This window comes from Stenotrophomonas geniculata ATCC 19374 = JCM 13324 (assembly GCF_001431625.1).
Classification (GTDB): Bacteria; Pseudomonadota; Gammaproteobacteria; order Xanthomonadales; family Xanthomonadaceae; genus Stenotrophomonas; species Stenotrophomonas geniculata.
Map to the genome: position 1 here is coordinate 1 of NZ_LLXT01000136.1, position 55,451 is coordinate 55,451.

The following is a 55,451-nucleotide window of genomic DNA, read 5'->3' on the forward strand; positions in this document are numbered from 1 at the left end:
GCGCCATGGATGGCGCCATCGAGCCCCCAGGGACGGGTTTACGGCGTGTCCTGCCCACCCACACCGCCCCGCCATCCCACGGAATGCACGCTGTTGCTGTTGCTCCGGCTCTTGCTCTCGCTTCGGCGGGTGCAGGGCGCAGCCCTGCCGAACCCCCTCAAATGTCTGTGGGAGCCAGCCCGTACTGCTCGGCGAAGCGCTTGCTGAAACTCGCCGCAGACCGGTAGCCCGCGCGTGCGGCCACGGTCTTCAACGGCAGGTCCGTGGTGTAGAGCAGCTGCATGCCATGCGCCAGCCGTGCCTCGGTGAGCAGCTGGCGCAGGCTGGTGTCCTCGGCAGCGAGCCGGCGGCGCAGGGTCGCGCCGCTCAGCGCGAACTGTTCTTCCACATCGCGCGACTGCCAGTCGCGTGCCGGTTCGGCGGCGATGCGGTCGCGGATCTGTTCACCCAGGCTCGGCGCCTGCGGCAGCAGCAGGTTGCCATGGCCCTGCCGGCACAGGGTCAGTACCAGCGAGGCCAGGGCCAATCGTGCTTCGCTGTAACGCCCGTCCTGCAGCGATTGCCGCCATTGGCGCAGTACCGCGCCATGTTCGATCAACGGCAACCGCGCCATCGCCTGGCCAGGCGCGGGAAGCCCCTCGATCCACAGCGTGCGAGCGGCCGCCAGCACTTCGGCACACAGCGGCACGATGGCGCTGAGGTAACGGCCACTGCGCGGGTCGGGGGTGTTGACCACATCGATGCGGCAGCGCTGGGTCAGCAGCAGGATGTCGCCGGGAACGAACGCCAGAGACTGATGAGCGGTACGCACCTGCTTGCGGCCTTCCAGCAGGATCGCGAACTGCGGTTGCGGAATCTCCACCGAGCTGGCGCCATGCTCGCGACGTGCGGTGATGCAGGCATAGCCGTCGGCGCGCTCGCAGCCGGCCAGACTGGCCATCTCAGCCAGCAGTGCGGTGGCCGCGGGCAGCATGGCGGTCATGTCACGTGTGCGCCGAGCAGGCGACCGACGCCGGCGGCTGCGGCCATCGCCAGCGCGCCCCAGAACATCACCCGGATCGCGCCGCGTACCGGCGGTGCGCCGCCGGCCTGGGCTGCCATTGCGCCGGTCAGGCACAGGCCGAGCAGGGTGCTGGCGGTGGTCATCATCGCGACCTTGTCGACCGGCGCCAGCAGCGCGGTCAGCACCGGCAGTGCCGCACCGCAGGTGAAGGCGCCGGCCGAGGCCAGCGCTGCCTGCAGCGGGCGGGCGCGCAGGGTATCGGTAATGCCCAGCTCGTCGCGGGCGTGGGCGCCCAGTGCGTCGTGGGCGGTGAGCTGTTCGGCCACCTGCCGTGCCAGCGCCGGCTCCAGGCCACGGTGGCGGTAGATCGCGGCCAGCTCTTCCAGCTCGCTGTGCGGATCTTCGTGCAGTTCGCGTTTTTCCATCGCCAGGTCGGCGTCTTCGGTGTCGGCCTGGGTCTGCACCGAGACATACTCGCCGGCCGCCATCGACATCGCGCCGGCCACGGTGCCGGCCACGCCGGTGGCCAGGATGGTCGCAGCGGAGGCGCCGCTGGCGGCTACGCCGACCACCAGGCCGGCCACCGAGACGATGCCATCGTTGGCCCCCAGCACGGCGGCACGCAGCCAGCCGACGCGCTCGGAGCGGTGCAGTTCGGGGTGTCGTGAATGGCGGCTCATGCCCCCGAGTGTACGAGGGTCAAGAGGGCGTCGGTAGGATGCTGAAAACCGTCTCCGTCGCATGACGCAACGGGTCGCCACGCTATAGTGCGCCCTTGCGATGGAAGGCTCCGAGCCCCACATCCCCCGCCACCGTCCAGCGAGCCTTCCCCTTGTCGAGCCCCAGCCACGTCGCCGATACACCCATTACCGACCGCTCGCAGCTGGTGGAGGTGATCGCCTCCGGCGAGAAGCCCCGCGCGCAGTGGCGCATCGGCACCGAGCACGAGAAGTTCGGGTTCCGCCTGGATGACCTGCGCCCGCCGACCTTCGAGGGCGAGCGCGGCATCGAAGCCCTGCTCAACGGCCTGGTCCGCTTCGGCTGGGAGCCGGTGCAGGAAAACGGCAACACGATCGCCCTGCTGCGCGATGGTGCCTCGGTGACGCTGGAACCGGCCGGTCAGTTGGAACTGTCCGGAGCGGCGCTGGAGACCATCCACCAGACCTGCGTGGAGACCGGCACCCACCTCAACGAAGTGGCGCAGGTGGCTGGCGAACTGCAGCTGGGCTTCCTCGGCATGGGCTTCCAGCCGAAGTGGAAGCGCGATGAGATGCCGTGGATGCCGAAGGGCCGCTACAAGATCATGCGGTCGTACATGCCCAAGGTCGGCTCGCTGGGCCTGGACATGATGACCCGCACCTGCACGGTGCAGGTGAACCTGGACTACGCCACCGAAGCGGACATGGTGAAGAAGTTCCGCGTGTCGCTGGCGCTGCAGCCGATCGCCACCGCGCTGTTCGCCGATTCGCCGTTCACCGAAGGCAAGCCGAATGGCTACCTGAGCTACCGCTCGCACATCTGGACCGACACCGACGCCGACCGTACCGGCATGCTCGACTTCGTGTTCGAGGATGGCTTCGGTTATGAGCGCTATGTCGATTACCTGCTCGACGTGCCGATGTACTTCTCCTACCGCGATGGCATCTACCACGACGCCAGCGGACAGAGCTTCCGCGACTTCATGCAGGCCAGGCTGCCGGTGCTGCCGGGTGCGCTGCCGACCCTGCGCGACTGGTCGGATCACATGACCACCGCATTCCCGGAAGTGCGCCTGAAGAAGTACCTGGAAATGCGCGGTGCCGACGGTGGCCCGTGGAGCCGCCTGTGCGCGCTGCCGGCGTTCTGGGTCGGCCTGCTGTACGACGACACCGCACTGGATGCCGCCTGGGACCTGGTGCGTGACTTCACCCTGGCCGAGCGCCATGCACTGCGCGACGGTGTGCCGAAGCATGCAATGAACCTGCCGTTCCGCACTGGCAGCGTGCGCGACCTGGCCCGCGAAGCGGTGAAGATTTCCGTCGAAGGCCTCAAGCGCCGCGCGGCGCACAATGCCGACGGCCAGGACGAGAGCAAGTTCCTGGACGTGCTGCAGGAGATCGTCGAATCCGGCCTGACCCCGGCCGAGCGCAAGCTGGCGCTGTTCCATGGCCGCTGGCACGACGACGTCGATCCGGTGTTCCGCGAGTTCGCGTATTGATGATGTTGGGTGGGTGCCGGCCTTGGTCGGCACGCGATGAAAAAACCCCGGCACTGCCGGGGTTTTTCTTTTTCACACCTGCCTTGGATCAGGCCGCGTTCTTCATCGTCGCCATGTCGATCACGAAGCGGTAGCGCACATCGTTCTTCGCCATGCGCTCCCAGGCTTCGTTGACGTTCCTGATGTCGATCATCTCCACATCGCTGACGATGCCGTGCTCGGCACAGAAGTCCATCATTTCCTGGGTTTCGGCCATGCCGCCGATCGCCGAGCCGGTCAGGTGCTTGCGGCCGAAGATCACGCTGCCACCGGTCAACGGCGGGTCCAGTTCGGTCAGCACGCCGACCAGGCACATGGTGGCTTCGCGCTTGAGCAGGCCCATGTACGGGTTGGTGTCATGGCCAACCGGGATGGTGTTGAGCAGGAAGTCGAAGCTGCCGGCATGTGCCTTCATCTGTGCGGCATCGCGCGAGACCAGCACTTCGTCGGCGCCCAGGCGCTTGGCGTCGGCACCCTTTTCCGGGGTGGTGGTGATCATCACCACGTGCGCGCCGAGCGCCTTGGCGAACTTCACGCCCATGTGGCCGAGGCCACCCAGACCGATCACGCCAACCTTCTGGCCCGGGCCGACCTTCCAGTGGCGCAGCGGCGACCAGGTGGTGATGCCGGCGCACAGCAGCGGGGCGGCCGCCTTCAGGTCGAGGGTGTCGGATACCTTCACCACGAAGCGCTGCTCGACCACCACGTGGTCGGAATAGCCGCCGTAGGTCGGTGCGCCGCTTTCGCGTTCACGGCCGTTGTAGGTCCAGGTCGCGCCTTCGGCGCAGTACTGCTCCAGGTCGTGCTCGCAGGCGTCGCAGTGGCGGCACGAGTCGACCATGCAGCCCACGCCGGCGTGGTCGCCGACCTTGAAGCGGGTGACGTTGCTGCCGACCTCGGTCACGCGGCCGATGATCTCGTGGCCCGGCACCATCGGGTAGATCGAGCCACCCCAGTCGTCGCGGGCCTGGTGCAGGTCGGAGTGGCAGATGCCGCTGTAGAGGATCTCGATGCGCACATCGTCCGGGCCGACCGCGCGGCGTTCGAACTCGTACGGAATCAGCGGGTCGGTATGTGAATGGGCGGCGTAACCACGGGCGAGGGACATGGGGAATCCTTGGCAGGGTTTATCGAAAGGCGTTTTACAATACGCCCCGTTCCCAGCGGCAGGAATCGCGGATATCGGCATGATTCATCAAGTGGAACTGCACAATCATGGCCACTGACAACCTCACCCACCTGGCCGCGTTTGCCGCGGTCGCCCGCCACCGCAGCTTCCGCCGCGCCGGTGCCGAGCTGGCGCTGTCGACCTCGGCGGTGAGCTATGCGATCCGCGCGCTGGAAGAACGGTTGGGGGTGGGCCTGTTCCATCGCACCACCCGCAGCGTGGCCCTGACTGAGGCCGGGCAGCGCCTGCTGGAGCGCCTGCAGCCGGCGCTGGGCCAGGTGCATGACGCGCTGGAAGAGATGAACCAGTTCCGTGCCGCCCCGGCCGGCCTGCTGCGCATCAACGCCACCCGCGCGGCGGTATCGACCCAGTTGGGGCCGCGACTGGCGCGCTTCCTGCACGCTCACCCCGACGTGCGGGTGGAGCTGACCGAGAACGATGGCCTGGTCGACATCGTCGCCGAGGGCTACGACGCCGGCGTGCGCCTGCACGAGTTCGTGCCCGAGGACATGGTGGCGGTGCCGATGGGGCCACCGCTGCGCGGGCTGATTGTCGGCTCGCCGGACTACCTGCGGCGACACCCGGCACCACAGCATCCGCGGGACCTGGCGGCACACGAATGCATCCGCTTCCGCTTCGCCAGCGGGCATCTCTACAAGTGGCAGTTCGAGCGTAGCGGGCAAGCGCTGGAGATCGATGTGCCGGGCCGGCTCACGTTGAGTGAGCAGGGCACCGTCGTGGGTGCAGTGCTTGATGGCATCGGCCTGGCCTACGTGCTGGAAGACACGGCAAGGCCCTACATTGATTCGGGGCAGATGGTGGCGGTGCTGGAAGACTGGAGCGAACCGTTCGCCGGCTTCGCGCTGTACTACCCGAAGCAGCGGCAGATGCCCGGTGCGCTGCGCGCGTTCGTGGATATGCTGCGCGAATGAGTTGCGATGGAGGATGTGGTGCCGACCAACGGACGGCACCCACCGCTGTCGTCCATGCGCGGATGGGGCAACCCTACGGCCCCCGCAACACCGGCGCCAACAACGCCAGGCACTCACGCAGGTGCACCTCCACCGGCGCATCTTCGGCCACCACGCCGATCACCCGTTCGCGCAGCGGCTCGGCCACGGCCATTGCCAGCAGCAATCGCGCCATGCGAACAGGATCTCCCTCGCGCAGCAGCCCGCGCTGCTGCTGCCGCGCCAGCCAGTCAGCCAGCAGCGCTCGGCCGCGTTCGATGCCATTGTCCAGATAGGCCTGCAGCAGCGCGTCCTTGCCGGGGAAATCGGTGGCCAGCAGGCGGAACACCTGCACCGCCTGCGCCGACAGCGCCTGCGCGCAGACCGCCTGCAGGATGTCCTGCAACAGCGGCACGACCTCTTCGGCATTGCGCGCATCGCGCTGCAACTGTGGCGCGAAGCCGTCGGTCCATTCGCGCACCGCCAACCCGACCAGTTCCTCGCGGTTGCTGGCGTGGCGGTACACGGTCTTCTTCGCCACCCCGGCATGGGTCGCCACCGCTTCGATCGTGGTCGCCTCGTAACCCTGTGCCAGCAGCAGCTCCAGCGTGGCCTGCAGCACGGCGTGGCGGACCTCGGCTTCCGGTCGAGCGGGGCGGCCGCGGCGGCGGCTCGGTGTTGTGGGCTCGGGCAGGGGAGGGCTGTTCATTGCCCCCATCTTACCGCATCCGGCTAATTGCGAAACGAATGACGTTTCCGTATTGTCGGGTCTCCCAACACCGCAGGAGACCCCGATGGATACCGCTGTGAACGCACGCGCCTGGCTGGACCACCACGATCTGCTCGACCCGGCGCCGATGCACCTGGAGACCGGCATGCAGCGCCGCGAAGACGGCACCCTGCTGGTGGCGGTGCGTACCGATCTGCACGGCTGCAAGGGCCGCATGCTGGACTGGTGGTTCACCTTCTTCGAGACCACCCAGCACATCCGCTGGTGGCATCCGGTTGATCATGTCGAGCATCGCGGCTGGGACGCGGCGTGGCAGCGCGGGCGCAGCTACCACGGTGCCAGCATCCATGCGGTGGAATCGCTGGCCGACATTCCGCCGGTGGCGGCGCGCCTGAAGTTCCATGATCCGCGCACGTTGTTGGTGCCAGAGCGCCTGCAGGCGGCACAGGATGCCGGCGATGTATCGGCGGTGATTGCCGCGCGCATCGGCTTCGGCGACCACGTGCGCCTGGATGCAAACGGTGATCCCTGCGACGGGCAGATGCTGCACGTGGCACGCGATACGCCGTTCGGCTGTGTGCTGCGCAGCCGCTTCGTGCTGGGCCTGGACAGCGCTGATCCGCACCGCGAGGCCGGCGATGCGGTCGGCCTGGGCCTGCTCAAGCACTGCTACACGGAGTTCAGTTTCCTCTCGCGGCTGCTGCCGTCGCTGTACTACGGCGAACGCGCGAATGGCGAGGCGGTACCGTTGCCGTGGTGAACCGCGCGCCGGTCATTCGACCAGCGCGTCGTAGCCTTCAGCACTGAACTGGATCAGGCAGAAGCCGTGGCCGAACGGATCGGCCAGCACGGCGATGCGTCCCCAGCGACGCTCGCGCACGGACTGCTCGAGTGTCGCCCCGGCTGCAACCGCACGCGCCAGCGCGGCCTCGATGTCATCCACCACCCAGTCCAGGTGCAGTGGCGTCCAGTGGCGCTCGTAGTCGCGTACGTCGCCATCTTCAGTTGCGACGCTGCCAGCTTCGTTCTGCAGCAGGTACAGCGGCGTTGGCCCGCCGAGCAGTTCCACTGCCTCTGGTCCGAGACGGCGGCCGACCCGCAGGCCGAAGGCTTCGATGTAGAAGGCTTCAGCGGCAGCAGGATCGGGCACGTCGAGGTTGACGATGAACGACGTGGTGACAGAGTTCATGGGGACTTTCGTCATGTTGTTGGGCTCGAAGGTGCCATCTAGGATCGAACTGCAGCGCCAGACCGGGTGCCGCAGTCGTTCCGACCGGTGGCTTCGTTGCCAGGGAGGATTCCATGCGTGGGCGGGAAGAGAAAGCGCGGGCGCGCACCCTGGAGTACCAGGTCGGCCGATGGCGCTGGCTGCGATTGGCAATGCCCGTTCCGGGCGGAGCCTCCACCCGTGTGATCCATGTGGAGGCAGAGGGCAGGTGACGGAACAACCACAGACCCAACCAGGGAGCGCAACATGCATGAGCAGGATATAGCCGTACGATTGGAGCGTCTGGAGCGCAGGCTGCGCCGCAGGAATCTGCTTGCCACCTCGATGTTCGTGCTGGGCGCCTCGTTCGCCCTGATCGGAACCAGCGTGGCCACGCCCGACGCCGGCGTGGTGCCGGAGATCCGTACCTACAAGCTGACCGTGCTCGACAGTGAAGGGCGCACGCGCGTGCAGATTGCCGAGGATGCCAGTGACATTGCCCGCAACTCACGCGCCACGGGCATGACGATCTACGACGCGAAGGGCGATGAGCGCGGTGGCATCGGCACCATGGCCAATGGCAGCGCGGTGATGGCGCTGGATGCACCGGTTGGCGTGGGCTACAAGGTTCGCGATCGGGCAGGCATCAGGGTTGCGCCTGATGGCACCGCCGTGATCACGGCGCTGTCCAACGAGGGCAGTTTTGCCGCCAGCCTGGTGGCGCAGGGCAACCAGGGGCGGCTTGAGCTGACCCGCAAGGATTCGGGTAAAGGGGAGATCAGCACCCGTGTGCTGACCTTTGATTCGGACTCGACCAGGGTGGAGAAGGCGCCGTGATGTCTTCGATGGCGAGGGGGGCTCCGCATCCACGCATGGCGTGGATCTACGGTGCCAGCGGGTAATCGAGGTAGCCTGCTTCGCCGCCACCGTAATAGGTGCTGCGGTCGGGCGTGGCCAACGCGATGTTGCGCCGCAGGCGTTCGACCAGATCCGGGTTGGCGATGAACGGCTGGCCGAACGCGGCCAGGTCGATGGTGCCGGCCTCGACCAGCTGCAGGGCGCGTTCGCGGGTCATGCCGCCGGCCAGGATCACGGTGCCACCGTAGGCCTGCTTGAATTGCTGCAGGAAGGCCTCGCCCAGCACCGACTGGCCCGCCTGCAGGTTGTCGTTGAGGTGCACATAGGCCAGCCCGCGCGTGCCCAGTTCCTCGGCCAGGTACAGATAGGTGGCTTCGTTGTCGGGGTAGAACGGCATGTCGAAGGTGAGGTTGTTCGGTGCCAGGCGCACGCCGATGCGCTGCGCACCGATGCGCTGGGCCATCGCATCGACGGTGTCCAGGATCAACCGCGCACGATTGGGCAGCGAGCCGCCGTAGCGGTCTTCGCGCTGGTTGATGAGCGGGTTGAGGAACTGTTCGAACAGGTAGCCGTTGGCCGCATGCAGCTCGATGCCATCGAAGCCGGCGCTGATAGCGTTGTCGGCGCCCCGTGCGAAGTCGGCAATGATGCCGGGGATCTCGGCGGTCTCCAGTGCACGTGCCGGGGTGGGATCGGCATGGCCGCGGCTACCATCGGCCAGATACACGAACGAGGTGTTCTTCGGTGCGCTGGCCACCGGGCGCGTGCCGGCGCTGACCGGTTGCCCACCATCGGGCTGCAGCGAGGAATGCGACATGCGGCCGACGTGCCAGAGCTGGGCGAAGATCGTGCCCTGTTCGGCGTGCACGGCGTCGGTCACCTGCTTCCAGCCCGCCACCTGCTCGGCCGACCAGATACCCGGCACGTCGATGTAACCCTGGCCCTGCGGCGAGACCGGCGTGCCTTCACTGATGATCAGGCCGGCGCTGGCCCGCTGCCGGTAGTACTGCGCGGTGAGTGCGTTGGCGACCGCGCCGGGGTTGCGGGCGCGGGTCATCGGGGCCATCGCGATGCGGTTGCGCAGGGCGGTGCCTGCCAGGTCGAAGGGGTGGAACAGGGCGGCGGTCATGTCGGTCATCTCAGTGCGGGGGAGGGGCGCCAGCGGCGCGATGCACACAGGATGGAGTTGACATGCAGACGCATAAAGCGCTTCGATCTCCCTTGGTGCGGGACTATTTGTCCCCAATGGAGTGCGAACGATGCTGCCGCTGGAGTCCTTGAATGGCCTGGTGACCTTTGTCACCACCGCACGCTCGGGCAGCTTCACCGAAGCTGCCGATGCGCTGGGCATCTCGCGCTCGGCGGTGGGCAAGGCCATCGCGCGGCTGGAAACACGGCTGGGGGTGCGCCTGTTCCATCGCACCACGCGGCGCATCGCGCTGACCACCGATGGCGAGGCGTACTACGCCTCCTGTGCGGCGGCACTGGAAGAGATCTCCGCGGCCGAGGCCTGCCTGGGTTCGGCCGGCCTGCCCAGCGGGCGGCTGCGCATCGACATGCCGTCCTCGTTTGGGCGGCTGGTGGTGCTGCCGGTGCTGTTGCGGCTGTGCCGGCAGTACCCGGACATGCAGTTGACGATGACCTTCACCGATCACTTCGTCGATCCCGTCGAGGAAGGCATCGACCTGCTGATCCGTTTCGGTGGGCTGCACCAGGCCGAGCATCTGGTGGCGCGGCGGCTGGGGCGCCAGCGGCTGGTCACCTGCGCATCGCCGGAATACCTGCAGGCATACGGCGTGCCGCGCACGGTGGAGGAACTGGCGCAGCACCGCAGCATCGTCGGCTTCCGTCATGGCCAGCCGGTCTGGTGGCGGATCGGCAGCGAGCAGGACGAGGGAACATTCATTCCCGGCGCGCCCTATCAACTCAATGATGGCGATGCGGTGATCGAAGCGGCCATCGCTGGCCTCGGCATCTGCCAGATGCCCATTTCACTGGTGCGCCGCCATCTGGATTCCGGCGCGTTGCAATTGGTGCTTGACGCGCACATGCAGCGGCACATCGACATCCATGCGCTGTGGCCACCGACGCGCCACCTGCGGCCCAAGGTACGCTATGTGGTGGACGAGCTGACCCGGTTGGCGGAACAAGGTCTGTTTGATTGAGCGGGGCCCGTACAGCGGGCCCCGCCTGTGAAACCGCTGTGGCTGGCCTACTTGAAGTTGTAGCGCAGGCTGGCCATGTAGCGACGGCCCAGTGCATCCAATACATAGGGGAACGGACCGATGTCGTCGCCCACGTTGATTACCGACAGCGTCACGCGTGCGGCATCGGTGATGCGGTAGGTGACGTTGGCGTCCCAGGTGGTCCAGCTGTCGCGGTAGAAGTACTGACGGCTTTCCGGGGTATCGGTCATCGTGTACTGGGCGCGGCTGGTGTAGTTGGAGGCCACGCCGTAGTTCCAGTTGCCGATGCGATGCTGGGCGGTCCAGCGGAACTGGCGCTTGGGCTCGTTGAAGCTGCCCGCCTGTTCGACGAACGGCACGTCCCGGTTCGCGGCCTGGCCACGGTTCTTCGGCATGTAGCCGTAGAAGTCGAGGTCCAGCACGCCCAAGCGCGACAGGTCCCAACGGTAGCCGACTTCGGCGGTCCAGCCGCGGAACATCAGCACCGGGCCGTTGCCATACTCGGTTTTGATGCTGGTAGCCACGCCGGTGTTCGGATCACGCGTCACCAGCCCGCAGAAGCGGTTGGCGTTGGGCACGTTGGCGGCGTTGAAGTCGGCAGTGTCGAAGCAACCGGTGATGATGTCGTTGGCGCTCAGCGACGTGATCACGTTGTTGATCTTGATGTCATACCAGTCGGCGGCGACGCGCAGGCCCGGGATCCACTCCGGCGCGAACACGATGCCGGCCGTCCACGACTTCGCCGTTTCGTTCTGCAGGCGGGTGCTGCCGTTGGTCGAGCCCAGCGTATTGGTCGGCTGCTGGCGGAAGGTGTTCGGATCGGCGCCCGGGTAGGCGGCGAAGAACGCTTGGCAATTGCGGCGACGCACCGCCGGATTGGAGCCGCCGCTGATGTTGTCCAGCGAGCACACTTCCGGGATGTTGTAGTAGGCCGGCTGCTGGGTGGTGTAGAGCTCGGCGATGGAGGGCGCACGCAGCGACTGGGTCTTGTTGCCGCGCAGCTGCAGGCCGGCGATCGGTTCGTACTGGATGCCGTAGGTGAACGCATTGAACGCGCCGGCGACGGAATTGTCGACGCGGCGGAACTTGGCGGTCAGGTCCAGGCGATGCAGGCCCGGGATGTCCCAGTCGGGATTGAACAGCGGTGCCAGCACTTCGGCGAACACTTCATTGGTGTGGTATTTGCCTTCCGCCGCCTGGGTCGGCACCGAACGACCCTGGCCCAGGCGCTGGTACTCGCTGGGGGTGAAGGAGCCTTCTTCGCGGCGGTGTTCGAAGCCGGCCGCGGCGGACAGCTCGCCGCCGGGAAGATCGAACAGGCCGCCGGATACCGACGCGTTGATGACGGTCTGGCGGGTCTGCGCCTTGGCCACGGTCCGGGTGGAGACGTAGTCCAGGGCTTCGCGCGACGCCTGGTTCTCGCCGAACAGATTCAGCGGGCGGCAGTTCGCATCGGCCGTGGTGCCCGGGCGGGTGGCATCACAGATGATGCGCCCGCTGGCGTCGGTGGTGACGTTGATCGCATTGATGAAGTTCTGCTGGATCAGGCCGGTGCCGAGGTAGTCGAAGTCACCGCGGCCATGGGTGACGCTGGCTTCCCAGTTGAAGCTGCGCTTTCCAACCTCGAAGAAGCCGTTCAGCCCAAGCACCGCGCGGGTCAGGCGGGTTTCGGTGCTGGCGTTGTTCATCGACAGGTCGCGCGAAGAGCGCGACAGCCGGAACGAGGTGATGCCGTTGTCGGCGAGGATCCTGCGGGTTTCCGCACTCAGGAACGGATTGCTGGCGCTGAAGGTCAGCGCACCGCTGGCGGTACCGCCGCCATCCAGGCGTGCATTGCCGAAGGACACGGCGTTGTAGACGTTCTGGTCCAGGGTTTCGCGGGCGGTCGCTTCGTATCGCGATAGCTCGAAGAAGCCGCGCACGTTGTCGGTGAAGTCGAAGCTGCCGGTGGAGAACACCGAGCGTCGTTCAAGGTCGGCGATCAGCGGCACCGTCTCGAACAGGTTCAGGCCGTCACCGCCGGAGGCGTTGCCGCCCGCATAGCTGGTACCGGGATTGAACTCGACCAGCTTGCCCTCGTTGTTGAACTGCCACAGTTTGTCTTTGTTCGGACCGAAGCCAAGGATGTCGCCCAGGCCGTTGCGCGTGTAGCTGCCGGTCGCCGGCATCACCAGGCCACCGAAGGTCATGCTGGCGATGCGCCGGTTGCGGATCCAGACCTGGTCGGGGATGCCGTCGGCCGGTCCGGTATTGAAGGGAATGCTGCCGTCGATGCGGCCATCATTGGTTGGCCGGCGCAGGGGCTGGAAGTTGCCAGCGTTGGCTGCAGTGGGGTTGGCCTGCAGGCTGTAGCCCTGGCGGTAGAAATCACGATGCAGCGCGTTCACGCCGTCGGCATTGTCCAGTTCCGCCGCCACCACGATGTGGCCCCGTCCATCGGCGAATCCGGTACCAAAGATGGCCGACCATGAGTAGCGCTCGTTGTCGTTCTTGCTGGTTCTGCCATAGCCCAGTTCGACTTCGGCGCCATCGAACTTGTCGCGCAGGATGATGTTGTTGACGCCGGAGATCGCATCCGAGCCATAGGTGGGGGCACCGCCAACGCTCAGACTTTCAATGCGTTGCACCATGACGCTGGGAATGGCGTTCATGTCCACCTGGATGCCCGAGCCGCCGCCGGCACCGAAGATGGTGGGCGGGGTAGAGGTCACGAAGCGGCGTCCATTGACCAGGGTCAGCAGGCGATTGCTGCCCAGGCCGAACTTGCTGGCGAAGTTGACGCCCGCACCGAAACCGGCCTGGTCGCCGCGCGAACTGACGCCGGCACTGACCCCGGGAATCCGGGTCACCGCGTCGATGAGGTTGGTGTCGCCATAGTTCTCGATCGATTCACGGCTGACCACCGCAGCGGGTTCCAGCGTGTCGAAGCCGGCGCGGTAGATGCGTGAGCCGGTGACGGTCATCCGGTCCAGCTGCACGGGGGTCTTGCTGCTGGCGGGCTCGGCCTCCTGTTCCTGCGTGGCGGCCTGCTGCGCCATGGCCGGTGCAGCGGCCACCAGCACCAATGCCGAACCCAACGCGACAGACAAGCGACTGCGGGCGAACAACGGTCGGTACATGATCTCTCCCTGGTCACGCCAATGTGACTCAGGGATAAACGCAAGGGCGAATGTGACACCCTAGGCCATGAAAAAGTAACAATTGAATCTATTTACTATTCATTCATATTGGCAGGCTGATCTGTCCGTAGCGCATGCCCCGGCATGCATGATGTGGCTTCATCCGTCCGCGCATGTATACTATCCCCCAGTATAGTTCCGAGGTGGCCCCGTCATGCCGCACTCCCCCGAGGAGAAGAAGAAGGTCCTGGCCCGCGTGCGCCGCATCCGCGGCCAGTGCGATGCGCTGGACCGCGCGCTGGAAGCCGGTGCCGACTGCGGGCCGGTGCTGCAGCAGATCGCGGCCATCCGTGGCGCGGTCAACGGCCTGATGTCCGAAGTGATGGAGGCCCATCTGCGCGAGGAGTTCGGGCAACCCGCAGCCTCCGACGAACAACGTGCCGAACGCGTGCGCGACATGAGCGCGTTGATCCGCTCGTACCTGAAATAAGCATCGGCGCCACATCGCGTCGATCGTCCTGCCATCCCATTCCCGCCTGATCCTGGAGAAGCCACCATGAAGTCCCGTGCCGCCGTCGCCTTTGGTCCCGGCCAGCCGCTGCAGATCGTCGAGATCGACGTCGCCCCGCCGAAGAAGGGCGAAGTGCTGGTCAAGATCACCCACACCGGTGTCTGCCACACCGATGCGTTCACCCTGTCCGGCGATGACCCGGAAGGCCTGTTCCCGGTGGTGCTGGGCCATGAAGGCGCCGGCGTCGTGGTGGACGTGGGCGAGGGCGTGACCAGCGTCAAGCCCGGCGACCACGTGATTCCGCTGTACACCGCCGAGTGCGGCGAATGCCTGTTCTGCAAGAGCGGCAAGACCAACCTGTGCGTGTCGGTGCGCGCCACCCAGGGCAAGGGCGTGATGCCCGACGGCACCAGCCGCTTCAGCTACAACGGCGAGCCGCTGTACCACTACATGGGCTGCTCGACCTTCAGCGAGTACACCGTCGTTGCCGAAGTCTCGCTGGCGAAGATCAACCCGGACGCCAACCCGGAACACGTCTGCCTGCTCGGCTGCGGTGTCACCACCGGCATCGGCGCGGTGCACAACACCGCCAAGGTGCAGGAAGGCGACAGCGTGGCCGTGTTCGGCCTCGGTGGCATCGGCCTGGCGGTGATCCAGGGCGCGCGCCAGGCCAAGGCCGGCCGCATCATCGCGGTGGACACCAACCCGTCCAAGTTCGAGCTGGCGCGCGAATTCGGCGCCACCGACTGCATCAATCCGAAGGACTACGACAAGCCGATCCAGCAGGTCATCGTCGAGATGACCACCTGGGGTGTGGACCACAGTTTCGAGTGCATCGGCAACGTCAACGTGATGCGCGCGGCGCTGGAATGCGCGCACCGTGGCTGGGGCCAGAGCGTGGTGATCGGCGTGGCCGGTTCGGGCCAGGAGATCTCCACCCGTCCGTTCCAGCTGGTGACCGGCCGCAAGTGGATGGGCACCGCGTTTGGTGGCGTGAAGGGCCGCAGCCAGCTGCCGGGCATGGTGGAAGACGCGATGAAGGGCGATATCGAACTGGCCCCGTTCGTCACCCACACCATGGACCTGGACAGGATCAATGACGCCTTCGACCTGATGCACGAAGGCAAGTCGATCCGTTCGGTGGTCCACTACTGAGCCGCGTCATGGGCTGGCTGGATGCCCTGCGCCGGCCGCGTGCGGAAGACCCGCGCGCGGCGCTGGTGGCCCCGATCGAGCAGGCGTTGCGTGCGCTGGGCTGGGTAGTGGGCGAGGTGGGGCCAGCGCGTACGGTGACCTCGGCCTTCGGCAGCGACGATGGCATGCCATTCGAGCAATGGCTTGCGCAGGTATTCCTGCCGCGCCTCTACGAGGCGCGCGCGGCCGGGCAGTGGCCACCGCGCAGCGATGTGGCGGTGGCGGCCTCTCGCAATCTTGATGGCCAGCCTGGCGTCGAACCATTGCTGCGCCTGCTGGCGCAGCTGGATGAACTGATCAACAAAGGCATCCACGCCGCGCGTGGATAAGCCGACCAAGGTCGGCATCTACCAGAAGTACGCGTGCGCTGGCGCGCCGCGCAGGAGAGCACCATGGAACGCATTGAACACCGCGCCTGTTTCGGCGGCTGGCAGGACGTCTACCGCCATCATTCCACCACGCTGGGCTGCGACATGCAGTTCGCCGTGTACCTGCCGCCGCAGGCGGAAACGCAGGCGCTGCCGGTGCTGTACTGGTTGAGCGGCCTGACCTGCACCGAGCAGAACGTCATCACCAAGGCCGGCGCGCAGCGCTATGCGGCCGAGCACGGTGTGATCATCGTTGCGCCTGATACCAGCCCGCGCGGCGATGACGTGGCCGATGCCGAAGGCTATGACCTGGGCAAGGGGGCGGGGTTCTACCTCAATGCCACCCGTGCGCCGTGGGCGAAGCACTACCACATGCACGACTACGTGGCACAGGAACTGCCGGCGCTGATCGAGGCGAATTTCCCGGTCACCGATGCGCGTGGCATCAGCGGTCACTCGATGGGCGGTCACGGTGCGCTGGTGATCGCGCTGCGCAACCCGGGGCGCTACCGCAGCGTGTCGGCGTTCTCGCCGATCGTTGCACCCAGCCACGTGCCGTGGGGGCAGAAGGCCTTCCACGCCTACCTGGGCGACAACCCGGCGGACTGGGCGCAATGGGATGCCAGCGAGCTGGTCGCCGTGGCCCGTGAGCGCCTGCCGTTGCTGGTCGACCAGGGCGAGGCGGACGAATTCCTGCAGACCCAGCTGCAGCCGCAGCGCCTGCAGCAGGCCTGCGATGCCGCCGGCCATCCGCTGACTCTTCGCCTGCAGCCCGGCTACGACCACAGCTACTACTTCATCGCCAGTTTCATCGGGGAGCACATCGCCCACCACGCCCGCGCCCTGCACGGCTGAGGGCGTTCCGGTGGTGCCGGCTGCTGGCCGGCTGCTGGCCGGCTACCTGCCGCCCTGTGATTCCCTGGGATTGCCGGCCAGCAGCCGGCACTACCCTGGTGGTGCACGCGGAGTGTCGTTTTGCCGCAGTGGATCACGCCGCTGTGGCGTACAGGCGCGCTATGGTGCGGCCATACGGCCTTGCGGATCGGGGGGGATGCATGCCGGTAGTGCTGGCGATGCTGTACGTGCTTTGCCATGGGCTGGTCGTGGCGTTCTGGCCGAGCCCGGCGGGCGTAGGCTCTTTCGTATTCCTGACCGGTGCGCCGCTGCTGGCCGCTGCCGCGTGCCTGGTGCGGGCGCAACGTGACCGCGCCGCTCTGGGCTGGCGTGCTACCGCGATGGCACTGCTGCTGTGGGCCGGCGGCATGACGTTCAACATGGTGGATGCGCTGGGCGCCGGCCGGGCTGACTTTACCCCGCGCGTCAGCCTGTTGTTGTACGTGCTGTATGGCGTGCCGCTGGTGTTCATCCTGGCCCGGGCACGCCGCGAGCGCTTGAGCATCAGCCTGATCGACGCGGCGATGGCGGCGTTGCTGGGGGTGCTGTTCTTCGTGCACACCGCATCGTTTGCCGCCCGTGTCGAGGTCGACGCCCATGCGATGTCCAACATGCAGCGCATGTTCGACATCCAGAATCTGTGTATCGCCGGGTTCGCCGTGGTGCGATGGCTGGCCGGCGACGTGCCCGAACGGCGTAGATTCTTCCGCGCACTGGCGCTGTACGCTCTGGCCTATCTGCTGGTGGCCTACTACATCAACCATTACACATCCGATGATGCATTCGGTGCGTTCAACGATCTGCTGATCGACGTACCTTTTCTGCTGATCGCCTGCTTGGCGCTGGACACGGCGCCGGACACAGGCACCACGGCACACCCGAGGCTGGCGCGGACGGTGCAGGCCGCCGGTCCGATCATCCTGCCATTGCTGCTGCTGGTGGTCGGCACGTTGGTGGTCGATCATGCGCGGCCGTTGGCGGTCGCGGGCTTCGTCGTAGCTACCCTTGGTTTCGGCCTGCGCAGCGTGTTGCTCCAGACGGATCTTCTGGAACGCCAGGCAGCACTGGATCAACTTGCGCGGCAGGATGGCCTGACCGGCGTGGCCAACCGTCGCGAATTCGACGCACGGCTGATGTCCGAGTGGAATCGCGCACGGCGCAGCGGCACCGAGCTGGGCCTGCTGCTGGTGGATATCGACCACTTCAAGGCCTTCAACGACCAGCACGGCCATCCGGCTGGTGATCGTTGCCTGCAGGCGGTGGCCGGGGTGCTGAAGGCCATAGCCGGTCGCGGTGGTGACAGCGTTGCTCGCTATGGCGGCGAGGAATTCGCCGTGATCGTGCCGGGAAGCCCGCTCTCGGGCGTGCTGGCGCTGGCCGAGCGCCTGCGCGAGGCGGTGGCAGCGCTGCCGCTGCCGGAAGGGTCGGTCAGTATCAGCATCGGAGTGGGCTACCTGCATCCGCCGGCCCTGGCCAGTGCCGATCAGTTGCTGGCGGACGCCGATGCCGGCCTGTATGCCGCCAAGCGCGCCGGTCGCAACCAGGTGATCCTGCATGCGCACGTGCTCGACGACGAAGGCAGTGCGCACGGCAGGATGGATTGCTGAGCGCGCCAGGTAGCCGCTCCCTGTGCGCGATTGCGCACGGTCGGCGCGGCCGGGTCATCGCTGCCGCAGCCAGCCGGTGGGATCGAGCAGCCTCAGCCCGACCGGTGACAACGAGCGCTGTCGCAACGGCAGTTTTGCCGCCTGCACGGCGATCGCACAGCGCGCCAGCTGCTGGCGCAACGGTGCCAGCGTGTCGTCTTCGCGTGGGCGCGCATGCCGCCATTGTGCGATGCGCAGCAGGCAGACCAGCAGGTCCAGTTCGCTGGCGGCAATGAACGGAGAGCCGGCTGGCAACAGGTCGATCGGTGCCGTCGGCGCGGCCAGCAGCGGCAGCAGGTTGATGAACGCGTCGCAGCCTTCAGGATCAAGGCCGAGGCCGCTCAGCTGTGCGAGTCCATCGGCTACGAGATCGGGGTCACGCAGCTGGCGTATCGCCGCCAGCAGCGCCTGCTCGCCACGGCCGAACTGGCGGCCGAAGGCACGGTAGCTGACCCGGGTGGGAAACAAGGGGGAACGGGAGGCCATGGCAGCTAGGGTTGTGGGTCGCGGGTTTCCACCAGCACGGGGCAGGGGGCGTGATCGATGGTCCATTGCCCGATCGAGGGTTCGAACAGGCGCTCCAGCCGGGACAGGTGGCGGTGGCCGATCACGATCAGATCGCACTTCAGGCGCCTGGCCTGGTCGCTGATGACTTCGCCGGGGTCGCCGGAGGGGATCTGCGCGATGGCATCGACGCCGCGCTCGCGCAGCTCGGCCAGGGCTTCGGCCAGCACCGCCTCGGCGCGGGAGCGCTGGCGGGCGGCTTCCGGGTACTCGATACGGTCGGCTTCGCTGGCATTGGCCGCCAGCGCGAATTCGGGGTCGAGCACGCACAGCAGGTGCAGGCGGCTGCGGGGGCCGGCAATGGCCGCGGCCAGGTCCAGCACGCGCGCGTGCTGGGGGCCACCGTCCAGGGCGACCAGCAGGGTATTGAACATGGATGTCTCCTTGGCAGGCCGGGGATGGTCGCCGATGTCATCGCGTGCACCCATGCCGTGCGCGGCAGTCAATGAATGCGTAGAACGCAATCCATGGTGGTTGCAAGTGCCGTAGAGTCATCTGATTTACCGGAGACTGTCATGCCCCTGCCGGACCTGAACCTGTTGCTGGCACTGGACGTGCTGATTGACGAGTGCAGCGTGGCCGCCGCCGCGCGCCGGATGAACCTGAGCGCGCCGGCAATGAGCCGCACCCTGGGCCGGATCCGCACTGCGCTGGGCGACCCCGTGCTGGTGCGTGCAGGCCGCGGTCTGGCGCCCACACCCCGCGCCCTGCAGCTGCGCGAGCAGGTCCGCGATGTGATCGAGCAGGCCCACCGCGTCTTCAACGCCGGTCGCGAAGTAGACATGCGCGTGCTCGAGCGAACCTTCAGCGTGCGTGCCAATGATGTGTTCGTCGGTGGTTTCGGCGGACGCCTGCGCGAGCTGTTCCGCCAGCAGGCGCCGCGCGCAGTGCTGCGCTTCGTGCCCGAGGGCGATACCGACGACGATGCGATGGCACAGGGCCGGATCGACCTGTACATCAGCACGGCCGGCAAGCATGCGCCCGATACCAAGGTGCAGAACCTGTTCAGTACCTCGTTCATGGGCGCAGCGCGCGAAGACCATCCACTGTTCGACGAGGAGATCAGTGCCGAGCGCTTTGCCGCGTGCGACCACATCGCGGTGTCGCGCCGTGGCCTGCCACGTGGGCCGATCGATGATGACCTGGCCACGCTCGGCCTGCAGCGTCGCGTGGCGCTGATCAGCCCGACCTTCCACGGTGCGATCTTCGCGGCGGCCGAATCGGACCTGATCCTGCCGCAGATGCCAAGCGTGATGCTGGAGCGGATCGTCAACATGCGCCTGCCGTTGCGCCTGTTCCCGCTGCCGATTCCGGTGCGGACCGCGGCCATCGTGCAGGCCTGGCATCCGCGCCTGGACAACGACGCCGCGCACCAGTGGCTGCGGCGCTCGATCAAGACCATGTGCGAAAGCGCAGGGGAGGCCTCGCGCTGACATCTGCATGCGTGCGCCCGGCGCACGCCTGGGATGCCGGCGACGCCATTTTTCACAGGGTACCGGCTCCCTAGACTGCGCTCCCCTGAGTTTCACTGAGCGCATTCCAATGACCCCCAACATGCCGTGTACTGCACGGATAGGTGCCCGGCGATGAGTACGCCGGCCGCCGCTGTCCCGGCCGCCGCAGCGCCCCGTCCTGCCGCCGCCCCCGGGCTCGATCGCCGCATTCTGGTCGGCCTGTGTGGCGTGCTGCTGGCGGTGCTGGTGTCGGGCTTCAACGAGAACATCACCAAGGTCGCATTGGCCGACATCCGTGGCGCGATGGGTTTCAGCGTCGATGACGGCAGCTGGATCATCGCCCTCTACAGCGCGATGTCGGTCAGCGCGATGGCCTTCGCGCCGTGGTGTGCCGCCACCTTCTCGCTGCGTCGTTTCGCGCTGGCGATGATCGGTGGCTTCATGGTGCTGGGCGTGCTGTGCCCGCTCGCCCCGAACCTGCAGGTGTTCCTGCTGCTGCGTGCATTGCAGGGCCTGTGCGGTGGTGCACTGCCGCCGTTGCTGATGAGCGTGGCGCTGCGCTTCCTGCCGCCGGGCATCAAGCTGTACGGCCTGGCCGGCTACGCGCTGACGGCGACGTTCGGCCCGAGCATGGGCACGCCGCTGGCCGCGTTCTGGGTCGAGCAGGTGGGCTGGCACTGGGCGTTCTGGCAGATCGTGCCGTACTGCCTGGCCGCCATGGCGATGGTCAGCTGGGGTCTGCCACAGGACCCGCTGAGGCTGGAACGCTTCGCCCAGTTCGATACGGTCGGCCTGCTGCTCGGCCTGCCAGCGCTGGTGCTGCTGGTACTGGGCCTGGTGCAGGGCCCGCGCCTGAACTGGTTCGACTCGCCGATGATCACGCTGATGATCGGGGGGGGCGCCGGCCTGATGGTGCTGTTCATGATCAATGAATGGTTCCACCCCTTGCCGTTCTTCAAGCTGCAACTGCTGGCCAACCGCAATCTCAGCTACTCGCTGGTGACGCTGGGCGGCGTGCTGTTCGTGCTGCTGGCGGTGATCTCCATCCCGTCCGGTTTCCTGGCCAGCGTGCAGGGCTACCGGCCGTTGCAGACCGCACCGATGCTGCTGTGGGTGGCGTTGCCGCAGGTGATCGCGCTGCCGCTGGTGGCGGCGCTGCTGAACATCCGCGCGGTGGATTGCCGCTGGGTGCAGGCCACCGGCCTGGCGATGCTGGCCCTGGCCTGCTGGCTGGGCTCGCACCTGGACGTGGCCTGGATCCGTGACAACTTCCTGTGGGTGCAGCTGCTGCAGGTGTTCGCACAACCCATGGCAGTGCTGCCGCTGCTGATGCTGGCCACCGGCGGCCTTGCGCCGCAGGACGGCCCGTTCGCCTCGGCGTGGTTCAACACGGTCAAGGGTTTCGCCGCGGTGCTTGCCAGCGGTGTACTGGATGCCGTCGCCCAGGGCCGCCGTCATTTCCATTCCACCGTGCTGGTCGACCGCCTGGGCGAGCAACCGTGGCTGGCCGATGGCCCGCAGCTCGGCGCGCGCCTGCATGCACAGGTGCAGGCGCTGACCTCGGCCGACCTGTACTGGGTGGTCGCGCTGGTGGCGCTGGCCTTCATTCCCCTCATTGCCTGGATGCCCACCCGCATCCACCCGCCACGTGCCGTGGCCTGAACCTTTCGCAGGAACCCCTCATGACAATCAATCGAACCACTCTCAACACCGGCCTGGGCCTGGGCGTACTGGCCCTGGCCATCGGCGCCTGGCTGCTGCTGCGCGACTCTGGCCACCAGAGCACCAACAATGCGTACGTGGTGGCCGACTACACCCTGGTGGCTCCGAAAATTCCCGGCTTCGTCAGTGCCGTGGAGGTGGAGGACAACCAGTCGGTGAAGGCCGGCGACGTGCTTGCCCGCATCGACGACCGTGACTACCAGGTCGCCCTGCAGGCGGCCCGTGCCGACCTTGCCAATGCCCGCGCACAGCTCGCCAACGCACAGGCCGCACTGGCCCAGCAGGATTCGCTGATCGCGCAGGTCAGGGCCAGTGTCGATGTCAGCCGTTCCGAACTGACCCTGGCCAGTGCCGACCAGCAGCGCTACCGCGAACTGGCCCGTGACGGCGCCGGAACCGTGCAGAACGCGCAGCAGGCGCAGTCGAAGCAGGCCGTGGCCAGTGCCCACCTGCAGCAGGGCCAGGCGGCGCTGTCGACCGCGCGCCAGCGCACCGACATCCTGACCGCCGGTGTGCAGGCTGCACAGGCGGCGGTGCAGCGTGCGGAAGCGGCGCAGGCCCGCGCAGAACTGGATCTGTCGCACACCGTGCTGCGTGCACCGATCGACGGCGTGGTCGGTCGTCGAGCAGTGCGCGTAGGTGCCTACCTGACCCCGGGCACCGCGGTGGCCGCGGTGGTGCCGCTGAAGCGTGCCTTCGTGGTCGCCAACTTCCAGGAAACACAGATGACCCGCATGCAGGCCGGCCAGCAGGTCGAACTGAAGGTGGACGTGTTCCCGGGCAAGCCGCTGCGCGGGCACATCGACAGCATCGCGCCGGCCACCGGCGTCACCTTCGCTGCGGTCGCACCGGAGAATGCCACCGGCAACTTCACCAAGGTGGTGCAGCGTATTCCGGTGAAGATCGTGCTGGAGCCGGGCCAGCCGCTGCTGGACCAGCTGCGTGCCGGCATGTCGGTGGAAGCCAGTGTCGACCTGGGCAGCCGCGCGCGCGCGCAGAGCGTGCAGCACAGTCCGGGCCATGCGGCCGGGGAGGGCGCATGAGCGCAGTTGCCTTGTTCCGCAGCACCTTCGTTGCGGCCAGCCTGTGCACGGCCCTGGCTGCCTGCACGATGGGTCCGGACTTCGTACGTCCTCAGGCGGAACTGCCCAGTCACTGGCAGGGCGAGGCCGTCGCGGGCAACGCGATCGATCCGGACGCCGCCTGGTGGGCCGGCTTCGACGACCCGCTGCTGGGACAGCTGGCCAGCCAGGTGCTGGAGGCCAACCTGGACCTGCAGCTGGCGGCCAACCGCGTGCAGCAGAGCCGCGCCGCGCGTGGCATCAGCGCCGCCGACCGTCTGCCCAGCGTCAGCGCAACCGCCAGCGGCGCACGCGCACGCAACAGCGAGGTGGGCTTGAACGATCCGTCCGGCAACGGCGGTCGTGATGACTATGGGCTGTTCCAGGCCGGCATCGGCCTGAGCTGGGAACTGGATCTGTGGGGACGGGTGCGCCGCCAGGTGGAAGCCGCCGATGCACGCGTGCAGATGGCCGAGGAGGATGCACACGCAGTGCGCATCGCGCTGCTGGCGGAAACCGCGCGTGATTACCTGCAATTGCGTGCAACGCGGCAGTTGTTGGCGATCACTGAAGACAACCTCAGCATTGCCCACGACATCAAGCGCCTGACCGAAGCACGCCAACGCCAGGGCGTGGCCAGCACGCTGCAGGTGTCCAGCGCGTCAGCGCAGGTAGCATCGCTGCAGGCACGCATCGCGCCGTTGCGGCATCGCGAATCGCAGCTGCGCAATGCGCTGGCGTTCCTGCTGGCGCAGCCGCCGCAGGCGCTGGACGCGCAGCTGCAGGATGCACGCCGTGACTGGCCGGCGTTGCCGGCCGTAGCGGTGGGGTTGCCGAGTGAACTGGCTGAGCGTCGCCCGGACATCCGTCGTGCCGAAGCGGCATTGCATGCCGCAACGGCCGGCATCGGCGTGGCCAAGGCCAGTTTCCTGCCGCGTATCACCTTGAATGGCGACGCTGGCTTCCAGGCCAAGCAGCTGGATGATCTGGATGGCTGGAACGCACACCGTTTCAGCATCGGGCCGTCGATCAGCCTGCCGATCTTCCAGGGCGGCAGGCTCAAGGCCAACCTTGCGTTGAGCAAGCTGCAGCAGCAACAGTCGTCGCTGCAGTTCCAGCGCACGGTGCTGCAGGCCTGGCATGAAGTGGACGACGCCATCGATGGCTACGCCGCCGAACAGCAGCGCACCGTGCAGCTGCACGTGGCAGTGGACGAAAGCGAGACCGCGCTCGGTGCGGCGCGCCGGCAGTACCAGGCCGGCGTGGTCGACATGCTGGACGTGCTGACCACCCAGCGCATCGCACTGGACAACCAGGCCGCACTGGCCAACAGCCAGGCTACGGCGGCAATCGCGCGGGTGGAGCTGTACCGCGCGCTGGGCGGTGGCTGGTAGGGAAATGGAAACGCCGGGCCATGCCCGGCGGGCGGGTGCCTCAACGCACGTCGCGCAGTTCCCAATGGTGGCCGGCCAGCAGGCGCAGGCGCTGCTTGAACACGTCGCTGTCGATGCGGGTGGTCGCCACCAGGTTGATGCGCAGATCCTTCTGTTCGCCGGTTACGGTGGCATCCGGATCGGTCACGCCCCATTGCGGTTCCACCGCATCCGGGTCGGGCTGCTTGGCCTTCCAGCGTTCGAACAGCGTGCCGCTGCGCAGGGCGTCCTGCAGCTCCTCGGCGAAACCGGCGGCGCCCTGCGAACGGAAGGACAGGTCAGGGTCGTTGCCGCGGGCCTTGGACGGGTCGGGCAGGCTGATGTGGTACTGCGCAGGCATGGAGTTCTCCTTGAAGTGCGGCAAGGCTGGCACAGTCGTGGTGGAATCGATGTGCAGATTCCAGCCACGGTTGGCCTTCATTCAAACCGATGTGGCCCATCGGCAAAGCCCACGGTGACCGCGCCCTTGCCGACATTGACCATGCCGGTCAGGCTCATCACCGATTCGTACACGGTCACGCCGTGGCCGGCGCAGACCTCCTTCATCTGTGCATAGCCGGGCAGGGTGCGCAGCTCGTCCAGCTCACCGCCGTAGCTGACGCACACCGTCGGTGTCATCAGCCCGGCACGCACGCGCTGACCGACCACCGCGAACAGCTTCTGCACGGCGTTGTCGAAGCCTTTGATCTTGGCGACCGGCCCGGTCTCGCCGCGGTAGCCATGCAGCACCGGCTTGATGTCCAGTGCGCTGCCCAGTGCCGCGCTGAGCAGGCCAACGCTGCGGTCACCCTTGTGCCGCGCACGCGCGCGCATGTAGTACAGGTCACGGGTGACCATGTAGCCGTGCACGTTGCTGGCCAGTTCCTCCAGCCGCTCACGGATCTGCTGCACGCTGGCGTTGCTGTCGCGCAGGCGCACCGCTTCCACCGCCGTTACCGCCTGGGCAGCGAACAGGTTCTGGGTATCGAGCACGCGCAGCGCGAACGGTGAGTTGTAGCCCGCTGCCTGACGCACCGGCTTGTAGTCGTTGAGGATGGCGAAGCTGGCCTGCAGCGCGTTGTCATGGATCGGGCTGCGGGTCTTGGTGATGGTCATGCAGAACACGTGGTCGTAATCGATCACCAGCTGCTGCAGGAACAGGTCGCGGATCTGGTTGACGCTGAAGGGGATGGTCTCCGCTTCAGCGCCGTGCTCGGCCACGTGCGCGTGCAGGAAGCTCAGCGTGGCCTGCTCATCGCGGTGATCAGCCAGCACGGCTTCGCCAATCCGTACGGTGATCGGCAGCAGCACGATGTTGTGTGTGGCGATGAAGTCCGGCGGCAGGTCGCAGGCCGAGTCGACGACGATTCCGATGCGCATCCGCGGCTCCCCCTCCAGGGCGGTTGTAGGTTCGGAAACGTGAAATCTATCTCAAATCCCAGCGCGGCGCGCGAGGGAAACGCGCCACGCCCTGTTCAGCGACTGCGCTGCACCGCCACCGGCAGGTTGGCCAAGCGCTGCCATTCGGGCTGCCGCAGCAGGCCCGGATCGGCCAGCACCGCTGCCATCAGCGGGTGCGCGTCGTTGCCCCAGAACAGGTCGTCGCCGATGGCCAGGGTGGGTACCCCGAACACGCCGGCCGCGATCGCGGCCTCTGTGTTGCGCCGCAGCTGCTCCTTCACCGCCGGGTCGGCGATGGCGGATGCGACATCCTCGATGCCCAGCCGTGCGCCGGGTTCGCGCAGGGCTTCGGCGCTGTCGGCCGCGTTGCCGTCGCGCCAGATCCAGTCGAACAGCACGTCCACGGCCTGCACGCTGGCGCCGGCGGCCAGGCACAGGCGCAGGGCGGACAGCGGGTTGAACGGATGGCCGGGCGGGAACCGCAGTGGTGTGCCCTCGGCCTGTGCGGTCCACAGCAGCTGGCGGTAGATGAAACGACGCTTGGCCGGAATCTCGGCCGGGCCCAGGTTGCCCAGGTGATGCAGTACCGCACCGAAGGCGATCGGCACGGTCTGGATCTGCCCGAACTGTGGCAACTGCTTCAGCTTCTGCCAGTGCAGGTAGGAATAGGGCGAGACGAAGTCGAAGTACCAGCGCAATGTCGCCATCGGTGTGTCCTCGTGTGCGGTCAGGGCTGCGCGTTGCGCTGCAGGTAGCGGTCGCGCAGTTCGGTCTGGCGCGAGCGCATCGGCATCGCACGGCCGCCCAGCCAGACCTGTTCGGCGTAGTGCGCCACATCCAGCGGGTCGCCCTCCCACAGCACCAGGTCGGCACGCTTGCCCGGCTCGATGCTGCCGATCTGGTCGGCCACGCCGAAGGCCTGCGCCGGGACCCGGGTCAGCCCGGCCAGGCCGTCGGCCCACGGCAAACCGTTGGCCACCGCGTTGCCGGCCAGCTGGCGCATCTTGCGCGCGTTGTGGGTGGCGTCGCCGCGCTGCACGAAGGAAACCGCCACGCCGGCACGCTGCAGGCGCGCGGCGTTTTCCAGGGTGGCACCGAGCTGGTCGAAGCTGGCCGGCAGGTTGGCCAGCACGTCGACGAACACCGGCACGTGCGCAGCGGCCAACTCCGGCGCCACCTGCCACGCTTCGCTGGCACCAGCGATGGCGATCTTCACCTTTTCGCGGGTGGCCCAGCGCAGCAGTTGGCGGATGTCTGCGGCGCGATCCACCTCCACCACGATGCGGCCCTGGCCGGCCAGGTAGCGGCTGAGTGCGCGACGCCCGGCCGGCGTCAGCAGTGCGTGCGGCGAGTCCGCAGCCACCTGTCCGCGTGCTTCGTCGATCATCTGCTGCAGCAGCATCCATTGCGCGGCGCGTGAATGCCCGGTCAGCTCGGAGGCTGCCGCGCCAATGCGCAGGAACAGGGTGCGCGGGCCGATCGGGTCGGCGCTGCCGTCCAACCGCATCACGCCGCCCTGGCCAGCCACGAAACCACCGCCGGTGGCAGCGCCCAACGCAGTGAAGCCGATGCCTTCCAGGCGCGTGACCGGAATCAGCACCGAGGCCGGGTTGTAGGCGAGGGTGACGTCGAATTCCGGGCGCAGTGGTTGCTCGCCGAGCTTCAACGAACTGTCCACCGTGCTCGATTCACCCGAAACCTCTTCGATGCCGGTTTCGGTGATACCGCCGAACAGCGCCGGCGTCAGGGGGCGGCCATTGGCCTCGATCACGGTGGCGCCGGCAGGCGCTGACAGGCCGTTACCCACCGCGCGGATGATGCCGCCCTGCACCAGCACGTCCGCGTTCTGCAGGCTGCCGCGCGCGCTGGCCGTATGCACCGTCGCGTTGCGCACCAGCAGGTCCTGTGCCTGCGCGGATGCCGAGATGCAGGCCAGCACCATGACAGTAGAACCGAGCCATGCCCGGCTGCCCTTCGCGGCAGACTGCGCCAACTGCTTGAGCACCACCATCAGCGCACCTCCTGGCCGAGCTGGAAATCAGAACGCGGCGTGCTCGCCGGCGCGCCGCGGTCATACAGCCGCCGGCCGTCGATGAAGACCTGCTCAGCCAGTGCGTACGAACTGAAGGGGTTGCCGTTCCACACCACCACATCGGCCATCTTGCCGGCTTCCAGGGTGCCGGTCTGCCCTTCGATGCCCAGCGCCTTGGCGGCGTTGGCGGTCATCCAGGTGATGGCGTGCTCGGGCGTGATCTCCGGCATGCGCGCGCGTCGCGCGGACGCCATCACCTTGGCCGCTTCCTGGTTCAGGCGCTGGATGCCTTCGGGTGAATCGGAATGGACGATGGCGCAGCTGTTCTTCGGCCGGTCGACCAGCGCGATGTTCTCCGGAATGCCATCGAAGGCTTCCATCTTGAAGCCCCACCAGTCGGCCCACAGCGCACCGCAGACGCCGTCGGCGGCCAGCCGGTCGGCCAGCTTGTAGGCCTCCACACCGTGGTGGAAAGCGGCCACCTTGAAGCCGAATTCCTTGGCCAGGTCGAGCATGGTGGCCATCTCGTCGGCGCGGTAGCAGTGGATGTGCACGCGGATGTCGCCTTCGATGGCGCCGGCCAGCGTGTCCAGCTTGAGATCGCGCTTGCCGCCTGCATCCCCGGCGCTGTCGCCCTTGTCGCTGCCGAACCATCCCTTGCGCTTGGCCGGCTTGGGTTTGTTCTTGGCGATGTAGTCGGCGGCGTCGATGAAGGCGGCACGGTAGCCGGCCACGTTGCCCATGCGCGTGGCCGGGGTCACGCCCTTGCCTTCGCCATAGACCCGCTTGGGGTTCTCGCCGCAGGCCATCTTCAGGCCCCATGGTGCGCCGGGGAACTTCATCGCCTGGTAGGTGATGGCCGGGACGTTCTTCAGGGTCACGCCGCGGCCACCCACCAGGTTGGCCGAGCCGGGCAGCACCTGCATGCTGGTCACGCCGCCGGCCAGTGCCGTGGCGAAGCCTGGGTCCTGAGGCCACACCGAGTGTTCGGCCCAGACGTTGGCGGTGACCGGTGCGGTCATCTCGTTGCCGTCGCTGTGCGCGCCGACGCCGGGGCTGGGGTATACACCCAGATGCGAATGCACGTCGATCAGCCCGGGGGTGACCCACTTGCCCTGCGCATCGATGCGGGTGACACCGGCATCGGCCTGCAGTTGGCGACCGACGGCGACGATGCGGCCGTCGCGCAGCAGCACGTCGGCGTTGTCCAGGCGCTGGCCGGTACCGGTCAGCACCGTGGCGTTCTGGATCAGTACCGGCGCATCAGGATGCGCCTGGTAGGTGCTGGGGTAGGGATCGGCGACGAAGCGCGAGGCGCCCACCGCCGGAGCCGTGCTCAATGAAAGCAGTGCCAGGGCTACCCCGGCGCGCAACAACGTCGATGCCATGCAGTTCCCCTCGCAGCCTGGTCCAACCGTCGACGCTAGCCCGGAGGCGGCGGGCTTGCCAAGTGACCTTCTTCACAGGCCTGCCGACGGTAGCTCGACGGCACCGGCCGGGTGGCTGAAAATACCCGGTCCCCCGCCGTACCGGACCGCCCATGAAGAGCAAGCAGGAAATCGTCGACAACTGGCTGCCCCGGTATACCGGCGTGCCCTTGGACCAGTTCGGCCAGCACATCCTGCTGACCAACTTCGGGGGCTACCTGCATACGTTCTCCGAGCTGACCGGCGCGCCGGTCATCGGCCTGGACCGGCCGATGGCCAGTGCCACCATCGATGGCATCACCATGATCAACTTCGGCATGGGCAGCCCCAATGCCGCGATCATCATGGACCTGCTGTCGGCGGTGATGCCCAAGGCGGTGCTGTTCCTCGGTAAGTGCGGTGGCCTCAAGCGCAAGAACCAGCTGGGTGACCTGGTGCTGCCGATCGCCGCGATCCGTGGCGAGGGTACCTCGGGCGATTACCTGCCGCCGGAAGTCCCGGCCCTGCCGGCCTTTGCCCTGCAGCGTGCGGTTTCGACCATGATCCGCGACCTCGGCCACGACTACTGGACCGGAACCGTCTACACCACCAACCGCCGGGTCTGGGAACACGACGAGGCCTTCAAGGAGCGGCTGCGGGCGATGCGCTGCATGGCCATCGATATGGAAACAGCCACGGTGTTCGCCGCCGGCTTCGCCAACCACATCCCCAGTGGCGCGCTGCTGCTGGTCTCGGACCAGCCGATGATCCCCGATGGGGTCAAGACCGAGGCCTCCGATGCCAAGGTCAGCTCCCAGTTCGTGGAAAACCATATCCAGATCGGTATCGAGGCGCTTAAGCTTATCCGGCGCAACGGCAAGTCGGTCCGCCACCTGCGCTTCGACGAATGATGATGATGGCCTGGCGCGGCGCGCCGGCCCTGGGGAGTAGGTGATGGACGTTGCCGCGCAAGTGGTGGAATTCTGGAAAGAAGCGGGCCCTGCGAAGTGGTTCGCCCGCGACGATGCGTTCGACGCGCAGTTCCGCCAGTTGTTCCTGGATGAGCATTTCGCCGCCGCTTCGCGCGCGCGCGAGCATTGGCTGGGCAGTGCCGAAGGGGCATTGGCGCTGATGCTGCTGCTGGACCAGTTCCCGCGCAACTGCTTCCGTGGGACCGCCCATTCCTACGCCACCGATGGCCTGGCCCGGCACTACGCCATGCGCGCCATCGAGGAAGGCCTGGACCTGCAGCTGGTACCGAAGCTGCGCGCCTTCATCTACCTGCCGTTCGAGCACTCCGAGGATCCGATGGACCAGGACCGTTCGGTGGCGATGTTCGACGTGCTGGGTGACAAGGAGTACCTGCAGTACGCCGAACTGCACCGCGACATCATCCGCCGCTTCGGGCGCTTCCCGCATCGCAATGCCGTGCTCGGTCGCTTGCCCACGGCGGAAGAGCTGGATTACCTGGCCGAAGGCGGCTTCGCCGGGTAGGTCCACGCCATGCGTGGATGCAGAAAACGCCGGCGAATGCCGGCGTTTTCTGTGCTGGGGCCAGAGCCCTTTCCTGCGGAAAGGGATCCGACCCCAAGTCGACCCCATGCCGGGGCCGATCAGTACTTCGGCACGCCGTTGTCCACGTCTTCGGACCAGGCATTGATGCCGCCGGTGACGTTGAACACCTTGGTGAAGCCCAGTGCACGGAACTGCTCGGCAGCCTGTGCGCTGCGGCCGCCGTGGTGGCACATGAAGGCCAGAGCGGTGTCCTTCGGCAGGGCTTCCAGCTCCGCACGGCCGTTGCCGTCGAAGCTCCTGAACGGCACGCCGACGGCTGCGATGGCGCGCTCGTCGGCCGGGCGCACGTCCACCAGGGTGATGTTGCCGGCGCGCACCAGGTCGTCGGCATCACGCACGCTGATTTCCTGTACCGGCTTCGGCGCGTTCGGGTTGTCGATCGCCAGGCCCTTGCCGCGGATGTCGTCCACCCAGTCGATGGTGATGCCGTTGGCGCGCCGGGCGCTGGACAGGTCGAACTGCACGCGCAGGCCATTGGACTCGGCAGCGATCGCGCCTTCGTCATGCGGGGCCAGCTGGAAGTTCGGCTGGAAGCCGGCGTCGATGGTCAGCTGCAGGGCAGCGCCCGGGGCGTCGGCCAGCGCGCCCTTGAGCATTTCCACAGCGGCCGGGGTGACGGTGATGCTCGGCGGGGTGCGGTCCGGTGCGGCCAGGCCCAGCACGCTGCTCAGTTCGCCGCTGGCGGCCATCTGCAGCACGATGTCGCTGCCGCCGACCAGTTCGCCGTCGATGTACAGCTGCGGGATGGTCGGCCAGTCGCCGTAGGCCTTGATGCCTTCACGGATTTCCTGGTCGGCCAGCACGTTGACGTGGGCGAACTCGACACCGAGGTCCTGCAGCGCGCCCACGGCCTTGGCCGAGAAGCCACACTGCGGCATCGACGGCTGGCCCTTCATGAACAGCACGACGCGGTTGGCGTTGAGGATGGATTCGATGCGCGAACGCAGGGCGGGATCGAGGGACATGGACGTCGGGGTTCCGGGAATTCGAATCATCAATTCTACCCCCCATGGCATCATGGGGGATGAGCAACGCAGGAACATTGCATCGCATCCCGACCCGGCCCTGGCGCTGGCTGCCCTGGCTGGTGGCGTCGCAGTTGGCCGTGATCCTGGTATGGGTACTGGCAGGCTGGCACTGGGCCCTGCCGCTGATGGTGGCCAGCCACGCGCTGTTCATGGTGCCGATATTCCTGCCCAACAGCCGTTTCTACGCGCCGGTATTGAGCCGGGTGCCGGACGCTGGCAACAGTGTCTGGCTGACGATCGATGACGGCCCCGGCCCGGAAACCCGTGCCGTGCTCGACCTCCTGGACCGCCACCAGGCGCGTGCGACCTTCTTCCTGGTGGGGGACCGTGCGCTGGCGCAGCCGGAACTGGTGGCCGAGATCCTGCGCCGTGGCCACGATCTCGGCAATCACAGTCTCAGCCACCCGCAGGCCCGCTTCTGGCGCCTGGGCCCAGCGGCGATGCGGGCCGAGATCGAAGGCTGCCAGCATGCGCTGCAGGCGCTGAGCGGGCATCCGGTGCGCTGGTATCGCTCGGTGGTGGGCATGACCAACCCGTTCGTGGCGCCGGTGTTGAAGGCGCTCGGCCTGGTGCGCGTGGGCTGGAGTGCACGCGGTTACGACGGCGTCGGCTGCACGCCGGAGGGCGTGCTGGCGCGTTTGCTGCCCGACCTGCGGCCAGGAGCCATCGTGCTGCTGCACGAAGGCGCCGCCCACGGCCACAATCTGGTGATCATCGAGCGCGTGCTGCAGGCGCTGGACGAACGCGGGCTGAAGGCGCAGCTGCCTACCGGCTGATACGTATGCGGTAGCGCCGGGCCATGCCCGGCGGATGCCACAGGTGCCGCTCCGCTCGCCGGGCATGGCCCGGCGCTACAGGTTCCGGCGTGCTACCAGCAGCCAGCTGTTGAACGGCGTACGCCCATGCAGTGGCCGGGGGGCGGCCACCTGCAATCCCGCTTCGGCAAGCGTTGTCTGCAGTACCCGTGGATCGGGATAGTGGCGCGGGCGTGTGCCCATCCAGCCGACCAGCCAGGCCAGCCGGTCCGCCACCCGCGTGGTGCGGTCGCGGCCATCGCCGGTGGCCAGCGGCGTGCGCAGCAGCAGGCAGCCGCCGGGGGCCACCCGTGCACTGGCCGCGCGCAGCAGTGCCTGCTGTGGGTCCGCGTCCAGGTACTGCAGCACGTCCAGCAGCAGGACGTGCCCGGCCTGCGCCGGCAGTGGCGCCTGCACGTCCACGCAGTCGAAGCGCACGTCATGCAGCTCGACGGCGGCACGTTGCGCGCGGGCGATCTTGCCCGCATCCACGTCCACGCCCAGGTAGCGCTGGGTGCCGCCGCGCTGGCGCAGTACATGGGCGAACAGGCCCAGCCCGCAGCCGAGGTCCAGCACCGGCTGTCCGTCGTCAGGCAGATGCTGCAGCACGCCGTCGTACAGCGGATCGCTGCCGAGCTTGCCGCGGGTGTAGTAGTAGTCGCGGCGGCTGCCCCAGGCCTGCGCCGGGCGGAACGCTTCGGCGATCAAGCGGGCCTGCGGGGCCGTCAGGGGAGCACAGGGCAGGGGCGGGCCGTTCCGTGGCGTGCCGTCCATCGCCTCAGTCCGTGCCGCCAAGCAGATGCGCGGCAACCGGCAGCGCGCGCGCGCTCCACAGCGCGTACATCCGCGCTGAAGGATGCAGGCCGTCCTCGGCGATCATCGTCGGGTCTTCGCCCTGCGCGCGGCTGATGTCGGTGATGTCGACGAAGGCTACGCCGTGCCGGGTACTGATCACCTCGGCGGCGGCATTGAATTCGTCGGTCTCGATCTCGATCGCGGCCAGGTCGCGGCCACTGCCGGCACCGAACGGGGTGGCACCCCAATCGGGGAAGGACAGCACCAGCACGCGGCCGGCATCACCGCCGGCAAAGCCGATCGCCCGCTGCAGCAGGGCCTGGAACTGGCTGCGGTATTCGTCCAGAGGACGCCCGCGGTACTGGTTGTTGACGCCGATCAGCAGGCTGACGAAATCGAACGGACCCTGCGGTGCGGTCGCGTCGATACCCGCATCGAGCTCGTCAGTGGTCCAGCCGGTGGTCGCAATGGTCTGCGGGTTGGACAGGTCGATGCCCTGCGCACGCAGGGCGGCGGCCAGCTGGTGCGGCCAGCGGCCTTCGACTGCAACCGCTTCACCGATGGTGTACGAATCGCCCAGCGCCAAGTAGGACAATGCCACGGCTCAGGCCACCGAACGGCGCGGCTTCAGCGGCACGACCTTGGTCGCATCCTCGGCACGCCGCGCCAGCACGCGGTCGATGCGGGCGAACACATCGCGCATCACCGAAGCTTCCGGCATCAGGGTCACGCGGAAATGATGGCGGTAGGGCACGTTGAAGCTTGAGCCCGGCACCACCAGCACGCCTTCGTTGTTCATCAGGTCCAGCGCGAAATCGTGGTCGTCGAAGCCCTTCGCAGCGGCACCGACCACGGCCGGGAACGCATACAGCGCGCCGGCCGGCGCGACCAGTGACAGGTGCTCGCTGGCTTCGCAGGCCTCGATCACCGCGCGGCGGGTTTCATACAGGCGGCCGCCCGGCGTGCACAGCTCGGAGATGGTGTCCGGACCGTTCACCGCCGCCTCGATGGCGTACTGGCCCGGCACGTTGGCGCACAGGCGCAGTGCGCCCAACAGGTCCAGCGCGGCGCGGAAGTCGCCCAGGCGGGCATCGTCACCGCTGAGGTGGGCCCAGCCCACACGCCAGCCGCAGGCGCGGTGCACCTTGCTCAGGCCACTGAAGGTCAGGCATGGATGATCACCGGCCAGCGGCGCGACCGGCTGGAACACCGCGTCGTCGTACAGGATCTGGTCGTAGATCTCATCGACCAGCAGCAGCAGGTTGTGGCGGCGCGCGATTTCCACCACGCGCTCCAGCAGTTCGCGCGGGTAGCTGGCGCCGCTGGGATTGTTCGGATTGATCAGCACGATGGCGCGGGTGCGCGAAGAGACCAGCGTCTCGATCTCGCTCGGGTCCGGCTGGAAGCCGTTCTCCGGCGCGCAGCGGTAGTACACCGGCCGGCCATCGTTGAGGATGGTCGAAGCCGACCACAGCGGGTAGTCGGGCGAGGGCACCAGCACTTCGTCGCCCGGGTTGAGCAGCGCACGCAGTGACAGGTCGATCAGCTCGCTGACGCCGTTGCCGAGGAAGACGCGGTCCGGGTGCGCATCGGGCGCGCCACGGCGGGCGTAGTAGCTGGCGATGGCTTCGCGCGCCACCGGCAGGCCCTGCTGGTGGGTGTATGGGTCGGTGCGGCCCATGTCGTCGGCAATCGCGCGTTGCAGGTGCTCCGGCGCGCGGAAGCCGAAAGCGCCCGGGTTGCCGATGTTGAGCTTGATCAGCTTGCGGCCCTGCGCCTCCAGCTCCCGGGCTCGCCGCGCCAGTTCTCCGCGGATTTCGTAGCGCACTTCGGAAAGGCGCTCGCGGATGGCCAGGGGCTTGGGCGAGGTGGTGGACATGGGAGCTGGGCCGTCAAAAGGCATGGGGCTTCCATCCTACCGGAATTGCTGCACTGCATGGCAAGGGCTCCGGGCCCGTCACTGCTGGGCTGGCAGGGCGCTGGCACAGGTAGAATGGCGGCGATGACCCAGACCCCCGATTTCATCGCCCTGCAGACCATCGGCTGGCCCTGGCCGGGCCCGCCACAGCAGGCCGACTGGCAGGCCGCGATGGCCGCGCACCCGCAGGCCCGCCCGGCACGGGTGATCGAACAGCACCGCACCCACTACGTGGTGGCCGATGGCCCGGATGCATCGATCAAGGCCGAGTCGCTGCCCGAATGGCAGCGCCCGCGCTTCCCCAGCCATGAGCGGCCGGCGGTGGGCGACTGGGTGCTGCTCGATGGCATCCGCATCGTCGCCCTGCTGCCACGGCGCACCGCGATCAAGCGTGGTGCCGCAGGTGAGCACTACCACCAGCAGGTGATCGCGGCCAACATCGATACGGTGTTCATCGTCTGTGGCCTGGACGCTGACTTCAATCCGCGCCGCATCGAGCGCTACCTGCTGCTGGTCGGCGGTGGCGGTGCCGAACCGGTGGTGGTGCTGACCAAGGCCGACCAGACCGAATACAGCGAGGATGCGCTGGCGGTGCTGGAAGAGCTGGAGATGCAGGGCATCGCGCTGCATGCGATCAATGGCCTGGATGCCGACAGCGTTGCCGTGCTGCAACCGTGGCTGGGCCCGGGCCGCACCGTGGTGCTGGTGGGCTCGTCCGGTGCCGGCAAGTCCACGTTGACCAACACGCTGCTCGGCGAGCAGCGGATGAAGACCAACGCGGTGCGTGCCAACGATTCGCGCGGACGACACACCACCACCCATCGCGCGCTGATGCCGCTGCCGACGGGCGCCTGCCTGATCGACACCCCCGGCATGCGCGAGCTGAAGCCGACCGGTGAAGAGACGCTGTCGGAAGGCGGCTTCGCCGATATCGAAGCGCTGGCCGCACAGTGCCGTTTCAATGACTGCAAGCACCAGCAGGAACCGGGCTGTGCGGTACGTGCCGCGATCGAGGCCGGCGAGATCGAAGAGAGCCGCCTGCTGAACTACTTCAAGTTGAAGGAAGAAGTGGCCGCCGCCGCCGCCAAGCTGGCGGTTCGCCAGGCCGAGACCGCGCAGGAGCGTGGTGGCAGGAAGGGCAAGGGCCAGCAGTTCCGCCCGGCGAGCAAGCCGCGTAGGCGGTAACAAGGCAGCCGAGCATAGGCTCGGCTCTACACTTGGTTCGCGGTGGAATCATTCCCTGTAGCGCTCGAGCCGATGCTCGGGCGGCGGCGCGCAGCGCCGGACACAGCAGAGCGCTATAGTCCGCCCATGGAACCGACCGCGACGCTGGACCGTGACGTGGCCCACCATGCAGCGCTCGATGCGCGCCTGGTCGAGGCCGTGGGGGGCATCCGCCTGCTGGGCCTGACCAGCTGGCCGGCCACGCTGCAGGCACCGTTCCTGGACAGCGTGGCACGTGGGCAACCGGTGCTGCCGAAGGTGGATTACCCGAGGCTGGATTTCAGCGAGGAGCGCCGCGCGTTGGCTGCGATCGCCGCCGACTGCGATGATACTCATCCGCTGGGCCACTACGTGCGCCAGTCGGCGCAGAGCTGGGACCTGGCCGCGCAGCTGCTGGAAGGGTTGGGCACGGCGGCGGTCGATACCTGTTCGGTGCAGTTGTTCGGCGCGCCCGAGCAGCCGTTGCCAGGCAATGGCCCGAGCACGCGCGAAGCGGCGCGTCACTTCATCCAGATTGCTGCCGAACTCGATCACGAACTGCTGGCGCCGGAAGAGCAGGTGCCGGTCTCGGCCATTGCCCTGCAGCTGCAGCTGCAGAATGACCTGGATGCGTTCTTCGAATCGCGCATCATCCAGGTGCAGCTCGATCCAGAGCTGGTGTCCAAGGCCGCTGCCGGACCGACCCGCATCCGCCTGCGCACCAGTGCGCGCTTCAGTGCCTACGACCGCGCGCAGCTGTTCCACCACGAAGCGCTGGTGCATTCGCTGACGGCCTTGAATGGCCGCGAACAACCGGTGCTGCCCAGCCTGGCGTTGTCCTCGCCGCGGGTGACGGCCACCCAGGAAGGGCTGGCTACCTTCGCCGAACAGATCACCGGCAGCATCGACATCGAGCGCCTGAAGCGCATCAGCCTGCGCACCGAAGCGATCGCGATGGCCCGCGAAGGCGCCGACTTCATCGAGGTGTTCCGCTACTTCTGCGATGCCGGGCAGAACGCCGAAGAAAGCTTTGCGTCGGCACAGCGCGTGTTCCGTGGGGTGCCGCCGAGTGGCGGCCTGGCCTTCACCAAGGACACGGTGTACCTGCGCGGCCTGGTGTCGGTGCATACCTTCTTCCGCCACATGTTGGCCGAGGACCGCCTGCAGGTCTGCCGCTGGTTGTTCGCCGGCAAGATGAGCCTGGCCGATGCGATCGCGTTCGCGCCGCTGTTCGAAGCGGGTGTGCTGAAGCCGCCGCGCTGGCTGCCGCACTGGGTGAGCCGGGCGAACGGCCTGGCCGGCATGCTGGCGTTCTCGCTGTTCGCCAACCGGATACGGATGGACCAGCTGGCGCCGGAATGAAAGGCGTTGGCGGGATGATGCGCTGGCGCCTCGATTGATATCGCTGGGCGGCGGTGGCGCACCCTGGCCAGGACACGCCGTAAACCCATCCATGGGGGCTCGATCGGCGCATCCATGCGCCTCACGGTCCTGGCCAGGGTGCGCCACCGCCGCCAGATAGTTTCCCGCGCGGGCGGCAGCACATCACCGCGCCGAAGGGATTGCGCTTGAAAAGCTTGAATAGCAAAGAGCCGGGCAATGCCCGGCTCTTTGCTTTTTGCTCTTGCTTTCCATTGCCTCCGCGCCGGCGCAGGAAATTGTCGAGCGAGGTGGGACGGGCCGAGGCAGGACCGTGAGGCGCATGGATGCGCCGATCGAGCCTACAGGGACGTACTTGCGGCGTGTCCTGCCTCGGCTCGTCCCACCTCGCCCAGCTGCGGTACTGATGCGCCGCAGCGCCCGCTTCTGACTTAGAACTCCGCCGCCACCGTCATGAACAGCTGCCGCGGCGCGCTCGCATGGATCGCATACCGCGTGCCCTTCGGATCGGTCGGCGCGAACGAACTCAGCTGGCCGGCATAGCGCTTGTTGGTCAGGTTGGTCGCGTTCAACGACACCCGCACGTTGCGCAGGCCAAGGCCCGGGCCGAAGTCGTAGCCCGCACCGGCGTCGAAGGTGGTCACGCCCGGCACCGACTGGTCGTTGGTGTAGGTGTAGTAGCGCTTGCCGGTGTACTTGGCACGCAGGCTGGCGAAGAAGCCATCGCGGTTCCAGCTGATCTCGCTGGAGGCCATGCGCTGCGGCGTATCCACCGTGATCTTGCCGGCCACCGGCACGATCGCGCCGCCCGAGGTGTAGTCATCCTCGTAGGTGGTCTTGTTCCAGGACAGCGCGTTGTACCACTGCAGGCCGTCGATCGGCTTGAGGATGAAGGTCAGCTCCGCACCGTGGCTCTTCACCGAACCGACGTTGATGAAGCGCGTCACGCACTCCGGACGCGTGCCGACTTCGATGCTCGAGCACGGGTTCAGCGACAGCAGGCGGTTGTCGAACTTCACGTTGTAGGCGGCGATCGAGGCCTGGTACTTCTCGCCGAAGGTACGGAAGCCGGCTTCAAGGCTCTTGGACTTCTCCGGCTCCAGGCCGGCGCTGGCCGCGAACGATTCCGGCGACACCTGCAACGGGCCACCGCTGCCGCCACCGACGAAGGCGGCGATGTTCTCTGCGTACGAAGCGAACAGCTCGTTGTTGTCGTTGAGCTTGAAGCCCAGGCCCACCTGCGGCAGCACCGACTTCTTGGCGGTCAGCGTGCCCGAGGCGATGCGGGTTTCCACGCCCGGCTGGGCGGTGGCGCGCATGCGGGTGTTCGGGCTCTTGATACCGACATCCACGGTCAGGCGCTGGTCCAGGAAGCGCATGCGGTCCTGCACGTAGAACTGGCGCGTGCGGATGTCGAAGTCCTGGTTGAACAGCAGGCGGTCCGGGTTCTTCAGGTACAGGTCGTCCAGGAACGGGCCGCTGATGTAGTAGAAGTTGCGCGACACGTTATGGTCGTTCTGCTCGTACCACAGGCCGGCTTCCAGTTCGTGGATGCCCACCGTCCACGACAGCGCGGCGGTCAGGCCATCGCGGTTGATCGTGTAGTTGGTGCTGCGGATCGAGATCGGCAGCATCTTGTCGGTACCCGGGTAGGACGGCTGGCCCGGCGCCCACCAGTGGCCCTGGCCACGGTTGTCGTGGTGGTAGGCCAGCAGCTTCAGGCGGCCCTGCTCGCCCAGGCGCAGGTCGGCATCGACCGAATAGAGGTTGTCGTCGCGCAGCGCGCGGCTCTGGTAGTAGGCATCGTCGATGCTGTTGACGCCGCCGCTGAACTTGCAGCGTGCCTTGTTGTAGGTGCCCGGTGCGCAGTACGCGGCAGCGACAGCGCGATCCCAGTCCGGCGCATAGATGTTCCAGTCGTAGCCCAGGCCACGTGCCAGCATGTCCTTGGACAGGTAGGCGTAGTTGGCCTGGCTGGCGCGCGAGGTCGCCACGAACGCACCGAAGCGGTGGTCGCCGACATTCCACACGGCCTTGGCGTTGAACTGGCGGGTGGTCTGGTTCTGGTACGGCGCGGCCCACATGTCCTGGTCCTGGTGCACGCCGGACACGTAGGCCGAGAAACCATTGATGTCGCCTGTATCCACGCGCAGGTAGCCGCGACGCTGGTTGTTGTCACCCACGGTGACGCTGGCGCGTCCACCGAATTCGGTGGACGGGTCCATCGAGAAGTACTGGATGGTGCCGCCCAGGTTGCTCGTCGACGCCACGCCCAGCGAGCCGATGCCCTGCGACAACTCTGCGCCGGCCAGGTTCTCGGCGATGATCGCGCGGGCAATGCTCAGGCCGTTGTAGTTGCCGTAGCTGTTGTCACCCAGCGGGATGCCGTCCAGCGTATAGCCGAGGCGGCTCTTGTCGAAGCCGCGCAGGCTGATGGTCTGCGATTCTTCGTTGGCACCGAAGGCGTCGTTGGACTGCACCGACACGCCCGGCAGGCGGTCGAGGATCTTCTGGCCGCTGGTGCCCGGCGGCAGCACCTGCTTGTCGACGGTGGTGATGCGCTGCACCTGGCGGGTCTCGCCCTGGCCGATCACGGAGACGGTATCCAGCGTCTGCGCGCTCAGCGCGGCATCGGTGCTGGCGCCGGTATCGGCGGCGGTGGCGGCATGGGCGCTGGCGGCGGCGGAGAGCGCGATCGCCACGGCGATCGTCAGGTGTCGGGTCTGCATGGTGGTCCGTTGCATTGGGGGTGGTCACCGGCACGCGTGCGCGGTGCATGGCCACTATGCGAACGGAACATGAAACCTTCTTTACGAAAAAACCAACGAACGATGCAGGGCAGTGGTGCGTGTCCCGCAACATGTTCGTCATGGTGGTAGGCCGGTGGGAATCAGAAGCGCTCCCCAGGCCAGCTCAATTTGAGCTGGTCCATGCAGTCACGGTCATGTTCGGAGAATGAGAACCCGATCTGGATGCCGTTCACTACTGTGCCGAACACCGTCGACTCGTCCAGGCTATGCCCTGACGGCACGGAAAGGACATTGAAGTCGGGGTAGCGACGACCCATCTGCTTTCGCGAGATGCAGGCGCCGCTCAGCCGCAGCGTAATGTCTTTGATGATTCGCCCCGACGCGTCGGTGTAGATCTGGCCAGAGGGCCCCTTGATCCTCCCAGCGACCACGAATGGCGCCAGATCGATGGTGGCGCTGTCGCCCCGGCCCATTCTTGCTTCCGAACGCGAGCCGGCCGGAGCCAGGGGTGATAGCTGCGCGACAAGGTCAGAGCGTGACAGCTGCAAGGACCAGCGCTCCACGAGCCGCCAGGTTGCATCCGCCTCATCCGCAGTGGCAGCAGGTGGGGTGGCCGCCAGTGGCGGGGTGGCGACCACGAGAAGCGCAATCAGCAATGCACGCATGCCAACCTCCTTGATCCGCGATTCCGGCCGTTCATCCATCGGGCTCGGCGAGCGTTGGCAGGTATAGCACCGGTTCTGCCGATGTATCGGGCAATACGTCCCGAAAATGCAGAAACAAAAAGGGGCCGGATCCCCCTCGCAAGCGAAAGTTCACCGGCCCCGCGCACTCCGTGGGGGAGGCGGTCCACGCCTTGCGTGGAGACGGGCTCAACCCATGTACAGACCGCCGTTGACCGGATAGTCGGCACCGGTCACATACGAGGCTTCATCCGAGGCCAGCCAGGCGCACAGGCCGGCCACTTCCTCGGGGCGGCCCAGGCGACGCACCGGTACCGACGCCGCCAGCCGGTCCAGCACATCCGGCGGGAAGCTGCTGATCGCCTGGCTGGCGATGTAGCCCGGCGACAGCGTGTTGACGGTGACGCCGCGCGAGGCCACTTCGGCAGCCAGTGCACGGCTGAAACCGTGCATCGCGGCCTTGGCGGTGGCGTAGTTCACCTGCCCGATCTGGCCCTTGTGGGCGCTGACCGAACCGATGTTGATGATGCGGCCCCAGCCACGCGTGGCCATGCCGTCCACCACCTGCTTGGTGAGGTTGAACAGCGCATTGAGGTTGGAGGCGATCACCGCGTTCCAGTCTTCCACCGTCATCTGCCGGAACAGCAGATCACGGCTGCCGCCGGAGTTGTTGACCAGCACATCGACCTCGCCCACTTCCGCTCGCACCTTGGCGAACGCGGCGCTGGTCGAAGCCCAGTCGGTGGCGTTGCCTTCCGAGGCGATGAAATCGAAGCCCTGTTCGCGCTGCTCGCGCAGCCAGTTGGCCTTGCGCGGCGAGTTCGGCGCGCAACCGGCGACCACGGTGTGGCCACTGCGGGCCAGGCTCTGGCAGATGGCAGTGCCGACACTGCCCATTCCACTGGTGACGTAAGCGATTCGAAGCGTCATTGCAGAAGGCTCCTTGGCAAAGGGTCAGGCGGCGAGGGGATACAGGCCGAACAGCAGGCTGCCGATCATCAGCAGCATCGAGATGGCGATGGCCCACTTCAGGGTGAACTTCTGGTGGTCGGCGAACTCGACCTTGGCCAGGCCCACCAGCAGGTAGGTGGAGGGCACCAGCGGGCTGAGCAGGTGCACCGGCTGGCCGGCCAGCGAGGCGCGCGCCATTTCCACCGGGGTGATGCCGTAGTTGCTGGCCGCCTCGGACAGGATCGGCAGCACGCCGAAGTAGAACGCGTCGTTGGACATGAAGAAGGTGAACGGCATCGACGCCACCGCCGTGATCACCGCCAGGTACGGGCCCCACGACTCCGGAATCACCGCCAGGAAGCTGTGCGACATCGCTTCGACCATGCCGGTGTTGTTGAGGATGCCGGTGAAGATGCCCGCGGCGAAGATCAGCGACACCACCGACAGCACGTTGCCGGCGTGGTTGACCACACGGCGGCGCTGCTCGGCCAGGTTCGGGTAGTTGATCACCAGGGCGATGGCGAAGCCGACCATGAACAGCACCGGCATCGGCAGCACGCCGATGATCAGCGCGGTCATCAGCGCCACGGTCAGTGCCAGGTTCACCCACAGCAGCTTCGGCCGCTTGATGTCTTCGGCATCTTCCACGGTCGGCAGCGCGTTGCTGTCGTCGGACACGCTGTTGTCCATCCAGCTGCCGCTCTTGGGCAGGGTCACAACACCCAGGCGACGGCGTTCCTTCAGGCCCAGGTACCAGGCCAGCAGTAGCACGCCGGCGCAGGCGATCACCATCGACGGGATCAGCGGCACGAACACATCGGCCGGGTCCACGTGCAGCGCGGTGGCCGCGCGTGCGGTCGGGCCGCCCCACGGGGTCAGGTTCATCACGCCGCCGGCCAGGATGGTCACGCAGGTCATGTTCAGCGCGTTCATGCCGAGACGTTGGTACAGCGGCAGCATCGCCGAGACGGTGATCATGTAGGTGGTCGAGCCATCGCCATCAAGCGAGATCAGCATCGCCAGCACCGCGGTGCCGAGCACGATCTTCATCGGATCGCCCTTGACGAAGCGCAGGATCACCCGCACCAGCGGGTCGAACAGGCCGGCATCGATCATCACCCCGAAGTAGAGGATCGCGAACATCAGCATCACGCCGGTCGGTGCGATCTTCTTGATGCCTTCCAGCATCATCTCGTCGATGCCGGCGCCGAAGCCGCCGATCAGCGCGAACAGGATGGGAATGGTGATCAGTGCGACGAGCGGCGACAGGCGTTTGCTCATGATCAAGTACATGAACGTAATGACCATGCCAAAGCCGAGGATGCTCAGCATCATCTGCGGACTCCTTGCGAATACAGGACGTGGGGAGTGGAAGGGGCCCGGGCGGCATGCCCGGGAATTCGGGCTTAGAAGTCGTACTGCAGGCGTCCGGTGACCGCGCGCGTGCGGTCCACCGTCACCCCGGCCAAGCGGTCGCGGTTGCGGCTTTCGATCACGTTGAGCATGAAGCGCAGGTTGTCGCGCAGGTACCAGTTGCCACCCAGCGTCCAGGCGTCGGTGCTGCCACGGCGCAGGTCCGGCGCACCATCGAGATGCTGCGCACCCCACATCTGGTCGTAGCGCAGCGCTACTTCGAAGGCACCGGCCTTGTGGCGGATGTCCTTCACCCGCGCAAAGCGGCCGGTCTTGCGGTCGTAGGCGCGGCTTTCGCCGGTAATGAACCAGCTGACCATGCCGTAGGCGGCCATCACGTCGCCACGCTGCGCACCGTCATCGAAGGTGGCGCCACTGAACTCGCCCTGCCACGACAGCGGGCCGCGCACCTGCGCGTATTCCAGCGACCACTTGTTGACGTCGGTATCGCGGCCGGCGGAGAAGTCGACAAGGGTCAGGCGGCTTTCATCGGACAGGTGGCCGGCCGGGCGTGGTCGGATCTTCAGGCCCGGAACGCCGTTCGCGCCGGGGTTGTCATAGGCCTCGCGGGCCAGCGACAAGCCCAGGTGCAGCACGTCGCCATCGGCGGGCGAGGGCGCCCAGGTGACACGGCCACCGGCAGCACGCCCTTTCACCTGCCAGGCGTCGATGCTTTCCAGGCTGTAGATGCTGGCGGCCCAGGTGAAGTCACCCGGATTGGCCTGCCACGACGCGCCCAGGCGGTACAGCGGCGCCAGCGTGGTGCCGGCATTGCCGCGCTCCAGGAAGCTGCCGTAGTTGGAGCTGGTGCGGTCATCCAGCGAGAAGTACTGCTTGAACTGGCCGACGGTCAGCTTGCCGGCCTTGCCGAAGCTGCGCGCCAGGTACACGTCCTTGGCCTCGACGCGGTCGCCGGAGAAATCGGCCTCCAGCTTGTAGTCGACCACGAAGAACTTGCCGGATACGTCAACCCACGCGCGGCGGATTTCGGTGTCGTCCTTGTTCGGGGTGCCGCGGTTGTCGTTGTCGAAGGTAGCGAAGTCCAGATGCAGGCGGCCACCCAGGGTGGCGGTGACCGGACGGTCGTCTTCGGCAGCGAAGGCCGGCGCCGACAGGACAGCCAGCGCCATCATGGCGGCAGGACGCCGCCAGGCAAACGTGAATTCCACAAACCCTCCCAGGTGCGCGCCAGGCGCGCGGCAATCGTGGGCACCGGACGGTGCGCGGCCGCAGTCTGGGTCGGGCAAGCTGTCATGGTCCTGTCAACGGATTGTGCGGTGCAGCGTAAAGCGGCTCGCTGCTGCTTCCTGGCAGGGCCCGGCGAGCGCGGCAGCGGCATGCGGTAGCATTCGTTTCCCCTCCCACCCTCGTGCCCATGCGCCTGCTGCTGGTCGAAGACAACCCGGATCTGGCCGATGCGATCATCCGCCGCATGCGCCGCAGTGGGCACGCCGTGGACTGGCAGGCCGATGGCCTGGCCGCCGCCAGCGTGCTGCGCTACCAGAGCTTCGACCTGGTGGTGCTGGACATCGGCCTGCCCAAGCTCGATGGCCTGCGCGTGCTGGCCGGCATGCGCGAGCGTGGCGACAGCACGCCGGTGCTGATGCTGACCGCACGCGATGGCATCGAAGACCGCGTGCAGGCGCTGGATGTCGGCGCCGACGACTACCTGGGCAAGCCGTTCGATTTCCGCGAATTCGAAGCGCGCTGCCGCGTGCTGCTGCGTCGTGCACGAGGCCAGGCCAGCGAAGTGGTGCAGATCGGCGGCTTCCAGTTCGATAATGCCGCGCATCGGGTCAGTCTCGACGGCGAGCCTATCGAGCTACCCAACCGCGAGTACCGGCTGCTGGAGATTCTGGTCGGCCGCCTCGGTCAGGTGGTCGGCAAGGACGAGATCGGCAACGGCCTGTTCGGCTTCGACGACGAAGCCGGCCCGAATGCGATCGAGCTGTACGTCGGTCGCCTGCGGAGAAAGCTGGCCGGCGCACCGCTGCGCATCACCACGGTGCGCGGTGTCGGCTACCTGCTGGAAGCCAGCGATGGCAGCGCCGACGCCGATGGCTGACGCACGCGCTGCGAACGCGGCGCCAGGTTCGCTGCGGCGAACGCTGCTGCTCTACCTCGGTGCGCTGCTGGCGGTGTTCGCGGTGGCGCTGCTGTTCGCCGCGCGCGACTATGGCCAGCGCGCGGCAAACCGTTCCTACGATCACCTGCTGGTGTCTTCGGCGCTGTCCATCGCCGATTCGGTGGCGCTGGTCGACGGCCAGTGGCAGGTCGATCTTCCCTATGCGGCGCTGGACCTGCTGGCGATGGCCCCGGAAGACCGCGTGTTCTATCGGGTGGCCGACAGCCGCGGCAACCTGATCACAGGTTATGGCGATCTGCCGTCGCCGCCGCGCCGTCCGGGCACGCAGCCGCAGCTGTTTGATGCGGCGTACAGCGGCGAGACCGTACGCTTCGTAGTGGTCAGCCGCAGTTTCGCCGCGGCCTCGGCGCAGGGCGAGGTGCAGGTGCAGGTGGGCCAGACCCGGCGTGCGCGCGAAGCCGTCGCGCAGGACATGGTCAATCGCGCACTGCTGGCGATCGGCGTGCTGTCCGGCCTGCTGCTGGCGCTGGTGGCGTTTGGCGTGCACCGCGCGTTCCGCCCACTGGTGCGGGTGGAACGCGAGCTGTCGCGCCGCGAACCGTCCGACCTGAAGCCCCTCGACGCGCGCGTGCCGCGCGAGATGGACCAGATGGTGGCGGCGTTGAACCGCTTCATGGAACGCCTGTCCAGCAGCAACGAGACACTGCGCGCATTCATGGCCGAGGCCGCGCACCAGATGCGCACGCCGTTGGCCGCGCTGCGTGCGCAGGCGCAGCTTGCGCTGGACGACGACGACCCCGAAGACATGCGGCGCAGCCTGCTGGCGATCGAACGCAATGCCACCCACATGAGCCGGTTGCTGAACCAGCTGCTCAGCGATGCCAGCGTGATCCATCGCTCGCACCTGCAGCGCTTTGCGGCGGTGGACCTGGCCGAGACCGTCCACCAGGCCCTGCATGAAGCCCTGCCGCAGGCCGGCCCGGCACCGCGCGTGCAACTTGCGATGACCGCCGAGCCGGTGCAGGTGCACGGCGACGCGCTGCTGCTGCGCGAGGCGATCAAGAACCTGGTCGACAACGCATTGAAGTACGGCGGCGAGGGCCCGTTGCAGATCGCGCTGACCGTGGAAGGCGGTCAGGCGGTGCTGACCATTGCCGACCATGGCGCAGGCATCGCACCCGCTGATGCCGAACGCGTGTTCGAGCGCTTCGCCCGTGGCGAAAGCGCGCCGTCCGGCGGCGCCGGGCTGGGCCTGGCCATCGTCAAGCGCGTGGTCGACAGCCATGGCGGCCGCATCGACCTCAGCAACCGCCCGCAGGGCGGGCTGATCGCCACCATCCGCCTGCCACGGAGCAGTCCATGATCCGCCTGTTCGCTGCTGCCGTTGCCTTGCTGCTGGCTCTGCCGGTACTGGCCGCGCCCGGCGACGTACGCCGTTTCCCGGCCCAGGCAAAGGCCACTGCGCAGCTGCGCATCCACGGCACCACCGACATCGAAGTGTTCGCGGTGGTGATCGCCGATTACCAGCGGCTGCATCCCGGCACCGAGGTGGTGTACGAGGACATCATCACCCAGGACCTGTACGCGCGTTACCTGCACGACCGCGGCGGGCCGGCATCGCCGGACCTGCTGATCTCCAGCGGCATGGATCTGCAGACCAAGCTGGTCAACGATGGCCACGCGCTGCCACACCGTTCGGCGCAGACCGCTGCACTGCCGGCCTGGGCACAGTGGCGCAACGAGGCCTTCGGCATCAGCTACGAGCCGGTGGTGATGGTCTACAACACCCGCATGTTGCCGGCCGCGAAGGTGCCGCACACGCGTCGGCAGCTGCTGGACCGGCTGCGCGCCGAGGGAGCACCGCTGCGCGGCAGGGTCGGCACCTATGACATCGAGCGCAGCAGCGTCGGCTACCTGCTGTCTACCCAGGATGCGCAGCGTGGCAGCATCGCCGGTGCGTTGCTGGGCGCGCTGGGCGACAACGACGTGGTGCGCGAGGAGCGCACCGGCGTGCTGCTGGACAAGGTGGCCAGCGGACAGCTGTCGCTGGTCTACAACGTGCTCGGCTCCTACGCGCAGGCGCGCGTTGATGCCGGCGCGCCGCTGGGCATTGTGGAGCCCGAGGACTACACGCTGGTGGTGCTGCGCACCGCAGTGATTCCGCGCACCGGCCCGCACCCGGAAGAAGCCCGGCGCTTCCTCGACTACCTGCTGTCGCCACGCGGCCAGCAGGTGCTGTCGCGCGAGGCACGGCTGATGCCGATCGTGACCGGCAACGCGCGCGGCGATGATGCGCCGGGCCGCAGCCGCCGCCCGATCCAGCTGGGTCCGGGCCTGCTGGTGTATCTGGACGCGCTCAAGCGCCGCCAGTTCCTCGATGCCTGGCGCAGCAGCGTGGAGCCGGCAGGGCGCTGAGGCTCCGGCCTGCCCGTACAATGGCCGCATGAGCGAATACACCATCCTGATCGCCGATGACCACCCGCTGCTGCGTTCGGCGGTGGTGCAGTCATTGCGGCAGAGCCTGCCGCTGGCGCAGGTGCGCGAGGTCGCCAGCGCCGAGGCATTGGCCGAAGCACTTGACGCACATCCGGATGTGGACCTGGTGCTGCTCGACCTGACCATGCCAGGCGCGCACGGTTTTTCCGCGCTGCTGCACGTGCGTGGCTCGCATCCGGACATCCCGGTGGTGATCCTCTCGTCCAACGACCATCCGCGGGTGATCCGCCGTGCCCAGCAGTTCGGCGCGGCCGGGTTCATCCCGAAGTCGGCCCCGGCCGAGACCATCGGCGAGGCCGTGCAGGCGGTGCTCGATGGTGGCCTGTGGTTCCCGGCGATGGCCGCCGAACGCTCCGAGGCCGACGCACTGCTGGCCAGCCGCCTGGCCCAGCTGACCCCGCAGCAGTTCCGCGTGCTGCTGTGCCTGGCCGATGGCCTGCTGAACAAGCAGATCGCCTACGAGCTGGGTCTGGCCGAGAACACGGTGAAGGTGCACGTCACTGCAATCCTGAAGAAGCTTGAATGCCATAGCCGCACGCAGGCGGCGGTGCTGGTGAAGGCGCTGGAGCCGGAGGGCGACGCGCGGGCAGGGATGGACGGCTGACCTGGGCAGGGCACTTGGCTCCCGGCGAGAGCATTCTGAGCTGCTCGAAACAACTGCGCAAACGCGAAAATGGAGTCTGGCGCGTCAGTTGCCGCTGATCGAACTCATCTCCGGGTCGGTCGAGAAGATGAACCTGTTCTCGTATCCCATCCAGTAATGCTCAGACGCTTCGGCATAGCTGTAAGTGGGAGAGGATGCATCTGACGCAAACCTGCGACCCCACGCCTCATGATCCGCGCTGCTTCGGGTCCGGGCGATACCGATGCAGATGCTAAGGCCACACGAAAAGCGTTCAAGTACACCTTCTTGACCCATTGCACGTTCAAGTGATGATCGATAGTGCCGGGTCAGGTCCTGCGCCTCGGGGCTGGAAGCCGCATCCTGTGTAATGCGGTTGATCGCATCCGACATGTTTCTGCTTGACTGCAGGAGGTCCTCGGCGGCCAGGATCGAGATGCCGTCCTTGAACATGAGTGCGGATTCTGACCGAAGCAGCGCGAGCGACGATGCTGCGCGATGCGTGGACGCTGTCGGAACGCCGGGGTTCGGTGAGGTGTCCGCGTTCGATATGGCTGGAGAAACCTGTGCTTCTGTCGCGGCCCTCCTGAGGCTGACGTCCGGATCTGGTGTGCTGTCAGCGATGCATCCCGCGCAGCACAGGCAGAAGAGCATTGCTGTGATTCGATGGAGGTATCGGAGGGGGACGATGGATAGGTGATGGCAGGGCATGCTGGATCCTTGGCCGTAGGCTGTGGCTGTCTTCAGTACGATCCGCCGATCAGCCGAACGTTGAAATCTACTGATCCTCAGCAGCGCCGGTCAGTCAGGAGACTGCTCTCTCTCCACTCGGAATTTCTCCATGCTCTACGCAATGACGCGGCGCATCCATTTCCTTCTTGGCCATGGCTGTCGCGCGAAGAGGTTTGGGGATTCGGTACGGAATCAACGAGGAGCAACGCCAGCCGTGCGCCGGCAACGCGACGCCCGCGTGGCGGAGCCGTCCTACCCGCGATGCCGCAACAGCATCTGCGTCATCAATGCCCGCAACGCGGGCGGCCGCACCGGCTTGAGCAGGAAGCCCCAGCCGTTCTCGGCAGCATGCGCTTTCAGTGCCTCGTCACGCTCGGCGGTCACCAGGATCACCGGCGGGCGCGCCTTCCACAGCGTGCACAGCGTTTCATACAGGTCCGGTCCGTGCCATTGCCCCATGCGCACGTCCAGCAGCAGCAACTGCGGTGCGTTCAATGCACTGGCGATTTCCAGTGCCCCCTGCGGACCGTCGGCAAGTTCCACCTGGCAACCCCAGCGCTCCAGCAGCGCACGGGTCGCCGCACAGACGTGTGGATCATCGTCGATGCTCCACACCCGGCACTTTCGCAGTGAGCTGTCGTCGGAGGGTTCGCTTGCGATGACCGGCGCTGCGGCAGGTGCGATCACATCGTCGGCGCGCCCGAGTACTACGCTCACGGCGAAGACGCTGCCCTTGCCCAGTGTAGAGCGCAGGCTGATGCGGTGGCCGAGCAGGCGGCCGATGCGTTCGACGATGGCCAGGCCCAGGCCGGCGCCACGTTCCTGTTCCACGCCGTCGTTCAGCCGGCGGAACTCCTCGAAAATCTCACCCTGCAGGCTTTCCGGAATGCCCGGGCCTTGGTCATGCACTTCGATGCGCAGTTGATCGCCTGCACGCCGGCAGCCGATCAGCACGCGCCCACGTGGGGTGTAGCGCAACGCGTTGGACAGAAAATTCTGCAGGATCCGCCGCAGCAGGGCTTCGTCGCTGACCACCACTGCGCGGGTATCCACCCAGTCAAGCTGCAGGCCACGGCTCTGGGCGGCGATGCCGAACTCGCGCGCCAGCGTCTCCAGCAGCGGAGAAAGTGCGAACGTGCGTACGCGGATCTGCAACGATCCTGATTCCAGTCGCGAGATATCCAGCAGGCTGTTGAGGATCGCGTCCTGCGCGGCCAGCGCAGCGTCGATGTGGTCGCTGGTCTGCTGCTGCGCCGGATCACTCAGTTTGCCGCGCAGCACCGAGACGAACATGCGTGCAGCGTTGAGTGGCTGCAGCAGGTCGTGCACGGCCGAGGCGACGAAGCGGGTCTTGTAGCGGTTGGCCTGTTCGGCTTCGCGGCGTGCTTCGTCCAGGTCACGGGTGCGCTCGGCGATGCGGTGCTCCAGCGCATCGGCCAGCGAACGCAGTTCGCGCGCGGCGTTCTTGTAGCTGGTGATGTCGGCATAGCTGGTGACGAAACCGCCGTCGGGCAGCGGATTGCCACGGATCTCCAGCACCGTGCCGTCGTCCTTCTCGCTTTCGCGCATGTGCGGGCGACCGCTGCGCAGGTGGTTCAGGCGACGCTCGATGGCCTCGTCCACCGGGCCGGGACCGAGCAGGCCACGGCGTGCATTGAAACGGAACAGTTCCTCGATCGGCCGGCCGACGCGAACCAGGTCTGCCGGGAACCGGAACAGTTCCAGATAGCGCGCATTCCATGCCACCAGCCGCAGCTCGCGGTCGATCACCACCACGCCCTGCGGCAGATGCGCCAGGCTGCGGCTGAGGCCGCTGTCAGCGTCAGTTGCGGCCTGCAGCAGGCCATCCTGTGCGGTGCGCAGTTCCTGTGCATGCTGCTTGAGCAGGGTTTCGAGTTCGCGGCGGCTGCGCAGGCGGTGTTTGGCCAGGCGCCGGCGCTGCTGAACGAACAGCACCAGGAAGCCCAGCGCCAGCCATGCAGCGCCACCGGTGAGTGCCGCGGCGCGGCCGGCGCCGGTGGCGGCACTGGCATCGTGCAGCAGGTGCAGGTTCCAGCCTTCGGCGGGCAGTGGCAGGCTCTGCCACAGCATCGGCTGCGGCAACGTCGGGTCCAGCAGGCGCACCATGCGGCCGCCATCGGCCAGCACGTCTTCGGTACGCGCACGCAGTGGTTGCAATGCGCGGTCGGCGTACTGGCGGGCATCGAGCATCTCGCGGCGCTCGTCGGCGCCCAGCGGGCGCAGCAGCCGGTAGCGCCAGCTGTCACGGTTGGCCAGGAACACCACGTCGTGGTCGTCGCTGGCCAGCACCACATCGGGGCTGCTCAACCATTCCTGTTCCAGCGCCGACAGCTCGACCTTGATCACCACCACGCCCAGCCGCTGGCCGTCTTCCTCGATGGCCTGCGACAGGTAGTAACCGGGCACGCCGGTGGTCATGCCGATGCCGTAGAAGCGGCCGCGGCCCTGCGCCAGTGCCTGGCGGTAGTAAGGGCGGTAGCTGTAGTTCTCGCCGACATTGGTGGTCGGCTGGTCCCAGTTGCTGGCTGCCACTGCCACGCCGTCGTGGCCCACCAGGGTCAGGGTCGAGGCGCGGGTGACTTCATTGGCGCGTTGCAGCTTGAGGTTCAGCCGCTGCCGTTCGGCAGGCGAGGGCGGTACGCGCAGGGCGTGCAGGAGATCCGGATCCAGTGCCAGCACCTGCGGCAACGTGCCGAAGCGGTCTATGCGCTGCTGCAGGCCCTGTCCATACAGCTGCAGCTGGCGTTGCACCTGGCTGCTTTCCTCGCCGAGGGCGCGCCGCCAGGCGTAGTGGCCGGCGGCGACGGCGCACGGCACGGTGCCACCGACCATCACCAGGATGGTCAGCAACAGCATGCGGTGGCGGCTGAGCCAGTACATGGCGGCAGTCTACGCAGGGCCGGCGGGCGTGGCGTGCACGCCCGCCGGGATCTGACGTGGAAGGGGTCAGAAGTGCATCTGCGCGCGCAGTTCGAAGATCTCCGGCGTGCTGTGCACGCCACGACGGCTGGCGTCGACCTTGACGTAGTTGGCCTGGAACTTGAAGTGGCTGGTCAGGTACCAGTTCGCACCCAGGGTCAGGTCGTGCTGGCGTCCGCCGAGGATGCTGCCATCGTCGAGGTCCATGCGGCTGTAGCGGGCCACCAGTTCCACCGCGCCGTAGTCGTGCGCCGGCTTGATGTTGGCCACGGCACCTGCGTTGTACGGGCGCGATTCGCCGGTCAACACCCAGCTGGCCATCGCGTACTGGCCGCTGCCGGTGTAGTCGGGCTTGCCGTCATGACGGGTGACCGTGGCGCGCAGGGCTTCGGCCTGCAGCGAGAACGGGCCGCGGATCCAGATGCCTTCCAGGCCGGTGCGGCGGATCTGGTCGGCGGTGACCAGCGCGCCGGAATCGACATAGCGGATGTCGGTCAGGCCGGCCTCCGGGCGTGCGCGCAGGCGCGCGCTGGCCTCGTGGTGCACGTCGCGGCCATCGCTGTAGCCACGCGGATTTTCCTGCGAGTAGGCCAGGCCCAGGTGGATTACATCACCCGGCGCCTTCACCGGGGTCCACACCGCACGCACGGCCTGGGTGGTGCCGGGGTTGTCACCCTGCAGGTCCTTGCCGCCATAGGCGCCAGCCTGCAGCAGGTACTGCGGGCGCTCCAGCACCCATTCCACACCCGTGCGGCGGCCGGCGTAGAAGGCCTGCACGGGCAGTGCGGTTTCCAGGAAGCTGCCGGCGCGCGAAGACGTGTTCGCGTCCAGGCCAACCGGGGTCTTCATGTAGCCGAAGCGGAAGCGGCCGATGTCGCGGCCGAAGAAGGCCTTGCTTTCGAAGCGCACGAACACGTCCAGCCAGGTGTCGGACTGGAAGTCGTAGTAGACCATCGCGTCGTAGACGCCCTTCTTCTTCAGCGTCGCGCCGAACTCCTTGCGACGCACGGCGTCATCGTCCTCAAGGCCGCTGCCCGAGGAAAAATCGTTGTAGTCGTAGGCGATGTTGGCGGTCGCGGCCAATTCGGTGCCGTCGCCGAAGGCGTACCTGGTCGGCCAGTTGTCGAAATCGGCAGCCGAAGCGAAGGCGGGAAGCGCGGCCAGCGACAGGGCCAGCAAGGTGGGAATCGGGCGCATTAGGTGCGGCTCTCTCAGATTGCGTGTGGACAGGACAACAGCGGCCGCAAGGGCCGGAACTTTCGCAATGACGCGCCCGGCCGTTCAGCCCGGGCCACCGGCCTCCCCATGATCGGGCGGTGCGGCGCCAGTGTAGGCATCGCGGCCACCTGAATCGGGGGGCTAGTACCAATAGGTTATCTGCGCCAGCGTGCCCGGCGCGTACAAAGGCGTCCATTGGTCGCACCCCCTGCGCGTGCAGCACAGGGCCTGCGATCAGTTTCCACGGTTACGGTTCCCGTGCAGTCCCGGGGCCGTACGTGCCTGAAAACGCCCCTTCCGGAGTCCGCCATGCACATCCCGACCGCAGCACCGGTGCCTGCAAAGCCGTTGCCGATCTATCGCCAGCTGTACTTCCAGGTGATCGTGGCGATCGTCCTGGGCGCCATCCTCGGCCACTACGAGCCGTTGATCGGCGAGAAGATGAAACCGCTCGGCGATGCCTTCATCAACCTGGTGAAGATGATCATCGCGCCGGTGATCTTCCTGACCATCGTCACCGGCATCGCCGGCATGACCCACCTGCGCACGGTGGGCCGCGTGTTCGCCAAGGCGATGGCGTACTTCCTGTTCTTCTCCACGCTGGCACTGATCGTAGGCATGATCGTGGCGCACGTGGTGCAGCCCGGCGCCGGCATGAACATCAACCCGGCCGAGCTGGATCAGACCGCGGTGCACAGCTACGTCGAGAAGTCGCATGACCTGACCCTGGTCGGCTTCCTGATGGACATCATCCCGAAGACGCTGCTCAGCGCGTTCGTCGATGGCAACATCCTGCAGGTGCTGTTCGTGGCCGTGCTGTTCGGCATCGCGCTGGCATCGGTGGGCGAGAAGGGCAAGCCGATCGTGAACTTCCTGGAGGCGCTGGTCGCCCCGGTGTTCAAGCTGGTGCACATCCTGATGAAGGCCGCCCCGATCGGTGCCTTCGGCGCAATCGCCTTCACCATCGGCAAGTACGGCGTCGGCTCGCTGATCAACCTGGCCTGGCTGGTGGGCTCGTTCTACCTCACCGCGTTCCTGTTCGTGGCGGTGATCCTGGGCCTGGTCTGCCGCCTGTGTGGCTTCTCGGTGTTCAAGCTTGCGCGTTACCTGAAGGCCGAACTGCTGCTGGTGCTGGGTACCTCCTCGTCGGAGTCGGCGCTGCCGTCGCTGATGGAAAAGATGGAACGCGCCGGGTGCAGCAAGTCGGTGGTGGGCCTGGTGGTCCCGACCGGCTATTCGTTCAACCTGGACGGAACCAACATCTACATGACCCTGGCCGCGCTGTTCATCGCCCAGGCCACCAACACCGAACTGACCCTGGGCCACCAGATCGCCCTGCTGCTGGTCGCCATGCTCAGCTCCAAGGGTGCCGCTGGCGTTACCGGCGCCGGCTTCATCACCCTGGCCGCGACCTTGGCGGTGGTGCCGGAAGTGCCGGTGGCTGGCATGGCGCTGATCCTGGGCGTGGACCGCTTCATGAGCGAATGCCGCTCGCTGACCAACTTCATCGGCAATGCCGTGGCCACGGTAGTGGTCTCGCGCTGGGAGGGTGCGCTGGACCGCAACCGCCTGCAGCTGGCGCTGGATGGCCGCGAAAGCGAACTGCCGCCGCTGATCGATGCCGTGCCCGAGGCGCTGCCGGCCAGGGGCTGATCCAGGTGTGTGGTACCGCGGGGCCGATCACGACAGTGGTACGGCCCCGCGGCGTTTCAGGGCGTCCCATGGCTGTCATGGCAGACGCCGAA

50 protein-coding genes are annotated in these 55,451 nt (G+C 67.1%); 24 read left to right on the top strand and 26 right to left on the bottom strand.

The genetic code is table 11. The features are described from left to right. Nucleotides 1-157 precede the first annotated feature (157 nt). Both ARC63_RS17440 and ARC63_RS17445 read right to left on the bottom strand, forming a co-directional pair. Nucleotides 158-982 carry a helix-turn-helix transcriptional regulator gene (locus ARC63_RS17440; protein ID WP_010480900.1) on the bottom strand — a complete coding sequence of 275 codons (825 nt, stop codon included), beginning with the start codon at nt 980-982 and terminating at the stop codon, nt 158-160. Further along, nucleotides 979-1,683, bottom strand: coding sequence for a VIT1/CCC1 transporter family protein (locus ARC63_RS17445; RefSeq protein ID WP_032129894.1), 705 nt, complete (start codon nt 1,681-1,683; stop codon nt 979-981). The genes ARC63_RS17440 and ARC63_RS17445 overlap by 4 nt, the downstream gene beginning before the upstream one ends. A gap of 152 nt (nt 1,684-1,835) precedes the next feature. Here ARC63_RS17445 and ARC63_RS17450 point away from each other — a divergent pair, with 152 nt between their 5' ends. Beyond that, the gene (locus ARC63_RS17450) at nt 1,836-3,200 is read left to right on the top strand and encodes a glutamate--cysteine ligase (RefSeq protein ID WP_057503931.1); all 1,365 of its coding nucleotides are present in this window, start codon (nt 1,836-1,838) and stop codon (nt 3,198-3,200) included. Nucleotides 3,201-3,288: 88 nt separating this feature from the next. On the opposite strand, the gene ARC63_RS17455 is transcribed toward ARC63_RS17450, so the two are convergent. Further along, complete coding sequence (locus ARC63_RS17455; RefSeq protein WP_057503932.1) at nt 3,289-4,347, bottom strand: NAD(P)-dependent alcohol dehydrogenase; 1,059 nt, start codon at nt 4,345-4,347, stop codon at nt 3,289-3,291. A gap of 107 nt (nt 4,348-4,454) precedes the next feature. Between ARC63_RS17455 and ARC63_RS17460 the strand changes: the two genes are divergently transcribed. Then, complete coding sequence (locus tag ARC63_RS17460; RefSeq protein ID WP_057503933.1) at nt 4,455-5,339, top strand: LysR family transcriptional regulator; 885 nt, start codon at nt 4,455-4,457, stop codon at nt 5,337-5,339. 73 nt (nt 5,340-5,412) lie between these two features. On the opposite strand, the gene ARC63_RS17465 is transcribed toward ARC63_RS17460, so the two are convergent. After that, the gene (locus tag ARC63_RS17465; protein ID WP_057503934.1) at nt 5,413-6,075 is read right to left on the bottom strand and encodes a TetR/AcrR family transcriptional regulator; all 663 of its coding nucleotides are present in this window, start codon (nt 6,073-6,075) and stop codon (nt 5,413-5,415) included. Nucleotides 6,076-6,151: 76 nt separating this feature from the next. Here ARC63_RS17465 and ARC63_RS17470 point away from each other — a divergent pair, with 76 nt between their 5' ends. Next, nucleotides 6,152-6,847, top strand: a complete 696-nt coding sequence (locus ARC63_RS17470) for a DAPG hydrolase family protein (RefSeq protein ID WP_057503935.1) — start codon at nt 6,152-6,154, stop codon at nt 6,845-6,847. Nucleotides 6,848-6,859: 12 nt separating this feature from the next. Here ARC63_RS17470 and ARC63_RS17475 read toward each other — a convergent pair whose 3' ends face one another. Continuing rightward, complete coding sequence (locus tag ARC63_RS17475) at nt 6,860-7,276, bottom strand: VOC family protein (RefSeq protein ID WP_057503936.1); 417 nt, start codon at nt 7,274-7,276, stop codon at nt 6,860-6,862. Nucleotides 7,277-7,561: 285 nt separating this feature from the next. Here ARC63_RS17475 and ARC63_RS17480 point away from each other — a divergent pair, with 285 nt between their 5' ends. Next, entirely contained in the window at nt 7,562-8,131 is a 570-nt protein-coding gene (locus ARC63_RS17480) for a hypothetical protein (protein WP_139042443.1), read from the top strand. Between the two features lie 46 nt (nt 8,132-8,177). On the opposite strand, the gene ARC63_RS17485 is transcribed toward ARC63_RS17480, so the two are convergent. Then, nucleotides 8,178-9,281 (bottom strand): alkene reductase, encoded by a 1,104-nt coding sequence (locus ARC63_RS17485; protein WP_057503972.1) that lies wholly within the window; start codon nt 9,279-9,281, stop codon nt 8,178-8,180. 130 nt (nt 9,282-9,411) lie between these two features. Between ARC63_RS17485 and ARC63_RS17490 the strand changes: the two genes are divergently transcribed. Continuing rightward, nucleotides 9,412-10,317, top strand: a complete 906-nt coding sequence (locus ARC63_RS17490) for a LysR family transcriptional regulator (protein ID WP_057503938.1) — start codon at nt 9,412-9,414, stop codon at nt 10,315-10,317. 47 nt (nt 10,318-10,364) lie between these two features. On the opposite strand, the gene ARC63_RS17495 is transcribed toward ARC63_RS17490, so the two are convergent. Beyond that, the gene (locus ARC63_RS17495; protein ID WP_057503939.1) at nt 10,365-13,457 is read right to left on the bottom strand and encodes a TonB-dependent receptor domain-containing protein; all 3,093 of its coding nucleotides are present in this window, start codon (nt 13,455-13,457) and stop codon (nt 10,365-10,367) included. 214 nt (nt 13,458-13,671) lie between these two features. On the opposite strand from ARC63_RS17495, the gene frmR reads away from it, so the two are divergent. The 5 genes from frmR (at nt 13,672) to ARC63_RS17520 (ending at nt 18,031) form a co-directional block, all read left to right on the top strand. Further along, entirely contained in the window at nt 13,672-13,947 is a 276-nt protein-coding gene (gene frmR, locus ARC63_RS17500) for a formaldehyde-responsive transcriptional repressor FrmR (protein WP_005411009.1), read from the top strand. A 66-nt stretch (nt 13,948-14,013) separates the two neighbouring features. Beyond that, nucleotides 14,014-15,123: an S-(hydroxymethyl)glutathione dehydrogenase/class III alcohol dehydrogenase gene (locus ARC63_RS17505; RefSeq protein ID WP_057503940.1), complete on the top strand. Its 1,110-nt coding sequence runs from the start codon at nt 14,014-14,016 to the stop codon at nt 15,121-15,123. An 8-nt stretch (nt 15,124-15,131) separates the two neighbouring features. Then, the gene (locus ARC63_RS17510) at nt 15,132-15,491 is read left to right on the top strand and encodes a YqcC family protein (RefSeq protein ID WP_043400095.1); all 360 of its coding nucleotides are present in this window, start codon (nt 15,132-15,134) and stop codon (nt 15,489-15,491) included. Between the two features lie 63 nt (nt 15,492-15,554). Next, nucleotides 15,555-16,385 carry an S-formylglutathione hydrolase gene (gene fghA, locus ARC63_RS17515; protein ID WP_057503941.1) on the top strand — a complete coding sequence of 277 codons (831 nt, stop codon included), beginning with the start codon at nt 15,555-15,557 and terminating at the stop codon, nt 16,383-16,385. A gap of 200 nt (nt 16,386-16,585) precedes the next feature. Continuing rightward, the gene (locus ARC63_RS17520; protein ID WP_057503942.1) at nt 16,586-18,031 is read left to right on the top strand and encodes a GGDEF domain-containing protein; all 1,446 of its coding nucleotides are present in this window, start codon (nt 16,586-16,588) and stop codon (nt 18,029-18,031) included. Nucleotides 18,032-18,085: 54 nt separating this feature from the next. Here ARC63_RS17520 and ARC63_RS17525 read toward each other — a convergent pair whose 3' ends face one another. Together ARC63_RS17525 and ARC63_RS17530 are read right to left on the bottom strand one after the other, a co-directional pair. After that, nucleotides 18,086-18,556: a hypothetical protein gene (locus tag ARC63_RS17525; RefSeq protein WP_019336474.1), complete on the bottom strand. Its 471-nt coding sequence runs from the start codon at nt 18,554-18,556 to the stop codon at nt 18,086-18,088. A 5-nt stretch (nt 18,557-18,561) separates the two neighbouring features. Beyond that, nucleotides 18,562-19,008: a universal stress protein gene (locus tag ARC63_RS17530; RefSeq protein ID WP_010480869.1), complete on the bottom strand. Its 447-nt coding sequence runs from the start codon at nt 19,006-19,008 to the stop codon at nt 18,562-18,564. Nucleotides 19,009-19,149: 141 nt separating this feature from the next. Between ARC63_RS17530 and ARC63_RS17535 the strand changes: the two genes are divergently transcribed. The 4 genes from ARC63_RS17535 to ARC63_RS17550 all read left to right on the top strand — a co-directional run bounded on the left by ARC63_RS17535 (nt 19,150) and on the right by ARC63_RS17550 (nt 24,265). After that, complete coding sequence (locus ARC63_RS17535; protein WP_010480868.1) at nt 19,150-20,067, top strand: LysR family transcriptional regulator; 918 nt, start codon at nt 19,150-19,152, stop codon at nt 20,065-20,067. Nucleotides 20,068-20,220: 153 nt separating this feature from the next. Then, entirely contained in the window at nt 20,221-21,750 is a 1,530-nt protein-coding gene (locus tag ARC63_RS17540) for an MFS transporter (RefSeq protein ID WP_057503943.1), read from the top strand. Nucleotides 21,751-21,770: 20 nt separating this feature from the next. Further along, a complete protein-coding gene (locus tag ARC63_RS17545) occupies nt 21,771-22,853 on the top strand; it encodes an HlyD family secretion protein (RefSeq protein WP_057503944.1) in 1,083 nt (360 codons plus the stop codon). Beyond that, on the top strand, nt 22,850-24,265 hold the full coding sequence (locus ARC63_RS17550; RefSeq protein ID WP_057503945.1) for an efflux transporter outer membrane subunit: 1,416 nt from the start codon (nt 22,850-22,852) through the stop codon (nt 24,263-24,265). The genes ARC63_RS17545 and ARC63_RS17550 overlap by 4 nt, the downstream gene beginning before the upstream one ends. 40 nt (nt 24,266-24,305) lie before the next feature. Here ARC63_RS17550 and ARC63_RS17555 read toward each other — a convergent pair whose 3' ends face one another. From ARC63_RS17555 to ARC63_RS17575, 5 genes are all read right to left on the bottom strand, one after another. Continuing rightward, entirely contained in the window at nt 24,306-24,644 is a 339-nt protein-coding gene (locus tag ARC63_RS17555; RefSeq protein ID WP_057503973.1) for a hypothetical protein, read from the bottom strand. A gap of 77 nt (nt 24,645-24,721) precedes the next feature. Beyond that, complete coding sequence (locus tag ARC63_RS17560) at nt 24,722-25,663, bottom strand: DegV family protein (protein ID WP_019336479.1); 942 nt, start codon at nt 25,661-25,663, stop codon at nt 24,722-24,724. Between the two features lie 95 nt (nt 25,664-25,758). After that, complete coding sequence (locus ARC63_RS17565) at nt 25,759-26,391, bottom strand: 2-hydroxychromene-2-carboxylate isomerase (protein ID WP_057503946.1); 633 nt, start codon at nt 26,389-26,391, stop codon at nt 25,759-25,761. A 20-nt stretch (nt 26,392-26,411) separates the two neighbouring features. Further along, nucleotides 26,412-27,695, bottom strand: a complete 1,284-nt coding sequence (locus ARC63_RS17570) for an amidohydrolase family protein (RefSeq protein ID WP_057503947.1) — start codon at nt 27,693-27,695, stop codon at nt 26,412-26,414. Further along, nucleotides 27,695-29,104, bottom strand: a complete 1,410-nt coding sequence (locus ARC63_RS17575) for an amidohydrolase (RefSeq protein WP_057503948.1) — start codon at nt 29,102-29,104, stop codon at nt 27,695-27,697. The genes ARC63_RS17570 and ARC63_RS17575 overlap by 1 nt, the downstream gene beginning before the upstream one ends. A 152-nt stretch (nt 29,105-29,256) precedes the next feature. Between ARC63_RS17575 and ARC63_RS17580 the strand changes: the two genes are divergently transcribed. Both ARC63_RS17580 and ARC63_RS17585 read left to right on the top strand, forming a co-directional pair. After that, a complete protein-coding gene (locus tag ARC63_RS17580) occupies nt 29,257-30,033 on the top strand; it encodes an AMP nucleosidase (protein WP_005414446.1) in 777 nt (258 codons plus the stop codon). A gap of 43 nt (nt 30,034-30,076) precedes the next feature. Beyond that, nucleotides 30,077-30,616, top strand: a complete 540-nt coding sequence (locus tag ARC63_RS17585; RefSeq protein WP_024956045.1) for a DUF924 family protein — start codon at nt 30,077-30,079, stop codon at nt 30,614-30,616. Nucleotides 30,617-30,735: 119 nt separating this feature from the next. Here the strand turns inward: ARC63_RS17585 and grxD are convergent, their stop codons facing one another. After that, complete coding sequence (gene grxD / locus ARC63_RS17590; RefSeq protein ID WP_024956044.1) at nt 30,736-31,662, bottom strand: Grx4 family monothiol glutaredoxin; 927 nt, start codon at nt 31,660-31,662, stop codon at nt 30,736-30,738. 59 nt (nt 31,663-31,721) lie between these two features. Here grxD and ARC63_RS17595 point away from each other — a divergent pair, with 59 nt between their 5' ends. Then, nucleotides 31,722-32,501 (top strand): polysaccharide deacetylase family protein, encoded by a 780-nt coding sequence (locus ARC63_RS17595; RefSeq protein ID WP_057503949.1) that lies wholly within the window; start codon nt 31,722-31,724, stop codon nt 32,499-32,501. A 75-nt stretch (nt 32,502-32,576) separates the two neighbouring features. Here the strand turns inward: ARC63_RS17595 and ARC63_RS17600 are convergent, their stop codons facing one another. From ARC63_RS17600 to ARC63_RS17610, 3 genes are read right to left on the bottom strand one after another with little or no spacing between them, the layout of a single operon-like run. After that, on the bottom strand, nt 32,577-33,293 hold the full coding sequence (locus tag ARC63_RS17600; RefSeq protein ID WP_057503950.1) for a class I SAM-dependent methyltransferase: 717 nt from the start codon (nt 33,291-33,293) through the stop codon (nt 32,577-32,579). A 4-nt stretch (nt 33,294-33,297) separates the two neighbouring features. Then, nucleotides 33,298-33,915 carry an SGNH/GDSL hydrolase family protein gene (locus tag ARC63_RS17605; RefSeq protein WP_057503951.1) on the bottom strand — a complete coding sequence of 206 codons (618 nt, stop codon included), beginning with the start codon at nt 33,913-33,915 and terminating at the stop codon, nt 33,298-33,300. Between the two features lie 3 nt (nt 33,916-33,918). After that, nucleotides 33,919-35,193, bottom strand: a complete 1,275-nt coding sequence (locus ARC63_RS17610; protein ID WP_010480840.1) for a pyridoxal phosphate-dependent aminotransferase — start codon at nt 35,191-35,193, stop codon at nt 33,919-33,921. Between the two features lie 114 nt (nt 35,194-35,307). On the opposite strand from ARC63_RS17610, the gene rsgA reads away from it, so the two are divergent. Continuing rightward, nucleotides 35,308-36,417: a ribosome small subunit-dependent GTPase A gene (gene rsgA / locus ARC63_RS17615; RefSeq protein ID WP_057503952.1), complete on the top strand. Its 1,110-nt coding sequence runs from the start codon at nt 35,308-35,310 to the stop codon at nt 36,415-36,417. Between the two features lie 126 nt (nt 36,418-36,543). Beyond that, nucleotides 36,544-37,797, top strand: a complete 1,254-nt coding sequence (locus ARC63_RS17620) for a flavohemoglobin expression-modulating QEGLA motif protein (RefSeq protein ID WP_049411678.1) — start codon at nt 36,544-36,546, stop codon at nt 37,795-37,797. Between the two features lie 449 nt (nt 37,798-38,246). Here ARC63_RS17620 and ARC63_RS17625 read toward each other — a convergent pair whose 3' ends face one another. The 5 genes from ARC63_RS17625 to ARC63_RS17645 form a co-directional block, all read right to left on the bottom strand. Then, nucleotides 38,247-40,544, bottom strand: coding sequence for a TonB-dependent receptor (locus ARC63_RS17625; protein ID WP_057503953.1), 2,298 nt, complete (start codon nt 40,542-40,544; stop codon nt 38,247-38,249). A 161-nt stretch (nt 40,545-40,705) separates the two neighbouring features. Next, nucleotides 40,706-41,230 (bottom strand): hypothetical protein, encoded by a 525-nt coding sequence (locus ARC63_RS17630; protein WP_057503954.1) that lies wholly within the window; start codon nt 41,228-41,230, stop codon nt 40,706-40,708. A 207-nt stretch (nt 41,231-41,437) separates the two neighbouring features. Next, nucleotides 41,438-42,178 (bottom strand): acetoacetyl-CoA reductase, encoded by a 741-nt coding sequence (phbB, locus tag ARC63_RS17635; RefSeq protein ID WP_005419193.1) that lies wholly within the window; start codon nt 42,176-42,178, stop codon nt 41,438-41,440. Nucleotides 42,179-42,202: 24 nt separating this feature from the next. After that, a complete protein-coding gene (locus ARC63_RS17640; protein ID WP_010480829.1) occupies nt 42,203-43,531 on the bottom strand; it encodes a CitMHS family transporter in 1,329 nt (442 codons plus the stop codon). A 74-nt stretch (nt 43,532-43,605) separates the two neighbouring features. After that, on the bottom strand, nt 43,606-44,745 hold the full coding sequence (locus tag ARC63_RS17645) for an OprO/OprP family phosphate-selective porin (RefSeq protein WP_057503955.1): 1,140 nt from the start codon (nt 44,743-44,745) through the stop codon (nt 43,606-43,608). Between the two features lie 242 nt (nt 44,746-44,987). Here ARC63_RS17645 and ARC63_RS17650 point away from each other — a divergent pair, with 242 nt between their 5' ends. The 4 genes from ARC63_RS17650 to ARC63_RS17665 are packed head-to-tail and all read left to right on the top strand — an operon-like array spanning nt 44,988 to nt 48,798. Then, nucleotides 44,988-45,677, top strand: coding sequence for a response regulator transcription factor (locus ARC63_RS17650; RefSeq protein ID WP_019337115.1), 690 nt, complete (start codon nt 44,988-44,990; stop codon nt 45,675-45,677). Beyond that, nucleotides 45,670-47,061: a sensor histidine kinase gene (locus ARC63_RS17655; RefSeq protein WP_057503974.1), complete on the top strand. Its 1,392-nt coding sequence runs from the start codon at nt 45,670-45,672 to the stop codon at nt 47,059-47,061. Before ARC63_RS17650 ends, ARC63_RS17655 begins: the two co-directional genes overlap by 8 nt. Then, on the top strand, nt 47,058-48,113 hold the full coding sequence (locus ARC63_RS17660; RefSeq protein ID WP_010480822.1) for an ABC transporter substrate-binding protein: 1,056 nt from the start codon (nt 47,058-47,060) through the stop codon (nt 48,111-48,113). Before ARC63_RS17655 ends, ARC63_RS17660 begins: the two co-directional genes overlap by 4 nt. A gap of 28 nt (nt 48,114-48,141) precedes the next feature. After that, on the top strand, nt 48,142-48,798 hold the full coding sequence (locus ARC63_RS17665; protein ID WP_057503956.1) for a response regulator: 657 nt from the start codon (nt 48,142-48,144) through the stop codon (nt 48,796-48,798). Nucleotides 48,799-48,882: 84 nt separating this feature from the next. On the opposite strand, the gene ARC63_RS23350 is transcribed toward ARC63_RS17665, so the two are convergent. From ARC63_RS23350 to ARC63_RS17685, 3 genes are all read right to left on the bottom strand, one after another. Further along, nucleotides 48,883-49,269, bottom strand: coding sequence for a hypothetical protein (locus ARC63_RS23350; RefSeq protein ID WP_139042444.1), 387 nt, complete (start codon nt 49,267-49,269; stop codon nt 48,883-48,885). Between the two features lie 531 nt (nt 49,270-49,800). Beyond that, nucleotides 49,801-52,449 (bottom strand): hybrid sensor histidine kinase/response regulator, encoded by a 2,649-nt coding sequence (locus ARC63_RS17680; RefSeq protein WP_057503959.1) that lies wholly within the window; start codon nt 52,447-52,449, stop codon nt 49,801-49,803. A gap of 66 nt (nt 52,450-52,515) precedes the next feature. Then, nucleotides 52,516-53,685, bottom strand: a complete 1,170-nt coding sequence (locus ARC63_RS17685; protein WP_010480815.1) for an OprO/OprP family phosphate-selective porin — start codon at nt 53,683-53,685, stop codon at nt 52,516-52,518. A 330-nt stretch (nt 53,686-54,015) separates the two neighbouring features. Between ARC63_RS17685 and ARC63_RS17690 the strand changes: the two genes are divergently transcribed. Then, on the top strand, nt 54,016-55,359 hold the full coding sequence (locus tag ARC63_RS17690; protein ID WP_010480813.1) for a dicarboxylate/amino acid:cation symporter: 1,344 nt from the start codon (nt 54,016-54,018) through the stop codon (nt 55,357-55,359). The last annotated feature ends 92 nt before the right edge of the window (nt 55,360-55,451 follow it).

What these genes read in the sequence shown, in the direction of transcription:
- ARC63_RS17585 (WP_024956045.1), top strand. Translation starts at nt 30,077, where the DNA reads ATGGACGTTGCCGCGCAAGTGGTGGAATTCTGGAAAGAAGCGGGCCCT.
- ARC63_RS17485 (WP_057503972.1), bottom strand. Translation starts at nt 9,281, where the DNA reads ATGACCGCCGCCCTGTTCCACCCCTTCGACCTGGCAGGCACCGCCCTG.
- ARC63_RS23350 (WP_139042444.1), bottom strand. Translation starts at nt 49,269, where the DNA reads ATGTTCAAGGACGGCATCTCGATCCTGGCCGCCGAGGACCTCCTGCAG.
- ARC63_RS17645 (WP_057503955.1), bottom strand. Translation starts at nt 44,745, where the DNA reads ATGATGGCGCTGGCTGTCCTGTCGGCGCCGGCCTTCGCTGCCGAAGAC.
- ARC63_RS17575 (WP_057503948.1), bottom strand. Translation starts at nt 29,104, where the DNA reads ATGGCATCGACGTTGTTGCGCGCCGGGGTAGCCCTGGCACTGCTTTCA.
- ARC63_RS17600 (WP_057503950.1), bottom strand. Translation starts at nt 33,293, where the DNA reads ATGGACGGCACGCCACGGAACGGCCCGCCCCTGCCCTGTGCTCCCCTG.
- ARC63_RS17570 (WP_057503947.1), bottom strand. Translation starts at nt 27,695, where the DNA reads ATGGTGGTGCTCAAGCAGTTGGCGCAGTCTGCCGCGAAGGGCAGCCGG.
- ARC63_RS17685 (WP_010480815.1), bottom strand. Translation starts at nt 53,685, where the DNA reads ATGCGCCCGATTCCCACCTTGCTGGCCCTGTCGCTGGCCGCGCTTCCC.
- ARC63_RS17580 (WP_005414446.1), top strand. Translation starts at nt 29,257, where the DNA reads ATGAAGAGCAAGCAGGAAATCGTCGACAACTGGCTGCCCCGGTATACC.
- ARC63_RS17680 (WP_057503959.1), bottom strand. Translation starts at nt 52,449, where the DNA reads ATGTACTGGCTCAGCCGCCACCGCATGCTGTTGCTGACCATCCTGGTG.
- ARC63_RS17475 (WP_057503936.1), bottom strand. Translation starts at nt 7,276, where the DNA reads ATGAACTCTGTCACCACGTCGTTCATCGTCAACCTCGACGTGCCCGAT.
- grxD (WP_024956044.1), bottom strand. Translation starts at nt 31,662, where the DNA reads ATGTCCCTCGATCCCGCCCTGCGTTCGCGCATCGAATCCATCCTCAAC.
- ARC63_RS17520 (WP_057503942.1), top strand. Translation starts at nt 16,586, where the DNA reads ATGCCGGTAGTGCTGGCGATGCTGTACGTGCTTTGCCATGGGCTGGTC.
- frmR (WP_005411009.1), top strand. Translation starts at nt 13,672, where the DNA reads ATGCCGCACTCCCCCGAGGAGAAGAAGAAGGTCCTGGCCCGCGTGCGC.
- ARC63_RS17640 (WP_010480829.1), bottom strand. Translation starts at nt 43,531, where the DNA reads ATGCTGAGCATCCTCGGCTTTGGCATGGTCATTACGTTCATGTACTTG.
- ARC63_RS17490 (WP_057503938.1), top strand. Translation starts at nt 9,412, where the DNA reads ATGCTGCCGCTGGAGTCCTTGAATGGCCTGGTGACCTTTGTCACCACC.
- ARC63_RS17665 (WP_057503956.1), top strand. Translation starts at nt 48,142, where the DNA reads ATGAGCGAATACACCATCCTGATCGCCGATGACCACCCGCTGCTGCGT.
- ARC63_RS17610 (WP_010480840.1), bottom strand. Translation starts at nt 35,193, where the DNA reads ATGTCCACCACCTCGCCCAAGCCCCTGGCCATCCGCGAGCGCCTTTCC.
- ARC63_RS17470 (WP_057503935.1), top strand. Translation starts at nt 6,152, where the DNA reads ATGGATACCGCTGTGAACGCACGCGCCTGGCTGGACCACCACGATCTG.
- ARC63_RS17530 (WP_010480869.1), bottom strand. Translation starts at nt 19,008, where the DNA reads ATGTTCAATACCCTGCTGGTCGCCCTGGACGGTGGCCCCCAGCACGCG.
- fghA (WP_057503941.1), top strand. Translation starts at nt 15,555, where the DNA reads ATGGAACGCATTGAACACCGCGCCTGTTTCGGCGGCTGGCAGGACGTC.
- ARC63_RS17510 (WP_043400095.1), top strand. Translation starts at nt 15,132, where the DNA reads ATGGGCTGGCTGGATGCCCTGCGCCGGCCGCGTGCGGAAGACCCGCGC.
- ARC63_RS17455 (WP_057503932.1), bottom strand. Translation starts at nt 4,347, where the DNA reads ATGTCCCTCGCCCGTGGTTACGCCGCCCATTCACATACCGACCCGCTG.
- ARC63_RS17655 (WP_057503974.1), top strand. Translation starts at nt 45,670, where the DNA reads ATGGCTGACGCACGCGCTGCGAACGCGGCGCCAGGTTCGCTGCGGCGA.
- ARC63_RS17560 (WP_019336479.1), bottom strand. Translation starts at nt 25,663, where the DNA reads ATGCGCATCGGAATCGTCGTCGACTCGGCCTGCGACCTGCCGCCGGAC.
- ARC63_RS17440 (WP_010480900.1), bottom strand. Translation starts at nt 982, where the DNA reads ATGACCGCCATGCTGCCCGCGGCCACCGCACTGCTGGCTGAGATGGCC.
- ARC63_RS17625 (WP_057503953.1), bottom strand. Translation starts at nt 40,544, where the DNA reads ATGCAGACCCGACACCTGACGATCGCCGTGGCGATCGCGCTCTCCGCC.
- ARC63_RS17525 (WP_019336474.1), bottom strand. Translation starts at nt 18,556, where the DNA reads ATGGCCTCCCGTTCCCCCTTGTTTCCCACCCGGGTCAGCTACCGTGCC.
- ARC63_RS17480 (WP_139042443.1), top strand. Translation starts at nt 7,562, where the DNA reads ATGCATGAGCAGGATATAGCCGTACGATTGGAGCGTCTGGAGCGCAGG.
- ARC63_RS17505 (WP_057503940.1), top strand. Translation starts at nt 14,014, where the DNA reads ATGAAGTCCCGTGCCGCCGTCGCCTTTGGTCCCGGCCAGCCGCTGCAG.
- ARC63_RS17595 (WP_057503949.1), top strand. Translation starts at nt 31,722, where the DNA reads ATGAGCAACGCAGGAACATTGCATCGCATCCCGACCCGGCCCTGGCGC.
- rsgA (WP_057503952.1), top strand. Translation starts at nt 35,308, where the DNA reads ATGGCGGCGATGACCCAGACCCCCGATTTCATCGCCCTGCAGACCATC.
- ARC63_RS17545 (WP_057503944.1), top strand. Translation starts at nt 21,771, where the DNA reads ATGACAATCAATCGAACCACTCTCAACACCGGCCTGGGCCTGGGCGTA.
- ARC63_RS17550 (WP_057503945.1), top strand. Translation starts at nt 22,850, where the DNA reads ATGAGCGCAGTTGCCTTGTTCCGCAGCACCTTCGTTGCGGCCAGCCTG.
- ARC63_RS17620 (WP_049411678.1), top strand. Translation starts at nt 36,544, where the DNA reads ATGGAACCGACCGCGACGCTGGACCGTGACGTGGCCCACCATGCAGCG.
- ARC63_RS17690 (WP_010480813.1), top strand. Translation starts at nt 54,016, where the DNA reads ATGCACATCCCGACCGCAGCACCGGTGCCTGCAAAGCCGTTGCCGATC.
- ARC63_RS17650 (WP_019337115.1), top strand. Translation starts at nt 44,988, where the DNA reads ATGCGCCTGCTGCTGGTCGAAGACAACCCGGATCTGGCCGATGCGATC.
- ARC63_RS17495 (WP_057503939.1), bottom strand. Translation starts at nt 13,457, where the DNA reads ATGTACCGACCGTTGTTCGCCCGCAGTCGCTTGTCTGTCGCGTTGGGT.
- ARC63_RS17535 (WP_010480868.1), top strand. Translation starts at nt 19,150, where the DNA reads ATGCCCCTGCCGGACCTGAACCTGTTGCTGGCACTGGACGTGCTGATT.
- ARC63_RS17555 (WP_057503973.1), bottom strand. Translation starts at nt 24,644, where the DNA reads ATGCCTGCGCAGTACCACATCAGCCTGCCCGACCCGTCCAAGGCCCGC.
- ARC63_RS17660 (WP_010480822.1), top strand. Translation starts at nt 47,058, where the DNA reads ATGATCCGCCTGTTCGCTGCTGCCGTTGCCTTGCTGCTGGCTCTGCCG.
- ARC63_RS17630 (WP_057503954.1), bottom strand. Translation starts at nt 41,230, where the DNA reads ATGCGTGCATTGCTGATTGCGCTTCTCGTGGTCGCCACCCCGCCACTG.
- ARC63_RS17540 (WP_057503943.1), top strand. Translation starts at nt 20,221, where the DNA reads ATGAGTACGCCGGCCGCCGCTGTCCCGGCCGCCGCAGCGCCCCGTCCT.
- phbB (WP_005419193.1), bottom strand. Translation starts at nt 42,178, where the DNA reads ATGACGCTTCGAATCGCTTACGTCACCAGTGGAATGGGCAGTGTCGGC.
- ARC63_RS17445 (WP_032129894.1), bottom strand. Translation starts at nt 1,683, where the DNA reads ATGAGCCGCCATTCACGACACCCCGAACTGCACCGCTCCGAGCGCGTC.
- ARC63_RS17465 (WP_057503934.1), bottom strand. Translation starts at nt 6,075, where the DNA reads ATGGGGGCAATGAACAGCCCTCCCCTGCCCGAGCCCACAACACCGAGC.
- ARC63_RS17460 (WP_057503933.1), top strand. Translation starts at nt 4,455, where the DNA reads ATGGCCACTGACAACCTCACCCACCTGGCCGCGTTTGCCGCGGTCGCC.
- ARC63_RS17565 (WP_057503946.1), bottom strand. Translation starts at nt 26,391, where the DNA reads ATGGCGACATTGCGCTGGTACTTCGACTTCGTCTCGCCCTATTCCTAC.